Annotated in this window: 49 protein-coding genes; 22 read left to right on the top strand and 27 right to left on the bottom strand. The window is 61.3% G+C overall.

Annotated features, from left to right (window positions below; translation table 11 throughout):
• From ACKLNA_RS28660 to ACKLNA_RS28615, 10 genes are all read right to left on the bottom strand, one after another.
• The coding region (locus ACKLNA_RS28660; RefSeq protein ID WP_408987817.1) for a calcium-binding protein at positions 1-417 on the bottom strand (417 nt) is incomplete at its 3' end.
• Between the two features lie 230 nt (positions 418-647).
• The gene (locus ACKLNA_RS28655) at positions 648-4253 is read right to left on the bottom strand and encodes a glycosyltransferase (RefSeq protein WP_408987816.1); all 3606 of its coding nucleotides are present in this window, start codon (positions 4251-4253) and stop codon (positions 648-650) included.
• Positions 4254-4370: 117 nt separating this feature from the next.
• Positions 4371-5942, bottom strand: a complete 1572-nt coding sequence (locus ACKLNA_RS28650) for a flagellar hook-associated protein 3 (RefSeq protein WP_408987815.1) — start codon at positions 5940-5942, stop codon at positions 4371-4373.
• 13 nt (positions 5943-5955) lie between these two features.
• Complete coding sequence (gene flgK / locus ACKLNA_RS28645) at positions 5956-8001, bottom strand: flagellar hook-associated protein FlgK (protein ID WP_408987814.1); 2046 nt, start codon at positions 7999-8001, stop codon at positions 5956-5958.
• Between the two features lie 21 nt (positions 8002-8022).
• Positions 8023-9315, bottom strand: a complete 1293-nt coding sequence (gene flgJ, locus ACKLNA_RS28640) for a flagellar assembly peptidoglycan hydrolase FlgJ (protein ID WP_408987813.1) — start codon at positions 9313-9315, stop codon at positions 8023-8025.
• 11 nt (positions 9316-9326) lie between these two features.
• The gene (locus ACKLNA_RS28635) at positions 9327-10415 is read right to left on the bottom strand and encodes a flagellar basal body P-ring protein FlgI (protein ID WP_065260802.1); all 1089 of its coding nucleotides are present in this window, start codon (positions 10413-10415) and stop codon (positions 9327-9329) included.
• Between the two features lie 27 nt (positions 10416-10442).
• The gene (gene flgH, locus ACKLNA_RS28630) at positions 10443-11138 is read right to left on the bottom strand and encodes a flagellar basal body L-ring protein FlgH (protein ID WP_007965503.1); all 696 of its coding nucleotides are present in this window, start codon (positions 11136-11138) and stop codon (positions 10443-10445) included.
• 53 nt (positions 11139-11191) lie between these two features.
• Complete coding sequence (gene flgG, locus ACKLNA_RS28625; protein ID WP_007958342.1) at positions 11192-11977, bottom strand: flagellar basal-body rod protein FlgG; 786 nt, start codon at positions 11975-11977, stop codon at positions 11192-11194.
• Between the two features lie 45 nt (positions 11978-12022).
• Complete coding sequence (locus tag ACKLNA_RS28620) at positions 12023-12763, bottom strand: flagellar basal body rod protein FlgF (protein WP_085710427.1); 741 nt, start codon at positions 12761-12763, stop codon at positions 12023-12025.
• Positions 12764-12967: 204 nt separating this feature from the next.
• The gene (locus tag ACKLNA_RS28615; RefSeq protein ID WP_085710425.1) at positions 12968-14530 is read right to left on the bottom strand and encodes a sigma-54-dependent transcriptional regulator; all 1563 of its coding nucleotides are present in this window, start codon (positions 14528-14530) and stop codon (positions 12968-12970) included.
• A gap of 267 nt (positions 14531-14797) precedes the next feature.
• Here ACKLNA_RS28615 and phhA point away from each other — a divergent pair, with 267 nt between their 5' ends.
• The 6 genes from phhA (at position 14798) to ACKLNA_RS28585 (ending at position 19120) form a co-directional block, all read left to right on the top strand.
• Positions 14798-15589, top strand: coding sequence for a phenylalanine 4-monooxygenase (phhA, locus tag ACKLNA_RS28610; RefSeq protein ID WP_041073052.1), 792 nt, complete (start codon positions 14798-14800; stop codon positions 15587-15589).
• A 110-nt stretch (positions 15590-15699) separates the two neighbouring features.
• Positions 15700-16056, top strand: coding sequence for a 4a-hydroxytetrahydrobiopterin dehydratase (locus ACKLNA_RS28605; protein WP_003222798.1), 357 nt, complete (start codon positions 15700-15702; stop codon positions 16054-16056).
• Positions 16056-17249: an amino acid aminotransferase gene (locus tag ACKLNA_RS28600; RefSeq protein WP_408987812.1), complete on the top strand. Its 1194-nt coding sequence runs from the start codon at positions 16056-16058 to the stop codon at positions 17247-17249. The genes ACKLNA_RS28605 and ACKLNA_RS28600 overlap by 1 nt, the downstream gene beginning before the upstream one ends.
• A gap of 200 nt (positions 17250-17449) precedes the next feature.
• Positions 17450-17581, top strand: coding sequence for a hypothetical protein (locus tag ACKLNA_RS28595; RefSeq protein WP_263860085.1), 132 nt, complete (start codon positions 17450-17452; stop codon positions 17579-17581).
• Between the two features lie 73 nt (positions 17582-17654).
• On the top strand, positions 17655-17837 hold the full coding sequence (locus tag ACKLNA_RS28590; protein WP_085710421.1) for a hypothetical protein: 183 nt from the start codon (positions 17655-17657) through the stop codon (positions 17835-17837).
• Positions 17838-17932: 95 nt separating this feature from the next.
• The gene (locus ACKLNA_RS28585; protein ID WP_408987818.1) at positions 17933-19120 is read left to right on the top strand and encodes an MFS transporter; all 1188 of its coding nucleotides are present in this window, start codon (positions 17933-17935) and stop codon (positions 19118-19120) included.
• On the opposite strand, the gene arfB is transcribed toward ACKLNA_RS28585, so the two are convergent.
• From arfB to ACKLNA_RS28540, 9 genes are all read right to left on the bottom strand, one after another.
• A complete protein-coding gene (gene arfB, locus ACKLNA_RS28580) occupies positions 19117-19530 on the bottom strand; it encodes an alternative ribosome rescue aminoacyl-tRNA hydrolase ArfB (RefSeq protein ID WP_408987811.1) in 414 nt (137 codons plus the stop codon). The genes ACKLNA_RS28585 and arfB overlap by 4 nt on opposite strands.
• Before the next feature lie 21 nt (positions 19531-19551).
• Positions 19552-20247, bottom strand: a complete 696-nt coding sequence (locus tag ACKLNA_RS28575) for a pentapeptide repeat-containing protein (protein WP_408987810.1) — start codon at positions 20245-20247, stop codon at positions 19552-19554.
• A gap of 108 nt (positions 20248-20355) precedes the next feature.
• The gene (locus ACKLNA_RS28570; RefSeq protein ID WP_408987809.1) at positions 20356-21771 is read right to left on the bottom strand and encodes an amino acid permease; all 1416 of its coding nucleotides are present in this window, start codon (positions 21769-21771) and stop codon (positions 20356-20358) included.
• An 848-nt stretch (positions 21772-22619) separates the two neighbouring features.
• Entirely contained in the window at positions 22620-23831 is a 1212-nt protein-coding gene (gene rluB, locus ACKLNA_RS28565; RefSeq protein WP_408987808.1) for a 23S rRNA pseudouridine(2605) synthase RluB, read from the bottom strand.
• Between the two features lie 155 nt (positions 23832-23986).
• Entirely contained in the window at positions 23987-24178 is a 192-nt protein-coding gene (locus ACKLNA_RS28560; protein WP_408987807.1) for a DUF1289 domain-containing protein, read from the bottom strand.
• Positions 24179-24180: 2 nt separating this feature from the next.
• Entirely contained in the window at positions 24181-25188 is a 1008-nt protein-coding gene (scpB, locus tag ACKLNA_RS28555; protein ID WP_408987806.1) for an SMC-Scp complex subunit ScpB, read from the bottom strand.
• Between the two features lie 11 nt (positions 25189-25199).
• The gene (locus ACKLNA_RS28550) at positions 25200-25898 is read right to left on the bottom strand and encodes a ScpA family protein (RefSeq protein ID WP_170931588.1); all 699 of its coding nucleotides are present in this window, start codon (positions 25896-25898) and stop codon (positions 25200-25202) included.
• Between the two features lie 120 nt (positions 25899-26018).
• Positions 26019-26648: an L-threonylcarbamoyladenylate synthase gene (locus ACKLNA_RS28545; RefSeq protein ID WP_096822250.1), complete on the bottom strand. Its 630-nt coding sequence runs from the start codon at positions 26646-26648 to the stop codon at positions 26019-26021.
• Positions 26649-26661: 13 nt separating this feature from the next.
• Positions 26662-27525, bottom strand: a complete 864-nt coding sequence (locus ACKLNA_RS28540) for a PHP domain-containing protein (RefSeq protein WP_408987805.1) — start codon at positions 27523-27525, stop codon at positions 26662-26664.
• 87 nt (positions 27526-27612) lie between these two features.
• Here ACKLNA_RS28540 and ACKLNA_RS28535 point away from each other — a divergent pair, with 87 nt between their 5' ends.
• The 6 genes from ACKLNA_RS28535 to ACKLNA_RS28510 all read left to right on the top strand — a co-directional run bounded on the left by ACKLNA_RS28535 (position 27613) and on the right by ACKLNA_RS28510 (position 31714).
• Positions 27613-28209 carry a septation protein A gene (locus tag ACKLNA_RS28535; protein WP_085710410.1) on the top strand — a complete coding sequence of 199 codons (597 nt, stop codon included), beginning with the start codon at positions 27613-27615 and terminating at the stop codon, positions 28207-28209.
• 1 nt (position 28210) lies between these two features.
• Positions 28211-28510, top strand: a complete 300-nt coding sequence (locus tag ACKLNA_RS28530) for a YciI family protein (RefSeq protein WP_085733792.1) — start codon at positions 28211-28213, stop codon at positions 28508-28510.
• A gap of 109 nt (positions 28511-28619) precedes the next feature.
• On the top strand, positions 28620-29030 hold the full coding sequence (locus ACKLNA_RS28525) for a translation initiation factor 2 (RefSeq protein ID WP_408987804.1): 411 nt from the start codon (positions 28620-28622) through the stop codon (positions 29028-29030).
• Between the two features lie 7 nt (positions 29031-29037).
• Positions 29038-29715 carry a response regulator transcription factor gene (locus ACKLNA_RS28520; RefSeq protein WP_085710405.1) on the top strand — a complete coding sequence of 226 codons (678 nt, stop codon included), beginning with the start codon at positions 29038-29040 and terminating at the stop codon, positions 29713-29715.
• A 141-nt stretch (positions 29716-29856) separates the two neighbouring features.
• Entirely contained in the window at positions 29857-30306 is a 450-nt protein-coding gene (locus ACKLNA_RS28515) for a Spy/CpxP family protein refolding chaperone (RefSeq protein ID WP_085733794.1), read from the top strand.
• Between the two features lie 67 nt (positions 30307-30373).
• On the top strand, positions 30374-31714 hold the full coding sequence (locus ACKLNA_RS28510; RefSeq protein ID WP_408987803.1) for a sensor histidine kinase: 1341 nt from the start codon (positions 30374-30376) through the stop codon (positions 31712-31714).
• A gap of 13 nt (positions 31715-31727) precedes the next feature.
• Here the strand turns inward: ACKLNA_RS28510 and ACKLNA_RS28505 are convergent, their stop codons facing one another.
• Positions 31728-32294: a nitroreductase family protein gene (locus tag ACKLNA_RS28505; RefSeq protein WP_408987802.1), complete on the bottom strand. Its 567-nt coding sequence runs from the start codon at positions 32292-32294 to the stop codon at positions 31728-31730.
• Between the two features lie 121 nt (positions 32295-32415).
• On the opposite strand from ACKLNA_RS28505, the gene ACKLNA_RS28500 reads away from it, so the two are divergent.
• Positions 32416-33870, top strand: coding sequence for a TrkH family potassium uptake protein (locus ACKLNA_RS28500; RefSeq protein ID WP_265811969.1), 1455 nt, complete (start codon positions 32416-32418; stop codon positions 33868-33870).
• Here ACKLNA_RS28500 and ACKLNA_RS28495 read toward each other — a convergent pair.
• On the bottom strand, positions 33827-34888 hold the full coding sequence (locus ACKLNA_RS28495) for an AraC family transcriptional regulator (protein WP_408987801.1): 1062 nt from the start codon (positions 34886-34888) through the stop codon (positions 33827-33829). The two genes, ACKLNA_RS28500 and ACKLNA_RS28495, sit on opposite strands and share 44 nt — an antisense overlap.
• A 168-nt stretch (positions 34889-35056) precedes the next feature.
• Between ACKLNA_RS28495 and ACKLNA_RS28490 the strand changes: the two genes are divergently transcribed.
• Together ACKLNA_RS28490 and ACKLNA_RS28485 are read left to right on the top strand one after the other, a co-directional pair.
• Positions 35057-35368 carry an Mpo1-like protein gene (locus tag ACKLNA_RS28490; protein WP_408987800.1) on the top strand — a complete coding sequence of 104 codons (312 nt, stop codon included), beginning with the start codon at positions 35057-35059 and terminating at the stop codon, positions 35366-35368.
• Positions 35369-35392: 24 nt separating this feature from the next.
• Positions 35393-35983 (top strand): HD domain-containing protein, encoded by a 591-nt coding sequence (locus ACKLNA_RS28485; RefSeq protein ID WP_408987799.1) that lies wholly within the window; start codon positions 35393-35395, stop codon positions 35981-35983.
• Positions 35984-35998: 15 nt separating this feature from the next.
• On the opposite strand, the gene ACKLNA_RS28480 is transcribed toward ACKLNA_RS28485, so the two are convergent.
• A complete protein-coding gene (locus tag ACKLNA_RS28480; protein ID WP_007958385.1) occupies positions 35999-36814 on the bottom strand; it encodes a UDP-2,3-diacylglucosamine diphosphatase in 816 nt (271 codons plus the stop codon).
• Positions 36815-36946: 132 nt separating this feature from the next.
• Between ACKLNA_RS28480 and ACKLNA_RS28475 the strand changes: the two genes are divergently transcribed.
• Both ACKLNA_RS28475 and ACKLNA_RS28470 read left to right on the top strand, forming a co-directional pair.
• Positions 36947-37711 (top strand): AraC family transcriptional regulator, encoded by a 765-nt coding sequence (locus ACKLNA_RS28475; RefSeq protein WP_408987798.1) that lies wholly within the window; start codon positions 36947-36949, stop codon positions 37709-37711.
• A gap of 72 nt (positions 37712-37783) precedes the next feature.
• Complete coding sequence (locus ACKLNA_RS28470; RefSeq protein WP_408987797.1) at positions 37784-38677, top strand: DMT family transporter; 894 nt, start codon at positions 37784-37786, stop codon at positions 38675-38677.
• Here the strand turns inward: ACKLNA_RS28470 and ACKLNA_RS28465 are convergent.
• Complete coding sequence (locus ACKLNA_RS28465) at positions 38671-38958, bottom strand: SelT/SelW/SelH family protein (RefSeq protein ID WP_408987796.1); 288 nt, start codon at positions 38956-38958, stop codon at positions 38671-38673. The two genes, ACKLNA_RS28470 and ACKLNA_RS28465, sit on opposite strands and share 7 nt — an antisense overlap.
• A 71-nt stretch (positions 38959-39029) precedes the next feature.
• Between ACKLNA_RS28465 and ACKLNA_RS28460 the strand changes: the two genes are divergently transcribed.
• Positions 39030-41219: a patatin-like phospholipase family protein gene (locus ACKLNA_RS28460; RefSeq protein ID WP_408987795.1), complete on the top strand. Its 2190-nt coding sequence runs from the start codon at positions 39030-39032 to the stop codon at positions 41217-41219.
• Between the two features lie 6 nt (positions 41220-41225).
• On the opposite strand, the gene ACKLNA_RS28455 is transcribed toward ACKLNA_RS28460, so the two are convergent.
• From ACKLNA_RS28455 to recQ, 3 genes are all read right to left on the bottom strand, one after another.
• Positions 41226-43031 carry a FimV/HubP family polar landmark protein gene (locus tag ACKLNA_RS28455; protein WP_408987794.1) on the bottom strand — a complete coding sequence of 602 codons (1806 nt, stop codon included), beginning with the start codon at positions 43029-43031 and terminating at the stop codon, positions 41226-41228.
• Positions 43032-43158: 127 nt separating this feature from the next.
• Entirely contained in the window at positions 43159-43593 is a 435-nt protein-coding gene (locus ACKLNA_RS28450) for a MarR family transcriptional regulator (RefSeq protein ID WP_065260957.1), read from the bottom strand.
• 301 nt (positions 43594-43894) lie between these two features.
• Positions 43895-46024 carry a DNA helicase RecQ gene (gene recQ / locus ACKLNA_RS28445; RefSeq protein ID WP_408987793.1) on the bottom strand — a complete coding sequence of 710 codons (2130 nt, stop codon included), beginning with the start codon at positions 46022-46024 and terminating at the stop codon, positions 43895-43897.
• A gap of 277 nt (positions 46025-46301) precedes the next feature.
• Here recQ and ACKLNA_RS28440 point away from each other — a divergent pair, with 277 nt between their 5' ends.
• The 4 genes from ACKLNA_RS28440 to ACKLNA_RS28425 all read left to right on the top strand — a co-directional run bounded on the left by ACKLNA_RS28440 (position 46302) and on the right by ACKLNA_RS28425 (position 51019).
• Positions 46302-46889, top strand: coding sequence for a UPF0149 family protein (locus ACKLNA_RS28440; RefSeq protein WP_408987792.1), 588 nt, complete (start codon positions 46302-46304; stop codon positions 46887-46889).
• A gap of 10 nt (positions 46890-46899) precedes the next feature.
• Positions 46900-47295, top strand: a complete 396-nt coding sequence (locus ACKLNA_RS28435; RefSeq protein ID WP_065260960.1) for a YbaN family protein — start codon at positions 46900-46902, stop codon at positions 47293-47295.
• Positions 47296-47442: 147 nt separating this feature from the next.
• On the top strand, positions 47443-50166 hold the full coding sequence (locus ACKLNA_RS28430) for an Ig-like domain-containing protein (protein ID WP_408987791.1): 2724 nt from the start codon (positions 47443-47445) through the stop codon (positions 50164-50166).
• 481 nt (positions 50167-50647) lie between these two features.
• Positions 50648-51019, top strand: coding sequence for a DUF6124 family protein (locus tag ACKLNA_RS28425; RefSeq protein ID WP_408987790.1), 372 nt, complete (start codon positions 50648-50650; stop codon positions 51017-51019).
• A 68-nt stretch (positions 51020-51087) separates the two neighbouring features.
• On the opposite strand, the gene ACKLNA_RS28420 is transcribed toward ACKLNA_RS28425, so the two are convergent.
• Positions 51088-54982: beta strand repeat-containing protein (locus tag ACKLNA_RS28420; RefSeq protein ID WP_408987789.1), on the bottom strand; the 3895-nt coding region annotated here is incomplete at its 5' end.

The raw sequence follows: 54982 nt of genomic DNA, 5'->3' as shown, positions 1-54982 counted from the left end.
TTTGTAGCTGACACGCACTTCATCGTTGCCGCCGCCCGCCTGCTCGATGACGGTCACGCCACCGCCGTTGACGTAGTAGATGTCGTCACCGGCACCACCGTCGTAAGTGGCGAAGAGGTAGGCGTCGGTCGTGAAGGTATCGTTGAACGCCGAACCGATGACCTTTTCAATACCGGTCAGCGTGTCGCCTTGCGCATCACCACCGGTGCCGGGCAAACCGGTGCCCGGACGGATGTCGACATTGACTCCGGCGGACGAAGCCGAGTAATCGACCGTGTCGAAACCGGCGCCACCGTCAATTTTGTCAGCCCCGGCACTCCCGATAATCACATCATTGCCACCCAGGCCATTGATCTCATCATCCCCACTCGTACCGTTCAGCGTATCCGCGCCGTTTGTCCCGTTGATTACTGCCATTACATCTTCCTTGCCTTGTTTGTGAACCGGTACAGGCCAGCGTGGCGATCACACGTCACCGCGGCACCATTTTCTTGAACTGCAATGTGTTGATATCGACAGGAAGCAGCCTGCGCTTGAGCCCGCTGCAAAGAAATGTATCAAGAATGAAATAAAGACGAACAGGCAGGCAAAAAAAAACAGGCGACTGCAATAGTCGCCTGTTTTTTTGGGGAGCGCGGATGAACCGGTCAGTCCGCCAGCCAGCCGTTTTCCCAGTACCGCAGGTTGTCGCCACGCAGGACGTAATCACGCAGCACGACCTCGCGCAATTCGTCGCCCATGCGGTAGCTGGCGTCCGGATCGGCCAGGTGCATGCGGATCGCCTGCAGCCACTCATCCGTGGTGTTGGTCTTGATCCGCGTGCACGGCAGATAACCGCGATAGGCCTCGGTGTCGGTGCAGATCACCGGGTAACCGCAGGCGCCATATTCCAGCAGGCGCAGGTTGCTCTTGCAGTCGTTGAAGATGTGGAACTCCAACGGTGCCAGGGCCAGGTCGAGGTTGAGACTGGCCAGCTTCGCCGGGTACACGTCCAGTCCGATCACGCCGTGGAACTCATGCATGTACGGTCGCAGGTCGTCGGGGCACATGCCGAAAAACACCCAGTCGACTTCGTTGGCCAGTTCGCGCACCACATCAGCGATGACTGCGAGGTCGCCGTGGTGACTGGTGCCGCCGCCCCAGCCGACCCGAGGTTTTTTCGAGGTGCGACGCTGACTGCGCAAATCGCTCCACAGGTGTTTGGCCAGCATGTTCGGGACTACCCGAATGTCGCTGTGCATGCTCGACAGTGCATTACCCAGCGGCGCCGTGGACACCACCACCCGGTCACACATGCCGATGGCGCGCCGGACCAGTTTTTCCATCTCGTCCTTGTTTGGCATGTTGCGGATGTGGGCATTGCGATGGGGAACATCGATCACATAGTCATCGAGTTCGTAGATCCGCCGGGCATTCGAATACTTCTGCAGGATCGGGATTTCGTTGATTGGCGCTTCGGCATAACGCCCCTGCAAAATGATCACGTCAGGGGATTGGCGCTCGACTTCGATGATCGTCGGCAAGTTGTAGTGAATTCGCCCCAGCGCCCTGCCCGCTGCTTCCAGCTCGATCAGTGGCTGGGTGACCCGGTAGTGTCCGATGGCCGATGCGTTGACCGGCAGCGCCAGGATCTTCGGCAATTGCGGTTGCGAAAACGGGCTCCAGCCGGTACGCAGGCCCGGATCGAGACGGAAGCTCGAACCGCCCAGACCATTGAGCGCCAGGTTGGCGTTGTACGCCGGGTCCCGCGCGACGATCGGCAACCAGCGCTTGTAGAACGTTTCCTGCTCCTGGCCGAGCCGTGCTTCCTCGCCGTCCTTCGGCGCCTGTGCCGGCTGTGCCGGCTGTGCACCCAACGCCAGCTGAGCGTAAGGCGTCCACACCACCAGGTAACCTTCCCGACCGACCCGCAGGCACAGATCCACTTCATTGAGCGACTGTGCCAGATCCTGCTGATCGAGGCCGCCGACCGCCTCGAACACGGCCTTGCGCACCATCAGGCAATCGCCACCAACAGCGCTCAGGTCATGAGCGACGAGCAGCCGGTACATGTACCCCGTCGCCTGCAGGGTCTCGCCGTAAAAAGGTACGCCGGCAGGCCCTTGCAGGCCGAGAATAAGGCCGGCGTGGAGGATTCGGCCATCCGGATTGAACAGCTTGGCGCCGACCACGCCGACTTCCGGCCGCTGGGCGTGATTGAGCATTTCCGCCAGCCAGTCGCCCTGGGTGATCACGGCATAAGGATTGAGCAGCAGGACGTATTCGCCCCGCGCCTGACTCACCGCCGCATTGCGCACCGCCGCCATATTGTCTTGCTGTGGGCAGTCCAGAATGCGGATCCGCTCGCTGCCCAACTGCCCCATGCCGTCAAACCAGGCCCGCGCTTCTGCGCCCTCGCTGCCGTTGTCGACCAGCAGCAATTCATATTCGGTATAGAGGGTTTTCTCCAGCAGGCTCTCGACACAACGCTGTACGGCTGCCGTCTGGTCCTTGCTGACAATGACGATCGACACCAGAGGCTGACGATCATGGCGATAATCGACCCGGTTGAGCAGCGCCGAGGCGCCATTGCGAATCTCGTGGGCGATACCCAGACGCGCCAGGTGAGCCGAGATCACCTGCGAGTTGCGATCCGCCATTTGCGGTTCGGACAGCCACTTGGCGAGGTCGTACGCCGACTCCAGCAACACCTCGGAAACATGACCGACGACGTGCGTGCCGTCATGCTCGACCATGCGCCACAGCACATCGTGGGGCGCCAGCTCACCAAACGCGGAATCGAAACCGCCCAGGGCGAGGAAACGCTCGCGCTCGAAGGCCAGCGCCCTGCCCACATACGGGTAGCTGCGCATCAGATCCAGGTTGAAGTCCGGCTTGAACACAGGCTCGGTCGACTCACCCTGGCTCAGACCTCCTTCATCGCTGTAGAGGCAGGTAACGGTGCGCGAGAGCGCGATACGTTCGGCCATCACCAGCAACGCCGGCACCACCAGACGATCACCGGCGCGCAGCAGATAGAACCAGTCGGCACCGCCGAGCTGCGGCAACAATTCGTTGAGCTGTTGCTGCCAGTCATCCTGCAGCGGCATGCGCACGATGCGCTCCTGCAACTGCGCCTCGGTACAGGACGCGGAGAGCACGATGGTCAGCTCCGGCAGGTATTCCTGTGCGGCCAGCGATTGCAGGGTGAGTTCGAGTGCCGAGCGACTGCCCTGCTCGTCGATGATCACCGGAACGATTTTCGGCACGCGCGGCCAGGCGGCCAGCGTGTCCGGCAACAGTTCGCGCTGGCCTTCGGTCAGTGCGCGGCAGGCCAGCCACTGAGCATACAGCTCTGCGAAACTGACACTGGCGATACCGACATGCCAGTCCTGCGTGGTCTGTTTGGTTCCCAGCGTACGGCTCAGTGGCAACTCTTCCCAGACCCGCGGAGTTTCCAGGGCCTTGGTGATCGGTACATAACGGACCCAGCCCGGCGCCGGTGCGGATTCGCCGCTGCGCGCCTTGAGCATCTGCGTCAGCCATTGCCGCTCGATCTCGGCTGCATCGCGCATCGCTTGCTGGCTGCTCAAACGCTCAGGGTACAGACGCTCGATGCTCAGCACATGGTTCGACATCACCACGTTGCCGCGTCGCAGCAGGCAGACGTACAAAGCAAAATCGAGCGTAGCGACAAAACAGTGACCGGACTGAGTCAGGGCCGGCAACAGCTCCTGTACATCGGATCGACGGAACAGCGCATTGCTGAAGCCACCGAGAATGTTCACCGGGAAATTTTCGAAAATCGCCAGCAGGTCATCGCCCTTGAACAACCCGCACACCGGAGACAGCGGCGTGTTCTCCAGACGCGACGGCAACGGCAGGTCACCGGCATCCCAGAACAGGCGCTGGGCGAGTACCAGGTTGACGTCCTGCTGGTCGATCAGCGTCTGCGCCTGGCGTTCGACGCAGGTGGAAAACAGCTGATCGTCATCACACAGAAACTTGATGAACTCACCCGTCGCCTGCTCCAGGCACGCATGCAGGTTACCCACCAGCCCGAGTGTCCGGGGATTGCGCACATAACGAACCGTAGCTCCGCTGCTCTCGGTGACCGAAGCGACAATGGCCTCGATCTCACTGCCACGACTGTCGTCGCAGACAATGATTTCGAGATTGCCATAGCTCTGGCTCACGGCACTGCTCAAGGCCTTTTCAAAAAAGCGCGGATTGAAGGCGGGAATGACGAGGCTGACAAGCGGGAGTGAATTCACGGCGGACTCGCAAGCGGCGGGAACCCGCCCGGAACAGCGAGCCCTTTGAAACCGCAAAAGAAGAACAATAAATACAGAACGGTCAGAGCAACCGGGCGCTTGCGCGCCCGGTCAGCATCAGATTTTGTTGAACAGGCCCAACTGGCTGATCTTGCTGAACGCCAGCTGCGAGGCCTGCAGCATGGTCTGCTGCAAGGTCAGGCGGGTCATCACTTCGGCAGGATCCGAATCACGGATCGAACCCTGAGTGGTGGTATTCGCCTGAGTCAGGCTCTGGATGGTGGTGTTCTGGTCATCCAGCGACTGTCCGCGAGCACCGATCGAAGTCACCGCCGAACCAATCTGGTTGGACGCGCTGTCGATGTTGCCCAGCGCCGATTCCATGGCACCCTGGAATTTCTGCTTGGCCACCGGATCCCCGTCGATCGGTGCGTTCAGTGCCGTGACCATCTGGCCCAGGGTGTCGAGCACGTTCTGGGTCTGGTGGTTGTTGGACTGGATCGAGAACTGATCGCCCGCACCCGGCGTACCGCCGAAAGTGAAGGTCACACCTGCTGCCGTGGCGTTGGAGCCGACCATGGTGCCCGACGACACCGGCTTGCTGTCAGCTGTCACTGGCGCTGCATACAGGTCGAAGTCAGTGGCGCTGGTGAACTTCAGGATCGCACCGCCGCCCGACGGGAATGCCGCGTCGTAGGCTGCCTGATTAGTCACGCCGGAGCCGGTGATGACCGCCGTCGACGCGTTGCCCGCGCTGCGTGAAGTGGTGAACGAGTCAGGCGTGGCCGCCAGCTGAAAGCTGTGACCGGCGATGACCGCATCCGGGTTGGTGTCGCCAGGCTTGAGGTTGATGCTCAACTTCAGATCGACGCCACGGAAGCTGACGGTCTGGTTTGCACCGTTGCTGTTAGTGATCGCGCCGTTCTGGCTGGCTTCGGTCGTCACGTCGTTGCCCAGGGCATCGGTGATTTTCAACTGAGTACTGCTGATGAAATCCACGGTGTACGGCTGGCCGGCCGCGAACTTGGCGTTGTAGGTCGCGGCAGTGCCAACGATACCGTTGGTCAGCACCACGCGGCCATCATCGACCGCTGGCGCGGTCATGCTGGTCGTGGTGCGACTGGTGTTGATGGTCTGCTGGAACGCATCCCAGCCAGTGGTATTGGAAGCCACCGAAAGACCGTCACCAATGCCCAGGTTGATCTGGGTCTGGTCACCGTTGTAGGTGTAGGTGCCATCGGCGTTCTGCGAATACGGCGCCGTATCGGTCTTGGAACCGGAAAACAGGTAGTTGCCGTTGGCGTCCTTGGAGTTCATCAGGCCCAGCACCTGCTGCTGGATCTGACTCAACTCGGCGGCGTAGGCCTTGCGATCAGCGTCGGTGGCGATACCGTTGTTGGCGGCCAGACCGATTTCCTTGGCGCGCTGCAAAGCCGTGGTGATGGAGTTCAGTGTTGACTCCTGCACGGTCAGGGCACTCTTGGTGGTATCGATGTTGCCCTGATATTGCTCGAGCATCGCGGCCTGCTGACCCAGCTTGAGCAGGCGCCCTGCGCCGATCGGGTCGTCGGCAGCGGTGTTGATGCGCTGCAGGCTGCTCGCCTCGTTCGCGGTGGCGACAGTCTTGCTGTAGTTACGCTGATATTGGGAAGCTTGTGTCGCGTAATACTGAGCGGTGGAAATGCGCATGAATTACGACTCCTTAAAGACTGTTGATCAGCGTTGCGAAGGTTTCCTGCGCAGCCTTGATGATTTGCGAAGAGGCGGTGTAGTACTGCTGATACTTGACCAGGTTGCCGGTTTCTTCGTCGAGGTTGACCTGGGACAGCGAATCGCGCGCGCCCTTGGCCTGATCGAGGATCACCGAGGTGGCTTCGTTGTCGGACTTGCTCTGGGCCGCCTTGGTACCGACGTTGGTCACCAGTTTGTTGTAGGCGTCGGTCAGGCTGATGCCCTTGCTGCCGGTGCCGGTGTCCACGGTTTGCTTGGTCTGCAGGCCGACCAGAGCTTGCGCATTACGGTTGTCCGAAGAGGCCGCGCCGGTCAGGTTGATCGTGAAGGTTTCGCCTGGCTTCGGCGTCGCGCCCACGGTGGTCTGCACGGTGAAGGTTTTCTGCACGTTCGGCGTGACCGAGGTATCCATCACCGGAGCCCCGGTGGAGTCGACCATACCGATTTTCAGGTTCAGGGTGTTGGCCTGCCCCGGCACGATGGTGCCGGTACCGATGGTGAAGCCCTTGGCGTCGACCATGTTGTACGACTGGCTGCCGCTGGTGACCGCACCCATGACCAGCTTGACCGGCGTCGAGTATTTGAGGGCGTTCTGCAACTCGGCCTGGGAGGCCGGGTTGGTGATGTCGATGGTATCGACCAGCGTCGGCTGGGTGTAGGTGCCGGAGTTGTTGGCACTGGCCACGCCGGTCAATGGTGCCGCCGCCGCGATTTTCTTCGGATCGGTGAGCACGGTCTGAATCGTGGATCCCGCATTGCGGGTCGGCGTCACCTTGAAGGTGTCACCGGCGCTCAGCGCACCGCCATTCAGGGCCAGGGTGAAGCCATCGATCACTGGCGGTGGCGTGGTCGTGGTGCTGAACGAGCCCATGTCGGTGCCGTCGGAGCGCTTGACCGAATAGTTGGTCGCGCTGGTGAAGGTGACCTGGTAATCGCTGGTGGTCAGCTTGCCGGTGTCCTGGATGGTGACATTCAGATTACCCGAACCCGCACTGTTGTTTGCCGAGGCAATGCTGCGCTGGCTGACCAGTGCGGCACTGTTGATGTCGTTGAAGATCGCCGCGCCGAAGTCACCATTCTTGTCGATGCCCTGGGCTTGCTGGCGATTCATCTGATCGGCAATGACCAGTGCTACACGCCCCAGCTCGTTCAGCGAAGGGTTCAGCACTTCATTGCGATAGGTCAGCAAACCGCCGATTTCACCGCCGCTCATGGCCGAGGTGATGTCGATGGTGCTTGAACCACGATCCATCTGGATGCCCATGCGCGTCGGGTCATCCTTGCCCGGAACAGTGCTCAGGGTGTTGGTGGTGTTGCCGATGACCAGTGGCTGGCCGGTGCCGATATACACGTCGAAACTGGTGCCACGCTCGACGACTTGCGCACCGGTCAACTCGGAGAGCTGGCGCACGGCTTCGTTACGGGTGTCGAGCAGATCGTTCGGCTGGCCGCCACTGGTGGAAACCTCGCCGATCTTCTGGTTCAGGTTGGCAATCGAGGTGGCCAGTTTGTTCACCTGGGAAGCCATGTCCGCCAGGTTGCCGTTGATCGTGGTGTTCTGATCGTTCAGCTGTTTGGCCAGCGCATTGAAGCGGCTGGTCAGCGCCTGCGCACCGGTCAGCACCGACTGACGGGAAGTGTCGTCGGTCGCCGAGGTCGCCACACCCTGCATCGAGGTGAAGAACTTCTGCAGTACACCGGTCAGGCCGGTGTTGGTATCGGACAGCGAGGCATCCAGCGCGGTCGCCTGGGCACCGTACGCGGCCGCTTCGCTGTTGAGCGAGGTGGCGGTGTGCAGTTGGGTTTCGAGGTAAGAGTTGTACACCCGGCGCACGTCGGCCAGGGTCGTGCCCGTGCCGATGAAAACGTTGCCGAACTGCTGCGAGGCCTTGGTGCCCTGCACGGTTTGCTGGCGTGAATAACCGGCGGTGTCGACGTTGGCAATGTTGTTACCTGTCACAGCCAGAGAGGACGAACTCGCGGCCAACCCCGACATCCCGATATTGAGCAAACTCATGATTCAAACCTTACCTTGTGTTTATAAAGGCGTTGTTGAAACGCCGGCCGCAGCGTAGTTCTGATTTACCGTCATCTGCCTGGCAATCTGCGAAATCTTGCTTGCGTAGTTCGGGTCGGTTGCGTAACCGGCCTTCTGCAACTCGCGTACAAACTGTTCTGGGTTATCGGCCGACTTCAGCACATCTTGATAGCGATTGTTGCTCTGCAGCAAAGTCACCAGATCGTGGAAGCTGTCCTTGTACGAGGCGTAGGAACGGAACTCGGCCGTCTCCTTGACCATCTGCCCGTTGCGGAACTCGCTGGTGATCGCCCGGGCCGAATCGCCCTTCCAGTTGCTGCTGGCCTTGATGCCGAACAGGTTGTGACTGCTGGTGCCGTCCTGGGCGCGCATGACCGATTTGCCGTAACCGGTTTCGAGTGCGGCCTGAGCCACCAGATAACGCGGATCGACACCGATGCGCGCCGCCGCTTCTTTGGCCATCGGCAGCATGGTGTTGACGAATTCGTCGGCGTTGCTGAACGCCTTCTTCGCCGGTGCCAGCGGAATCTGCGCCATGGCGCGACCGTAAATCTGCATCTGCCCGCCGGAGGCCTTTTCCGCCTCGGCGCGGGCCAGCCAGTCGCCGTTGTACAGCGGGCCGGAGCCGGTGGCGGCAGCCATCGTGTCGCGCTGCGGCAATTGAGTGGCTGCTGTCGGCGTAGCCGAAGGCACCAGACCGGCGAGCAGGCGATCAGCCAGTTTCGGCGGCAGCGCCAGGCGACGCTGGTTGATCATTTCCATGTCATTGCGATGGGCCAGCTGGGTGTTCGGCGCATGCACCGAACGCGAAGCCCACAACGGGCGCTCGCCATTAAGGCGCGACAGCGGACCGTTGGTAGCCACGGTGCCGGCGGCAATCGGCGTTTCCACCGCAGCGGCCTTGGCCAGCGCTTCCTGCTGCTTGGCAGCCGACGCGGCGGCGGCCTCACCCGGCGCCATCGGTTTGTTCTTCGACATCTGCTTCATCAGCACGTCGGCCAGACCGATACCACCACCCTCGCGGGACAGGGAAACAGCCAGTTGCTGGTCGTACATTTCCTGATATTGCTTGGCTGCCGGCGTATTGAGCGGGTTGTCCTGGCCCAGCGCTTCAGTGGCCGAACGCATCGACTTGAGCATCTCGCCGAGGAACAGCGATTCGAATTCCTGCGCCACCTTGCGCATGTTGCCGTCGCTGTTCTTGTCGCCGACCTTGAGCTGGTTCAGACGATTGAGGTCGGAGTACGAACCCGAATCGCTGCTGCTGACCAGACCGCTTTTGCGCATATCCATGGGCGGCGTCCTCAGATCACGATCAGGTCGGCTTGCAACGCGCCGGCCTGCTTCAGTGCTTCGAGAATGGCCATCAGGTCACCCGGTGCCGCGCCGACCTGGTTCACCGCACGGACGATTTCGTCGAGGGTGGTGCCCGGGCCGAACTTGAACATCGGCTTGGCTTCCTGCTGAGCATTCACGCGTGAACGCGGTACCACGGCGGTCTGGCCGTTGGACAGCGGGCCAGGCTGGCTGACGATCGGGTCTTCGGTGATGGTCACGGTCAGGCTGCCGTGGGTCACGGCGGCCGGCGAAACCTTCACGTTCTGGCCGATGACGATGGTGCCGGTACGGGAGTTGATGATGACTTTCGCCACTGCCTGACCCGGGTCGACTTCGAGGTTTTCCAGGATCGACAGATAGTCGACGCGCTGGCTCGGATCGAGTGGCGCGGTGACACGGATCGAACCGCCGTCGATAGCCTGGGCCACGCCTGGGCCGAGCATGTCGTTGATCTTGTCGACGATGCGCTTGGCGGTGGTGAAGTCGGAACGGTTAAGGTTCAGCGTCAGGCTGTTGCCCTGGTTGAAACCGCTCGGCACCGAACGCTCGACCGAGGCACCGCCGGGGATGCGCCCGGCCGACGGAACGTTGACGGTGATCTTCGAACCGTCACGACCTTCGGCGTCGAAACCACCTACCACCAGGTTGCCCTGAGCGATGGCGTAGACATTACCGTCGATACCCTTGAGCGGGGTCAGCAACAGGGTGCCGCCGCGCAGGCTCTTGGAGTTACCGATGGACGAAACAGTGATGTCGACCTGCTGACCCGGCTTGGCGAACGCCGGCAGATCGGCACTCACCGATACCGCCGCGACGTTTTTCAACTGCACGTTGCCCGATCCCGGCGGCACCTTGATGCCGAACTGCGAGAGCATGTTGTTGAAGGTCTGCAGGGTGAACGGGGTTTGCGTGGTCTGGTCGCCGGTGCCGTTAAGCCCGACCACCAGGCCGTAGCCGATCAACTGGTTGGAACGCACGCCGGAAATGCTGGCGATATCTTTCAGCCGCTCGGCTTGTGCGTTGAAGGCCGCCGACAACAAAACGGCAGCCACCATGAGGCTCTTGAAATTCAACTTGGCCACCTAGAAAGGGAACAGCGGGCTGAGGAAGAAACGGTCGAACCAGCCTGGCTGACTCGCATCGGCGAACGAACCGGTGCCCGAGTAGGTGATGCGCGCATCGGCGACCCGGGTCGACGACACGGTGTTGTCGGTGGCGATGTCATCGGCACGTACGAGGCCGGCGATCCGCACCAGTTCATCACCGGTGTTGAGGGTCATCCACTTCTCGCCGCGCACGGCGATGATGCCGTTGGGCAACACGTCGGCGACGGTCACGGTGATCGAGCCGGTCAGGGTGTTGCCCTGGGCCGCCTTGCTGTCACCCTTGGTCGCACGGTCGCCGCTGTAGCCGACGTCCAGGCTCAGATCGTTCCCGCCCAACGGGTTGTTGGTGGTGCCGCTGCCGCCGAACAGCGAAGTCAGGCCGATGCCGGTCTTGCTGTTCTTGGCCACTTGCGAGTTGGCGTTCTTGCTGGCCTGAGTCTTCTCGTTCAGGGTGATGGTGATGATGTCACCGACCCGGAACGCCTTGCGGTCGCTGTACAGGTTCTGTTCGAAACCGGCCTGATAGATCGAGCCGTTGTTGGCGGCCGCCGGCAACGGCGTACGCGGCAACACCGGGGCGTAGTAAGGGTCATTGGGCTTGGGCGTCGGAGCGACGCAGCCCGCGAGCGAGACGACCCCACCCAATGCCAGAACAGATACGAAGCGTTTCATGACCCTTACCTCACGGTGTTGCAGGCGGCCTCATGGCCGCCTCATAGACTTGATTAAAGATTCTGCGTTACGAACGAGAGCATCTGGTCGGCGGTGGAGATCACCTTGGAGTTCATCTCGTAAGCGCGCTGGGTGGTGATCATGTTGACCATCTCTTCCACGGTGCTCACGTTGGAGGTTTCCAGGGTGTTCTGCAGGGTGGTGCCGAAACCGTTCAGGCCCGGAGTACCGACTTGCGGCGCGCCGGAAGCGGCGGTTTCCAGGAACAGGTTGTTGCCCACGGCCTGCAGGCCGGCCGGGTTGATGAAGTCGGCGGTCTGCAGGTTGCCGATCACTTGCGAAGCGGCGTTGCCGGCAACGGTGATCGACACGGTGCCGTCACGGCCGACGGTGAAGGTCTGGGCGTTGTTCGGGATGACAATCGCCGGTTCCAGGGCGAAACCGCTGGCGTTGACGATCTGGCCGTTGGAATCGAGGTGGAAAGTACCGTCACGGGTGTAGGACGTGGTGCCGTCCGGCTGCAGGATCTGGAAGAAACCACGGCCGTCGATGGCCATATCCAGCGGCTGCTCGGTGGTTTGCAGGCTGCCGGCGGTGAAGTTTTTCTGGGTGCCGACGATGCGCACACCGGTACCCACTTGCAGACCCGACGGCAGTTCGCTGTCCTGGGTCGACTGGGCGCCTGGCTGACGCTTGATCTGATACAGCAGGTCCTGGAACTCGGCGCGGTCACGTTTGAAACCCGTGGTCGACACGTTGGCCAGGTTGTTGGAAATGGTGGTCAGGTTGGTGTCCTGGGCGGACAGACCGGTTTTGGCAACCCATAGAGCCGGAAGCATTCGATTCTCCTCGTGCGCCTGTTTTACGGCGCGACGTTCTGATAATTAGCTGATCTGCAAGACCCGAGCCATGGCCTGGTCGTCGTCTTTGGCGGTATTCATCATCTTGACGTGCAACTCGAACTGCTTGGCCAGGGCCAGCACCGAGGTCATCTCTTCCACGGCATTGACGTTGCTCGACTCCAGGAAACCCGACACCAGCTTGACGTTGGCATCGGCCGGCGCAGGCTGGCCGTCCTTGGTGTAGATCGAACCGTCCAGGCCCTTGTTCATGTTCTTGATGTCCGGGTTGACCAGCTTGATCCGGTCGACTTCGGCCATGACGCGCGGGCCTTCGCCCATCGCACGGATACTGATGGTGCCGTCTTCACCGACTTCCACTTGCTGCTCCGGCGGAATGGCAATCGGACCGCCATTGCCCAGCACCGGCATGCCGTTGCCGGCACGCAGCACGCCAAGGGCGTCGATGTTCAGGCTGCCGGTGCGCACGTAGCTTTCGCCGCCATTGGGGTTCTGCACGGCGATGAAACCGTTGCCGCTGACGGCCACGTCGAGGTCACGCCCGGTCTGCACCAGGGAGCCCGGAGTGAAATCGGTGGCAGGCCGTTCGCTCATGGCAAACGCACGCGCCGGAAAGCTGTCACCGAACACCGGCATCGAACGCGCCTGCTCCAGGTCGCGCTGAAAACCATTGGTGGAGATGTTCGCCAGGTTGTTGGCATGAGCCTTTTGCGCCAGTGCGTTCTGGCTGGCGCCGGTCATTGCCACATAAAGGTACTTGTCCACACTCTTTCCTCTGCATGCCGGACGTTTGCCGCCCACCGCTGTACTGCTCAGCCACAAGCAATTTGCAGACCAACTTTTTTCTGACAGCCAGGGACCCGATAAACAAAGGACTTGAAGGGTTTTGTGGGAAAGAAGGAAATGTATCGAAGACGAAAAACCGGCGGTGTCATGCCGCTTCGCGGCAATCAACCAGGCCGGTCGGGATCACTCGGACGCGTCTTTGCCGACTTCGTATTCACGCAACTTGTTGGCAATGGTCGTATGGGAAACCCCAAGCCGCTTGCCCAGTTGCCGACTGCTCGGGTGCTCGGAATACAAACGCTCCAGCACCGCTTTCTCGAAGCGCCCGACAATCTCGTCCAGCCCGCCTTCGAGGGAGAAATCGCCAAGCGGCTGACGCACGCCATAGTCCGGCAGACGAATATGCTCGGCCTTGACCGTCCCGCCATCGCACAGCGAAACCGCCTGGAACAGCACATTCTCCAGTTGCCGCACGTTGCCCGGCCAGTGGTAATGACTGAGCCGGTCCATCGCCGCAGGTGCCAGTTTCGGCAGCGGGCAACCGATCTGCCGGCTGGCCTGGTCGAGGAAGTGCTCCACCAGCGGCGTCAAACCGTCGAGGCATTCGCGCAGTGGCGGAATGTGCAACGAAAGCACGTTGAGGCGGTGATACAAATCCTGGCGGAACTCCCCTCTCGCACACAGCTCCGACAGATCCACCTGTGTGGCGCAGATCACCCGCACATCCAGATAAACCTCTTCATCGCTGCCTACACGCCGGAAGCAACCGTCCTGCAGGAAGCGCAGCAATTTCACCTGCAAGCGCGGGCTCATTTCGCCGACACCATCGAGGAACAGCGTGCCGCCCGCCGTCAGTTCCAGCAGCCCGAGCTTGCCTTCGGCCCGCGCGCCCTCAAAGGCACCGGGGCCGTAGCCGAACAGTTCGGTCTCGGCCATCGATTCCGGCAGCCCCGCACAGTTGAGCGCCATCAACGGCGACTGGCCGCGCGGGCTCGCCAGGTGACAGGCCCGCGCCAGCAACTCCTTGCCGGTGCCGGTTTCGCCCTCAATAAGAAGAGGCGCATCGAGTGGCGCCATACGCCGGGCTTCGCGCACCACCGCCGCCATCACTTTCGAGCTCTGGAAGATACTGTCGAATCCTCGCAACTCCTGCTTGCGCACGTTATAGATGCGCTCGCCGACCCGGTCCGCCCGGTGCAGTGTCAGCACTGCACCGGCCATGGCCTCGCTGTCATCGTGCTCCGATTGGAGGGGAGCGATGTCGGCCAGAAAGATGTCGCCCTTGACCTTGACCCGCATGCCGTTGATTCGCGACTTGTTGGCGCGCACCAGTTCCGGCAGGTCGAAGTCTTCGGCGTAACGCGACAGCGGAATCCCCGGCACCTCATCCACCCGCACGCCGAGCAACTGCGCCGCCGCCCGGTTGGCGGCAACGATCGAGCCGCCCATGTCGATCGACAGCACCGGAAACTCCAGCGCACCGAGAAGCGCATTCAGCTCCATGTGCCGGCGCTCGCTGGGCATCAGCCCTACCCGCTTGACGCCGAACACCCCGGCGATGGCTTCGAATTTGGGCCGCAACGCCTGGAACTGCAGGTTGATCAGGTTCGGGCAATGCAGATAGATCGCGTTGCCGTGCTCACCGCCGACCTCGCCCCGGGCGACGTTGATCCCGTACTCCACCAGCAGATTGAGAATGTCGCGCAGGATGCCGATGCGGTTCTGGCAATGGACTTTGATACGCATATAAAGGCCCGAAACAGTTAAAGGGGCGGATTTTTCTCTGCCGCCCGCAAGATAGTCGTCAAGATTATGTTACAGACACAGGTCGTTTCAAACCCGCGAATCACCGCAATCACGACTTATCGCACAAAGCGTAACGATAATTTTACGATTTAAAGAGACTTTTCCTGCTCGAGCGGTCTTCAACCTGCTGCAACACGGCACGCTCTGGGGTATTTCTCAGTCCATAGCAGGACATAACAAGAACGAATTCCCTCGCAGGAGAGCAGTATGAAGCAGACGCAATACGTGGCCCGCGAGCCCGATGCGCAAGGTTTTATCGACTACCCCGCCGAAGAACACGCGGTGTGGAACACGCTGATCACCCGCCAGTTGAAAGTGATCGAGGGTCGTGCGTGCCAGGAATACCTGGACGGTATCGAAAAACTCGGCCTGCCCCACGACCGCATCCCGCAACTGGGCGAGATCAACAAGGTGCTCGGCGAGACCACCGGTTGGCAGGTCGCCCGCGTCCCGGCGCTGATTCCCTTCCAGACCTTTTTCGAATTGCTCGCCAGCAAGCAGTTCCCGGTGGCCACCTTCATTCGTACCCGTGAAGAACTGGACTACCTGCAAGAGCCGGACATTTTCCACGAGATCTTTGGCCACTGCCCGCTGCTGACCAACCCGTGGTTCGCCGAATTCACCCACACCTACGGCAAGCTCGGTCTGCAAGCGACCAAGGAAGAACGCGTTTATCTGGCGCGCCTGTACTGGATGACCATTGAGTTCGGCCTGGTCGACACCCCGCAAGGCAAACGCATCTACGGTGGCGGCATCCTGTCTTCGCCAAAAGAAACCGTTTACTCGCTGTCGGACGAACCTGAACACCAGGCCTTCGATCCGCTGGAAGCCATGCGCACGCCGTATCGCATCGACATCCTGCAACCGCTGTACTTTGTCCTGCCGAACCTCAAGCGCCTGTTCGATCTCGCCCACGAAGACATCATGGGCATGGTCAAGCAAGGCATGCAGCTGGGTCTGCACGCACCGAAATTTCCGCCGAAACCAAAAGCTGCGTGAACCGTGGCTTTTACTTACAAGTGAGTCTGTCAGTCGTCGCGGCTTTGGTTTAGCGTGACGGCATTGCCAGCCAATATAAAAAAACACCTCTAGATTTCAGGAAGTACACCATGTCCACCTTGAACCAAGCCCATTGCGAAGCGTGCCGTGCCGATGCCCCACAGGTCAGCGATGAAGAACTGCCGATCCTGATCAAGCAGATCCCTGACTGGAACATCGAAGTACGCGACAGCATCATGCAGCTGGAAAAAGTCTTCCTGTTCAAGAACTTCAAGCACGCCCTGGCGTTCACCAACGCCGTCGGCGAGATCTCCGAGGCCGAAGGTCACCACCCGGGCCTGCTGACCGAGTGGGGCAAAGTCACCGTGACCTGGTGGAGCCACTCGATCAAGGGTCTGCACCGCAACGACTTCATAATGGCCGCGCGCACCGACGAAGTGGCCAAGACTGCAGAGGGACGCAAGTAATGCACTTTGACGCCATCGGCCGGGTGCCCGGCGACCCGATCCTCGGCCTGATGGAGGCCTACGCGCAGGATTCCAACCCGCGCAAGTTCGACCTCGGCGTGGGCGTCTACAAGGATGCCCAGGGCCTGACGCCGATTCCCGAGGCGGTGAAAATCGCCGAGGCGCGTCTGGTCGAGAGCCAGGACACCAAGACCTACATCGGTGGCCATGGCAATCCGCTGTTCGGCAAGGTCATCAATGAGCTGGTGCTCGGTGCCGATTCGGCACTGATCGCCCAGCAGCGCGCCGGCGCCACCCAGACCCCGGGCGGCACGGGCGCCCTGCGTCTGGCGGCGGACTTCATCGCGCAGTGCCTGCCGGGCAAAGGCGTATGGCTGAGCAACCCGACCTGGCCGATCCACGAAACGATTTTCGCGGCCGCCGGGGTCAAGATCAGCCATTACCCGTACGTCGGCAGCGACAACCGACTCGACGTCGATGCAATGCTCGCCGTGCTCAATGAAGTGCCGAAAGGCGATGTGGTGCTGCTGCACGCGTGCTGCCACAACCCGACCGGTTTCGACCTGAGTCACGACGACTGGCACCGGGTGCTGGACGTGGTGCGCAGCCGCAACCTGCTGCCGCTGATCGACTTTGCCTACCAGGGCTTTGGCGACGGCCTGGAGCAGGACGCATGGTCAACCCGGCTGTTCGCCGCCGAGCTGCCCGAGCTGCTGATCACCAGCTCCTGCTCGAAGAACTTCGGCCTGTACCGCGACCGTACCGGTGCGCTGATCGTCTGCGCGAAAAACGCCGACAAGCTCATCGACATCCGCAGCCAACTGGCGCATATCGCCCGCAACCTGTGGTCGACGCCACCGGATCACGGCGCGGCTGTCGTCGCCACGATCCTCGCCGACCCGGAGCTGAAACGCCGCTGGGCCGATGAAGTGGAAGCCATGCGCCTGCGCATCGCCCAACTGCGCGGTGGTCTGGTGGAAGCGCTGGAGCCCCACGGCTTGCGCGAGCGTTTTGCTCACATTGGCGTGCAACGCGGGATGTTCTCCTACACCGGCCTGTCGCCGGAACAGGTGAAAAACCTGCGCGAGCATCACAGCGTGTACATGGTCAGCTCGGGCCGGGCCAACGTCGCCGGGATCGATGCGACGCGCCTCGACCTGCTGGCCGAAGCGATCGCTAGCGTCTGCAAGTAAACGAATGTCAGGGGCGGCGGGCACACCGCCGCTCCCGCATTTGCCCTGCGTCACCCTGTCGCACTTGTCTAGACAATCCCGCCCGTCGAAACAAATGGATTTAAAAATCTGATTGTCACTTTTCCTGCTGTATCCTTCGCAGGCTTTCTGAAAGCGCGGATCTACCAGATCTATCAACAGACTTAGCGAGGAGCGCAACCATGCACGAGATTCCCAATCTCCCCTTCCCAAGCCTGCACGTACCTGAGCAGACGACCACGCAACAAGCCGGCGCCCAACAGCCCGAGCCGAAAGAAGCCGCCGAGAGCCGCCAGGCCGACAGCGAAGAGTAAGTAACACCCGCCGTACAGACCGTGTGGAAAGCGCTAACATGCGCTTTCCACACTGCCTGAAACCGAGCCCGCCATGACCGACGAATCCTTCAACGAACACCAGGCTGAAATCCTCATCGGCGCCACCGAGAAGATGATCGAGATCTGGAGCCGCCTCTCGCCCGAGAAACAGGCCGCCCTGCTCGCCCGTTTCGGCAGCGAAGAAAACGCCCTCGCGGCGCTGGTCACCACGCAACTGGTCGCCCCGGCCAAATAGTTTTACTTTTCCCCGCCGCAGCATCGTCCACGCCGGTATCATGAGCAACCTATCTATTCTGCTCTCCCCGTGGATCGTTACCCATGTCGCCCTCTATGCCAGAACCCCAGCGCCCCCTGGCGGTCACGCTGCAAGTCGTTTCCATCGTCCTGTTCACCTTCATCGGCTACCTGAATATCGGCATTCCGCTGGCCGTGCTGCCGGGTTATGTGCATAGCGACCTGGGCTTCGGCGCGGTCATCGCCGGCCTGGTGATCAGCGTGCAATACCTCGCCACCCTGCTCAGCCGTCCATATGCCGGCAAGATCATCGACAACCAGGGCAGCAAACGTGCGGTGATGATTGGTCTGGCCGGGTGCGGTTTGAGCGGCGTGTTCATGCTGATTTCAGCGTGGACACCCAACCTGCCGATGCTCAGCCTGATCAGTCTGTTCATCGGCCGCCTGGTGCTGGGCAGTGCGGAAAGCCTTGTCGGTTCCGGATCGATCGGCTGGGGCATCGGCCGCGTCGGCGCGGCCAACACGGCCAAAGTCATCTCGTGGAACGGCATCGCCAGTTATGGCGCGCTGGCCATCGGGGCGCCGTTGGGGGTGTGGCTGGTCAGCCATTTCGGTCTGTGGAGCATGGGCGTGAGCATTCTGTTGCTCGCATCGCTGGGCCTGCTGTTGGCCTGGCCGAAAACCGCCGCACCGATCGTTGCCGGCGAGCGCTTGCCGTTCATGCACGTGCTGGGCCGCGTTTTCCCGCACGGCTGCGGCCTGGCGCTGGGCTCGATCGGTTTCGGCACCATCGCCACCTTCATCACCCTGTATTACGCCACGCAACACTGGGATAACGCCGTGCTGTGCCTGAGCCTGTTCGGCGCCAGCTTCATCGGTGCGCGCCTGCTGTTCGGCAACCTGATCAATCGCCTCGGCGGCTTTCGCGTGGCGATTGCCTGCCTGTCGGTGGAAACCCTGGGCCTGTTGCTGCTATGGATCGCACCGGATGCACACTGGGCGCTGGCTGGCGCGGCATTGAGCGGTTTCGGCTTCTCGCTGGTGTTCCCGGCGCTGGGCGTGGAAGCGGTGAACCTGGTGCCGGCTTCCAGCCGTGGCGCGGCGGTTGGTGCCTACTCGCTGTTCATCGATCTGTCGCTGGGGATTACCGGGCCACTGGCCGGAGCCATTGCTGCGGGCTTCGGTTTTGCGTCGATCTTCCTGTTCGCCGCGATCGCTGCGTTGAGCGGCCTGGCGTTGAGCGTCTATCTGTACCGCCACACATCGAAGTACCGCGAAGACTAGAAATCCACCTTGCCGCGCCCGGCCTTGATGCTGCCGCGCTTGGTCTTCGACTCCAGCCGACGCTTCTTCGAACCCAGCGTCGGCTTGGTTGGTCGGCGCTTCTTTTCGACCCTGGTGGCGCTGAGGATCAGCTCGGTCAGACGCTCCAGCGCATCGGCGCGATTCTGTTCCTGCGTGCGGTATTGCTGGGCCTTGATAATCAGTACGCCGTCGCCGGTGATGCGACTGTCGCGCAGCGCCAGCAGCCGCTCCTTGTAAAACTCAGGCAAGGACGAGGCCGGAATGTCGAAGCGCAGGTGCACGGCACTGGAGACCTTGTTGACGTTCTGCCCGCCGGCGCCCTGGGCGCGGATGTACGTCAGTTCGATCTCGGCATCCGGCAGATGCACGTTGTTGGAAATCACCAGCATGGAAACACTACCTTCAAGTCGCTAAGCGACAGACAAGCCCAGTTCGGACAACAACATCGACGCCTGCGCCCGGGAAATCACCGCCCCTTTGAACAGTTTGGCATCATTGAGCCGAAAACCGCTCAGATCGGCGCCGCGCAGGTCGGCATCGGTAAATCTTGCGCCATTGATGCGTGCGTGAGACAGGCTGCATTCTATAAATTCGGCTTTACGAAAATCCGCGTCGCTCAGGTCCGCGTCTGAGAAGTCCAACCCGCTCAATGTCGTACGAGCGAACGACATGCCAGACAGAAACGCGCTGTTGAGCCGGGTCTCAGTGAATGACAGACCCAGACTGGATGTGTGGCTGAAGTTGGCACCGGTCAACTTGCATCCCGTAAAAGCGACCTGCGCCAGTTTCGCCCGTTGCCAGCGTGTGTTGTTCAAATCACAACTGCTGAACGAGGCCTCCAGCAACTGGGCCGCTTCGAACACCGCATGGGCACCCCGGCAGCCCTTCCATTGAGTCGCCTCCAGGCGAGCACCCAAAAATTGCGTACGCAGCAATGTACAGCGCTGGAACTCGGCGCGATCCAGTGTCAGGCGCGACAGATCCGCATCGGTGAAATCCACCCCGATAAACCGCAGTGGCAAGCGCTGGGACTCGATCAACGCCAGCACATCATCACGCGTCAGCGCGTCTGCCTCGACCTCGTAGTGCGTTTGCAGCTGTTCCATGCCCGACTCCTTCGCGATTCAATTGGCGCCGGCAGTCTATCGTCACTTCGCGTAGGACCGGGCACAAAAAAGCCGGCAGACGCCGGCTATTTTGTTGTCATCCGTTACTTACTTGATCGCAGAACCGACCAACGCACGCTGTTCGCCGCGCTTGTTCTTGATCACGTAGCAGACCCACATGAACACGACCCACACCGGAATCGCGTACACCGAGATCTGGATGCCCGGGATCAGCAGCATCACGCCGAGGATGAACGCCACGAACGCCAGGCAGATGTAGTTGCCGTACGGGTACCACAGCGCCTTGAACAGCGGCTTCTGGCTGGTCTTGTTCATGTGCTGACGGAACTTGAAGTGCGAGAAACTGATCATCGCCCAGTTGATCACCAGCGTTGCAACCACCAGCGACATCAGCAATTCCAGCGCGTGCTGCGGCATCAGGTAGTTGAGCAGCACAGCCACCAGCGTTACCGCTGCCGAAGCCAGGATCGAACGCACCGGTACGCCACGCTTGTCGATCTTCGCCAGGCCTTTCGGTGCATCGCCCTGCTCGGCCATGCCCAGCAACATGCGGCTGTTGCAGTAAGTGCCGCTGTTGTACACCGACAATGCCGCCGTCAGGACCACGAAGTTGAGGATGTGCGCGGCGGTGTTGCTGCCGAGCATCGAGAACACCTGGACGAACGGGCTGCCGCTGTAGGAATCGCCTGACGCGTTGAGGGTTTCCAGCAGGCTGTCCCACGGGGTCAGCGACAGCAGGATGACCAGTGCGCCGATGTAGAAAATCAGGATCCGGTAGATCACCTGGTTGATCGCTTTCGGGATCACGGTTTTCGGCTTGTCGGCTTCGGCTGCGGTGAAACCGAGCATTTCCAGACCGCCGAAGGAGAACATGATGATCGCCATGGCCATCACCAGACCGCTGACGCCGTTCGGGAAGAAGCCGCCGTGAGACCACAGGTTGCTCACCGACGCCTGCGGGCCGCCGTGACCGCTGACCAGCAGGTAGCTGCCCAGGGCAATCATGCCGACGATCGCGACGACCTTGATGATCGCGAACCAGAATTCGGCCTCACCGAAGACTTTGACGTTGGCCAGGTTGATCGCGTTGATCAGCAGGAAGAACGCCGCCGCAGTGACCCAGCTCGGAATGTCCGGGGCCCAGTAGTGAATGTACTTGCCGACCGCGGTCAGCTCCGACATGCCCACCAGGATGTACAGGATCCAGCAGTTCCAGCCCGACAGGAAACCGGCGAAACCGCCCCAGTATTTGTGCGCAAAGTGGCTGAAGGAACCGGCCACCGGCTCCTCGACGATCATCTCGCCGAGCTGGCGCATGATCATGAAAGCGATGAAGCCGCAGATGGCATAGCCGAGGATCATCGACGGGCCGGCGGATTTCAGCACCCCGGCCGAGCCGAGGAACAATCCGGTACCGATCGCGCCACCGAGGGCGATCAGTTGAATATGGCGATTTTTCAGGCCGCGTTTCAGCTCGCCTGATTGCGAGTTTTGTCCACTCATGAAAAAGGTCTCACGCAAGGTTTGATGATGTTCAGTAGACGTTGCTGCAAGGTTGCGATTTCAACCAACCTTGATCAAACCCCAGCGCAGGCACCAGGAATTCAGCTTTCTTACAACGGTCATGCGTCACCTGTTTGTTTTTATCTGTGACGAAATCGAACCCGACACGCTTGTGACGCGGCGGAGTGAACAAGGCGGATAATCCTTGAGGTTTGCGCGATTACGCAGAGGGTCACAGTTAAAACGCGGCGCATTGTACACCGCTAACCCCCTGCTGCCAGACCCCGCTGGATCAGCGTGTCGGTTGCCGGGATTGCGTGTGTCCGCCCCGAGAGGCTCGGGCGGCTGCAAAAATTGAGTCAGGCCTTTGCAGGCCATCGGCGTGGACGATGGAAAATCCGCCCCACGTGGAGAAGTGAAAATGGATATCGGCGTTCATTGCGCCTCCTTCTTGTTATGCACCTGCACGACAGGCATAGGGCGCATCTCACCTCTCAAACGAGTCTGAAACAAGCACGCCAGAGCCCTGCGCCAGGCCCGGCTGACGGGGCTTCGGCAGATTTTCCTTACAGCCTGGCAGAGGCACAGGATTCACGGGACTTCGCAGGGTTTTCCGTAAATATTTGCTGACATCGCGTAACGTAAAGTTTCCACTCCAGACCCATCGGAGCCGGGACCGATGTTTGACGTTAGCTGGCTAACTATCTGAAAGACGTCAATTTTTTTGTTTTAAAACAAGAAAAAAACACCCCAAAAAAAAGAAATAAAAAACCAAAAAAAAACGCCAACCCTGAGGTTGGCGTTTCTGTTTTCAGCTTGAAGCTTGCCGCTCCACGCTTACAACTGCCTTATTCCGGCTTCTTGCGACCGAAGCCCGGACGCTGACCGGAACCGGCCGGTGCGCCACGACGCTTGCCCGACGGCTTGTCATCGTCAGCCAGTTTGATGCCTGGACGCTTCGGTGCCGGTTTGGCCGGACGCTTGGTCTCGGCTGGACGATCCGCCACCGGCGTACCGCGACCGGCCGGTGCACGACCTTCACCACGCTCGGTACGGCCGCGCGGAGCGCGCTCGCCATCCGGACGCGCTGCCGGCTTGCGACCCGGACGCTCGCCTTCGATCTGCGGCTCACGCACAGGACGCGGGCCGGCAGCCGCCGGTGCGCCGTTGGCCGGACGCAAGGTACGCACGCGCTCGGTGCGAGGCATCGGGCGCGACGATTTACGCTGCATGCGGTCGAGCTTGTCTTTGCTCTTGGCGTTCAGTTGCGGCATGGCCACCGGGGTCAGGCCGACTTCGGCGCTCAGCACGTCGACTTCGTACTGGCTCATTTCGCGCCAGCGGCCCATCGGCAGGTCAGAGTTGAGGAACACCGGACCGAAACGCACACGCTTCAGACGGCTGACCACCAGCCCCTGAGACTCCCACAGACGACGCACTTCACGGTTGCGACCTTCCATCACCACGCAGTGATACCAGTGGTTGAAGCCTTCGCCGCCCGGTGCCTGTTGAATGTCGGTGAAACGCGCCGGGCCGTCTTCCAGCACAACGCCGGCCTTCAGGCGCTCGATCATCTCGTCATCGACTTCGCCGCGAACACGTACCGCGTACTCACGGTCCATCTCGTAGGACGGGTGCATCAGGCGGTTGGCCAGCTCACCGTCGGTGGTGAACATCAGCAGACCGGTGGTGTTGATGTCGAGACGACCGATATTGATCCAGCGACCTTCTTTAGGACGCGGCAGCTTGTCGAACACGGTCGGACGGCCTTCCGGGTCGTCACGGGTGCAGATCTCGCCATCGGGCTTGTTGTACATGATCACGCGGCGGACCGACTCGGCGGCCTCTTCGCGCTTGATGACCTTGCCATCGATGGTGATTGCATCGTGCATATCGACACGCAGACCGAGGGTCGCCTCTGCGCCGTTGACCTTGATCCGGCCCTGGCTGATCCACGCTTCCACGTCACGGCGCGAGCCGACGCCGATACGGGCGAGGACTTTCTGCAGTTTTTCGCCTGCTGGGCCGATTTCCTGGTCGTCTTTCTGGTTGTCACTCATCTGTGCACCTCCCGGTGTGATCTGTTCGGCGGCTCTGGACCGGGCCTGCCGAAGCATTGGAATCTGGGTTTTCGGGCGAAGGGATCGCCGAAGGGTCGCGAATCATACGCGGATGTGTTCGTTCGCGCATCAGAGACTAGTCGATCAAGACAAGGTTATTTCTTTTTCCGCCGACCGGTGGCGCCGAGCTTGATCAGGCGCAACGCGGCTTCGGCCAGCACCGAGCGCCTGTCGTCCTTGTCGAGCTTCTTCCAGGCCCGGATCTCGCGTTTGCTGCGCCCGCAGCCGAGGCAGATGTCATCGCTGAACTTGCAGAGGCTGATGCACGGATCCTTGGTCGAGCTCATGCTCAATCTTCAAACTCGCGACGTTCGGCTTCGATGGCTTCGGCCAGGGCGCGGGCTTCGGCTTCTTCTTCGCTCAGTTCTTCCTCAGGTTCTGGTGCGGGTTGTTCGAGGCGAGCAACGGCGGCCAGCAGCTTTTCCCGGGCTTCGGCCACGCCGAGGACATCGTCTTCCTGCTCAGGCTCAAATTCCGACTCAGGCTCAAAATCGACCTCCGGCTCTGCTTCGAACTCAACATCGGCTGGCGACTCGACCGGATCGGACTCAAAGCCCGACGGCATCGGCTCGCCATCCGCGACATCACGCAGCAAGTCGTCGAAGTCGGTCTTGATCCCCTCCTCCATGCTGTCCAGCTCCAGCAGCAGCGAGTGGAAACTGGTTTCCTCCTTCGGCTCTTCCGGCTCGGCGCTGGCATCGGCCAGCTCTTGCAAGCCCGCAGGCACGGGGGCGTCGTCGAAGTCGAGTACCGGGTCCGGCTCGATCTCGCGCAACTCCGCCAGCGGCGGCAATTCGTCGAGGCTCTTGAGGTTGAAATGATCGAGAAACAGCTTGGTAGTGGCGAACATCGCCGGTTTGCCCGGCACGTCGCGGTAGCCGACGACGCGGATCCACTCGCGCTCCATCAGCGTCTTGACGATGTTGGTGTTGACCGCCACGCCCCGCACGTCTTCGATCTCGCCCCGGGTAATCGGCTGGCGATAGGCGATCAGCGCCATGGTTTCCAGCAAGGCCCGGGAATAACGTTGTGGACGCTCCTCCCACAGGCGGCCGACCCACGGTGCGAACTTCTCGCGGATCTGCAGGCGATAGCCGGAGGCAACCTCCACGAGCTCGAACGCCCGCCCCTCGCAGGACTTGCCGAGCAGGGTCAGGGCTTTCTTGAAGACCGGCGGCTCCGGCCGTTCGCCTTCCTCGAACAACTCGTACAGGCGTTCAAGGGTTTGCGGCTTTCCCGAGGCCAACAGAAAGGCTTCAAGCAGGGGCGCTAGCTCGCGGGGTTCACTCAGGTTCATGTTCGGACTCGTTATTCGACTCGGGCTCGCACGTGGATCGCGGCGAACGGCTCATTCTGCACCAGCTCGACCAGCGATTCCTTGACCAGTTCAAGGATCGCCATGAAGGTCACCACCACACCGAGCCGGCCTTCCTCGGCGGTGAACAGCTCGACGAACGGCACAAAGCCGCCACCCTTGAGCCGCTCCAGCACATCGCTCATGCGTTCGCGGGTGGACAGTGCCTCGCGGCTGACCTGATGGCTTTCGAACATGTCGCCACGGCGCAGCACTTCGGCCATGGACATCAGGATTTCTTCCAGCGCCACGTCCGGCAGCAACTTGCGCACCGTGACCTGCGGGGCGTCGAGCTTGGGCACGATCACGTCGCGACCGACCCGGCTCAAGCCATCGATGCCCTCGGCGGCGGCCTTGAAGCGTTCGTATTCCTGCAGGCGCCGGATCAGTTCGGCCCGCGGGTCTTCCTCTTCCTCTTCGACGGTTTCGGCCCGGGGCAACAGCATCCGCGACTTGATCTCGGCCAGCATCGCGGCCATTACCAGGTATTCGGCGGCCAGCTCCAGACGCACCGACTGCATCAGCTCGACATAGCCCATGTATTGGCGGGTGATTTCCGCCACCGGGATGTCGAGGATGTTGATGTTCTGTTTGCGGATCAGGTACAGCAGCAGGTCGAGCGGGCCTTCGAAGGCTTCGAGGAAGACTTCCAGGGCGTCCGGCGGGATGTACAGGTCCAGCGGCATTTCCGTGACGGCCTGGCCATAGACCATGGCAAACGGCAGTTCCTGCTGGGCACCGGCCTGGGGATCAACGGTTTCTACTGCGGACATTCAGGCCTCGACCATGAACGGCGCAGGATCGCCGCAACCGACGCGGACCACTTCCGGATCGTCGCCGGTCAGGTCGATCACGGTCGACGCTTTGATACCGCCGAAACCGCCGTCGATGATCAGGTCCACCTGATGCTCCAGCAACTGACGCATTTCGTACGGATCGCTCAGCGGGTCTTCATCGCCGGGCATGATCAGGGTCACGCTCATCAGCGGTTCGCCCAGTTCGGCCAGCAGCGCCAGGGCGATCGGGTGACTCGGCACGCGCAGACCGATGGTGCGTTTCTTCGGATGCAGCAACAGCCGGGGCACTTCGCGGGTGGCGTTGAGAATGAAGGTGTAAGGCCCCGGCAGGTGGGCTTTCAGAATCCGGAAGGTACCGGTGTCGATCTTGGCGTAATTGCCCAGTTGCGACAGATCGCTGCAAATCAGCGCGAAGTTGTGCTTTTCGTCGAGCTGACGCAGGCGTCGAACGCGCTCGATGCCGTTCTTGTCGCCAATCTGGCAGCCGATTGCGTAGGAAGAGTCCGTTGGATAGACCACCACTCCGCCTTTGCGGATGATCTCGACGGCCTGTTTGATCAGACGCGCTTGCGGGTTTTCCGGATGAATCTGGAAAAATTGACTCACATTCTCTACCTGTTCAGACGGCGGCAATAACTGTGTCATGTTTGAACCGACACCACAGGGGTGGAAGGTCCTCAGGGAGCGGCCGGTACTGGCCGATCTCCGACCAGCCTCCAGGGCCATGAAAATCACTGCCGGCGCTGACCAGCAGACCGAACTCACGGGCAAGGATCGCCAGGCTGCCCACCTGTTCCGCAGGCTGATGGCCGTTGACCACCTCGAGCGCCTGTCCGCCCGCTTGAATATAGTCGGCAATCAGCTTTCGGCGCTTGCTGCGGGTGAAATCGTAGTGCCATGGGTGCGCCAGGCTGACCCAGGCTCCGGCGGCGCGCAGCGTGCCGACGGTGTCTTCGAGGGTCGGCCAGTGTTGCTTGACGTCCCCCAGCTTGCCGGCGCCGAGCCATTTGCGGAATGCTTCGGCGCGATCCTTGACGAACCCTTCACGCACCATCCAGTCGGCGAAATGCGGACGGGCCGGTGCGTTGCCGCTGTCGCCCAGTTCCTGCTGGATCTGCCGCGCGCCGTCGAGGGCGCCGGGCATGCCCTTGAGGGCGAGCTTGCGGCTTATTTCTTCAGACCGCAGCCAGCGGCCATCGTGCAGACTGGCAATCGCCTCGACCAACGGCGCGGCGTTGACATCGAAACCGTAACCCAGCACATGAATGGTCGCGCCGCCCCAGGTGCAGGACAGTTCGACGCCGTTGACCATCTGCATGCCCAGCGCTTCGGCGGCTGTGCGCGCTTCGGCGAGGCCTTCGAGGGTGTCATGGTCGGTCAGGGCCAGGACTCGCACGCCGTTTTCGAACGCACGCGCAACCAGTGCCGCAGGCGCCAGGGCGCCATCGGAGGCCGTGCTGTGGCAGTGCAAATCAACATTCACGGGGATGTGTAACCTCAAATCAGCTGGCGCTATCGCGCGCCCATATGTTTGTTATTATGCCGCCACATCCAGCTTCTGGCTCTCACTGTGAAACAATTCATCGATTTCATCCCGCTTCTGCTGTTTTTCATCGTCTACAAACTCGATCCCCGCACCGTCGACGTTGCCGGCCATGAGTTGACCGTAGGCGGCATCTACAGCGCCACCGCCGTGCTGATCATCAGCTCCCTGGTGGTCTACGGCGCGCTCTTCATCAAGCAGCGCAAGCTGGAAAAGAGCCAGTGGCTGACCCTGATCGCCTGCCTCGTGTTCGGCAGCCTGACCCTGGCCTTCCACAGCGAAACCTTCCTGAAGTGGAAAGCCCCGGTGGTCAACTGGCTGTTCGCCCTGGCCTTCATCGGCAGCCACTTCATCGGTGACCGCCTGCTGATCAAGCGCATCATGGGCCACGCACTGACCCTGCCGGATGCGGTCTGGACGCGTTTGAACATCGCCTGGATCGGCTTCTTCCTGTTCTGCGGCGCCGCCAACCTGTTCGTCGCGTTCACCTTCCAGGACTACTGGGTGGACTTCAAGGTGTTCGGCAGCCTGGGCCTGACCGTGCTGTTCCTGGTCGCCCAGGGCATCTACCTGTCCCGTCACCTGCACGACGCCGATACCACAACACCAAAAACCGAGGACTGACATGCTCTACGCAATCATTGCCACCGACGTCGCCAACTCCCTGGACGCGCGCCTCGCCGCCCGCCCGGCCCACCTTGAGCGCCTGCAAGTGCTCAAGGGCGAGGGCCGTATCGTCCTGGCCGGCCCGCACCCGGCGGTCGACAGCAATGATCCGGGCGCAGCGGGTTTCACCGGCAGCCTGATCGTTGCCGAATTCGAATCCCTGAGCGCGGCACAGGCCTGGGCCGACGCCGATCCGTACATCGCCGCTGGCGTCTACGCCAACGTTGTCGTGAAGCCGTTCAAGCAAGTCCTGCCGTAATCCTTCCCCACGCGATGAACCTTGTCGGTTCATCGCGTTCTCAATCGCTCATTATTCTCGTTTGCCGGCCGACAACCTGCCCAATATCCATTTGGTAACAGGAGTCGCGATGCGCAAGGGTCCGTTGTGTCTGATGCTGGTCACGTTGTCGATCGTGGCGCCCGCCCATGGTGACGAAAGCACCGAAAGCGGCAATTCCACGCCGCTGTCGTTGAGCGCCGGCAGCCAGATCACCGAGTTGCAGCAGCGCCTGAAGGCCAGCGAGCAGCAGCGGGAAGAACTGAGCAAACAACTGCAGAATGCCGATAACACTCGCGAAAGCGCCCAGCTTGCCCGGTTGCGCCAGGAGAACCAGCGCTTGAAGCTGCAACTCAAGGAAGCCCAGGCCAGCCCGCTGCCGCGTCTGCTGACCGAACAGCAGCAATGGTTCGTCACCGGCGCCGGGGTAGCGCTATTGGCCCTGCTCTGCGGTATCTTTGCCAGTGGTGCAAGTCGAAAACGTCGACAATGGCTAAATTGAGTGAGTCATGAGCGAGCTGTTACTGATTGATGATGACCAGGAGCTGTGTGAGCTTCTGAGCAGTTGGCTGAGCCAGGAAGGCTTTCAGGTCCGTGCCTGCCACGACGGCCAGAGCGCCCGCAAGGCTTTGGCCGAATCCGCCCCCGCCGCGGTGGTGCTGGACGTGATGTTGCCCGATGGCAGCGGTCTGGAACTGCTCAAGCAATTGCGCAGTGAACACGCCGACCTGCCGGTGGTGATGCTTTCGGCCCGTGGCGAACCGCTGGACCGCATCCTCGGTCTGGAACTGGGTGCCGACGATTACCTGGCCAAACCCTGCGACCCGCGAGAGCTCACCGCCCGCCTGCGCGCCGTGCTGCGTCGCAGCCACCCGGCCGCCGTGTCGACCCAGCTCGAACTGGGCGATCTGAGCTTCAGCCCGGTACGTGGTGTGGTCAGCATCGACGAAAAGGAATTCACCCTGACCGTTTCCGAGAGCCGCCTGCTCGAAGCGCTGCTCAAGCAGCCGGGCGAGCCGCTGGACAAACAGGAACTGGCGCAGATCGCCCTCGGCCGCAAGCTGACCCTGTACGACCGCAGCCTGGACATGCACGTCAGCAACCTGCGCAAGAAGATCGGCCCCCACGCCGACGGCCGCCCGCGCATCGTGGCCCTGCGCAGCCGTGGCTACTATTACAGCCTCTGAAGCCCCGCACGCGGACGCTTTGTCAGTTCGATGACAAAGCGTCTTTACCCAAGCTTTACCCAGCGCTGACCGCCGCTGACCTTGATCTCCGTAATCTGAACTCATCCGGAACGTACCGGGAACGAGACAAGGAGATACACCATGCGCAAGACTCTTATCGCTCTGATGTTTGCTGCCGCTCTGCCAACCGTCGCCATGGCCGTGCCGCAGGATGGTGGCCCGATGGGTGGGCCGGACGGTGGCTGGCGCCACGGCGGTCAGATGCACGGCATGCACGGCAAAGGCCCGTACAGCCAGCTGGACCTCTCCCGTGAACAGCGCGAGCAGATCCGCAAGATCATGGGCGAGCAGATGCACGAACGTAAGCAGACGGTCGAAAAATACCTGGAGAAACTCTCGCCAGCCGACCAGAAAGCCATGAAGGACGAGATGGCGGCCAACCACAAGAAAGCCGAATCCGATGTCCGCGCCGTGCTGAAACCGGATCAACAGAAGAAATTCGACGAGATCCAGAAGAAACAGGCCGAGCGTCGTGCTGAATGGGCCGAGTTCAAGGCCTGGAAAGCGCAACAGCCGCAAAAGGCGCAATAATGTTCTAGCGTCCCGCCCCGACCCAACGGCTAACTGCCGTTGGGTTTTCTTTGTTTGAGGATTTTCTGTGCGTTCATTGTTCTGGCGTATTCTCGCGAGCTTCTGGCTGGCCATCGCTCTGGTTGCGGGGCTTTCCATCCTGTTGGGGCACATGCTCAATCAGGACGCATGGATCCTCAGCCGCCATCCGGGCCTGAACACGCTGGCCGCCGACTGGACGCAGACCTACGAATCCCAGGGCGAGGACGCCGCTCAGGACATCCTCCAGCAGCGCAAACGCCAGTATCACATTGACGTCCAGGTGCTGAACGAAAGCGGCGACCCGGTAGTGCGCGGCACCTTCCCCCGTCGCGCGGCCGCCTTCGAGGCACGGCAGAACAACGACGACCGACGCCTGCCGTGGCGGCGCCTGACCGATGAGTTCACCAGCGAAAAGACCGGTGACACCTACCTGTTCATCTATCGCATCCCGCACCCGGAACTCGACGCCTGGCATCGCGAAAGTCTGCTCTGGCCATTGAGTGCGCTGGGGATCGCGCTGGTGGTGCTGACCCTGTTCAGTCTATTGGTGACACTCTCGATCACCCGCCCGCTCAACCGCTTGCGCGGCGCGGTGCACGATCTGGGGCAGACCACCTATCAGCAGAACAGTCTGGCGAAACTGGCCAACCGCCGGGATGAGTTCGGTGTGCTGGCCAACGATTTCAACCGCATGGGCGCACGCTTGCAGAGTCTGATCGGCAGCCAGCGCCAGTTGCTGCGCGACGTATCCCACGAATTGCGCTCCCCGCTGGCACGGCTGCGCATCGCGCTGGCATTGGCCGAACGGGCGAGCCCGGAAGAACGTGAAAAACTCTGGCCTCGCCTGACCCGCGAGTGCGATCGGCTGGAAGCATTGATCAGTGAAATCCTGGTGCTGGCGCGAGTCGATGCCGACAACGCCAGTGCCGAAGCCGTGGATCTGAATGCGCTGCTGGGCACCCTGCAAAAGGACGCGCAACTCGGCTCGCCGGAGCAGACCGTGCGCCTGGAAGCCGAACCGCAGCTGAATCTGACAGGCTGGCCGACCATGATCGAACGCGCCGTGGACAACCTGCTGCGCAACGCCCAGCGCTTCAATCCGGCGGGGCAGTCGATCGAAATGCAGGCTTCACGCCAGGGCGAGCGGATCGTGGTCAGCGTGCGCGATCACGGCCCGGGGGTGCAGGCCGAGCACTTGAGCCAGTTGGGCGAACCGTTCTATCGGGCACCGGGGCAGACCGCTGCCGGGCACGGCCTGGGCCTGGCGATTGCCCGGCGGGCGGCGGAGCGCCATGGCGGGACGCTGGTGCTGGCCAATCACCCGCAGGGCGGGTTTGTGGCCAGTCTTGAGTTGCCGTTGGAGCCGGGGGCGATTGTCCAGCCCTGATGGAGTTTCAGTGTCAGGCTTTACCCGGCCAGGCACTGACAAACTCGGCCAGATCAACCTTCTCCGCCACGCGCGGTTCTTTCTGCGGCGTGCCAAGGTAAAGGAACGCAATCACCTCTTCGTCGTCCGTCAGGCCCAGACCCTTGGCGACATGTTTCGAATAAGCCAGATCACCGGTGCGCCACACCGCGCCAATGCCCTGCGCGTAAGCCGCCAGCAGAATCCCGTGGGCGGCACAGCCTGCGGCCAGCAACTGCTCGGCCTTCGGGTATTTGACGTGATCCTGCAATGTGGCGATGACCACGACCACCAGCGGCGCCCGCAGCGGGCCGTTGCGCGCCTTGTCGATCATCGCTTCGGTGACTTCGCCTTCCTGCATCTGCGCCGCTTCGGCCAGCAACTCGCCCATCTGCTCACGCGCCGCGCCTTCGACGGTCAGGAAACGATACGGCTGCAAATGGCCGTGATCCGGTGCACGGGTCGCGGCGGCAAACAGCACTTCGCGCTGTTCGGCGGTGGGGGCCGGGTCGATCAGTCGTGGAACGGAAACACGGTTGAGCAAAGCGTCGAGAGCCTGCATCGGCCACCTCCTGAAAAAAATGTCCGGCTATTCTAGCTGCAAGTGATCCGGCCGCGTCGGTTTACATGCCTTGCCCCGCAGGTAGAATGGCGCCTTTCCCACATCAGCCCGAGCGGACTTCATGGCGTTGCCGACCTTACGGATCATTGGTTTCATCATCGGCATCTTCCTGATCACCCTGGCCATCGCCATGGTCGTGCCCATGGCCACCCTGGTGATTTTCGACCGCACCGGCGACCTGCCGTCGTTCCTCTGGGCGAGCATGATCACCTTCGTCGCCGGCCTGGCGCTGGTGATTCCGGGGCGCCCGGAACACATTCACCTGCGCCCCCGCGACATGTACCTGCTGACCGTCACCAGCTGGCTGGTGGTGTGCATTTTCGCCGCGCTGCCGTTTCTGCTGACCCAGCACATCAGCTACACCGACTCATTCTTCGAAAGCATGTCCGGCATCACCGCTACCGGTTCGACCGTTCTCAGCGGGCTGGACACCATGTCTCCCGGCATCCTGATGTGGCGCTCGCTGCTGCACTGGCTCGGCGGCATCGGCTTCATCGGTATGGCGGTGGCGATTCTGCCGCTGCTGCGCATCGGCGGCATGCGTCTGTTCCAGACCGAATCCTCGGACCGCTCGGAAAAGGTCATGCCCCGCTCGCACATGGTGGCGCGACTGATCGTGGCGGCCTATGTGGGTATCACCATTCTCGGCAGCCTGGCGTTCTGGTGGGCCGGGATGAGCCCGTTCGATGCGATCAACCATGCGATGTCGGCGATTTCCACCGGCGGGTTCTCGACCTCCGACCAGTCCCTGGCCAAGTGGACGCAACCGGCGGTGCACTGGGTGGCAGTGGTGGTGATGATTCTCGGCAGCCTGCCGTTCACCCTGTACGTGGCGACGCTGCGCGGCAACCGTCGGGCGCTGATCAAGGATCAACAGGTGCAGGGTTTGCTCGGCATGTTGCTTGTGACCTGGCTGGTGCTCGGCACCTGGTACTGGTGGACCACCAACCTGCATTGGCTGGACGCGCTGCGGCATGTGGCGCTGAACGTGACGTCGGTGGTCACCACCACGGGGTTTGCGTTGGGGGACTACAGCCTGTGGGGCAATTTCTCGCTGATGCTGTTCTTCTATCTGGGCTTCGTCGGTGGCTGTTCCGGGTCGACGGCGGGCGGGATCAAGATCTTCCGTTTCCAGGTCGCCTACATCCTGCTCAAGGCCAACCTTAACCAGTTGATCCACCCGCGTGCGGTGATCAAGCAGAAGTACAACGGTCACCGCCTCGACGAAGAAATCGTCCGTTCGATCCTGACGTTCTCGTTCTTCTTCGCCATCACCATCTGCGTGATCGCCCTGCTGCTGTCGCTGCTCGGCGTGGACTGGATGACGGCATTGACCGGCGCCGCCAGCACCGTGTCCGGCGTCGGCCCGGGCCTGGGCGAGACCATCGGCCCGGCCGGCAACTTCGCCAGCCTGCCGGATGCGGCCAAGTGGATCCTGTCGTTCGGCATGCTGCTCGGCCGACTGGAGATCATTACGGTGTTTGTGCTGTGTATTCCGGCGTTCTGGCGTCACTGATCGCGTTCGGCGCCTCCAGCAATCGCGCCCGGTAATCGCCGGGCGTGGTGTCGAACCAGCGGCGGAAGGCACGGAAGAAGTTGCTCGGGTCGGCAAACCCCAGCAGATAGGCGATTTCCAGCAGGGTCATGCTCGGCTGCGCCAGATATTGCTCGGCGAGTTCGCGGCGGGTGTCATCCAGCAATTGCTGAAAACTGGTGCCCTCCTCCTGCAGACGCCGTTGCAGGGTGCGCTGGGACAGGTGCAGGGTCTGCGCCACCGTATCGCGCTTGGGCTCGCCCTGGGGCAACAGACGACACAACACCTGGCGCGCCTTGTGGGTCACGCGGCTTTCGGAAAACCGCGCCAGATATTCCCCGGCAAACCGGTCATGCAGCAGCGCCATCGCCTCGTTGGCGGTGGGCAGCGGCGCTTCCATGTCGGCGCGTTCGAAGATCAGCGCGTCATACGCCGCGTTGAACACCAGCGGTGCATGAAAGGCTTGTTTGTAGGGTTCAAGATCATCGGGCTCGTCGCCCTGCACCAGCACTTTGCGCGGGTGAAGCGTGCGCCCGGTCAGCCAGCCGCACAGCGCCAGCGCGCAGGCCAGCGAAGCTTCGGCACTTTGCCGGGTCGGCGGCAGATGATCGCCGTGCACCGTCAGGATCAGCGCATAACCTTCGTCGAGCAGGCGAAAACTCAAGTCGGCACTTTCGGCAATGATCCGTTGATAACGCACCAGTCGCTGAAAGCCTTCGGCCAGGGTGTTGCTGGACATCAGCGCGTAGCCCGCGACATGGAACGAGGCCGGTCGCACCACCTTGCCCATGTTCAGGCCGATCGCCGGGTTGCCGGACAACTCGACCGCCCGTTGCCAGAGTCGGGTCATGGAGTCCTGCGGGAAGCGTGCGTCCGGATCTTCCAGCGCCGCGTAATCAAGCCCCAACTGCCTGAACAGAACCCGACAATCCAGGCCGTCCATTTCCAGTGCCTTGACAATCCCCATCGCCCAGCTTGCAGATGTCGTTCGTTCGCTCATGGCGTTTTTTTCTTGGATGACATGATGAGCCGCATACTACGGCCGATTTCCCAAGGATAGTAAAGTGGCGCCGATTGTCACTGGCCGACGCCACTGTTCACTCTAGACTCAAATAAGCTACCCGCCGAACAACTTGCCATCAGAACAATAACCACAGAGATCGCAGTCGTGGAAACCATCAAGCAATTCAACAGCTTCGCCGAGTTCTATCCGTATTACCTCAGCGAACACAGCAACAGCACTTGCCGTCGCCTGCATTTCATCGGCACGACACTGGTGATCTTCATTCTTGCCATGACCATCGCCAAGGGCGCGTGGCTGCTGTTGCTGGCCCTGCCGCTGGCCGGTTACAGCTTCGCCTGGCTCGGCCATTTCTTTTTCGAGAAGAACCGGCCGGCGACTTTCCAGCATCCGCTCTACAGCCTGCTGGGCGACTTCGTCATGTACCGCGACATGATCCTGGGCCGCGTGGCGTTCTAGAAACCCTGACCAAGAGAATTGCCGATGAATGTCACTGCCCGTTTCACCCACATGAAGGACGGCACGCAGGAAGACTGGGCGATCATTGCGGCGGATTTCAGCGCCTACGCCCGTCAATTGCCGGGCCGGATCATGGCGCACCTGAAACTGCTCGAAGGTGATTTCGGCGGGTTCCCGGTGGATCGCCTGACCCACTCGCTGCAAACCGCGACCCGCGCCCATCGCGACGGGCGCGACGAGGAATATGTGGTCTGCGCCCTGCTCCACGACATTGGCGACACCCTCGGCTCCTACAATCACCCGGACATCGCCGCCGCGATTCTCAAGCCGTTTGTCAGCGCCGAGAACCTGTGGATGGTGGAAAAACACGGGATCTTCCAGGGCTATTATTTCTTCCATCACCTGGGCATGGATCGGCACCTGCGCGAGCAGTTCAGCGGTCATCCGCAGTATCAGGCGACCGCAGAGTTCTGCGCGAAATATGACGCAGCGGCATTCGACCCGGACTACGACACCCTGCCGCTGAGCTTCTTCGAACCGATGATGGAGCGGCTGTTCGCCCGGCCCAGGAACTCCATCTACAAAGCCGCGATGGAGGAACACTCCCCGGCTTGAGTTGATTTGAAAAACTCAGGCCAGCTCGGCCACCTTGGCCGCTTTCAGCTCTGCCTCCCGCGCCTGCGCATCCGCCAGGCGATACAGCTCGATCGTGCCGTCCCAGTGTTCAATCAGCGCCGTGCACGACTCAACCCAATCACCACAGTTGAGGTAATCCACCTCGCCGACCTTGCGGATCTCGGCATGGTGAATGTGCCCGCAGACCACACCGTGCAACTCGCGCTTCACGCACTCGTGGGCGATGGCTTCTTCGAAGTCGCTGATGAAGCTGACCGCAGTTTTCACCTTGTGCTTGAGATAGGCCGACAGCGACCAGTAGCCGTAACCGTATTTCGCCCGCCAGTGATTGAGCCAACGGTTGAGGGTCAGGGTGAATTCGTAGGCCGAGTCGCCGAGAAAAGCCAGCCAGCGGTGATAGCGGGTGATCACGTCGAACTGGTCACCGTGGATCACCAGCAGATGCCGGCCATCAGCAGTGACGTGCACCGCTTCGTCGACCAGCTGGATGTTGCCCAGGATCAGCTTCGAATAACGCCGCAGGAATTCGTCATGGTTGCCGGTGACGTAAATCACCTCGGTGCCGCGCTTGCTCATGGTCAGCAGTCGGCGAATGACGTTGGTATGCGCCTGGGGCCAGTACATGCCGCCGCGCAGTTTCCAGCCGTCGATGATGTCGCCGACCAGGTAGATCTTGTCGGCGTGATAGCCCTTGAGAAATTGCGACAGATGCTCGGCCTGGCAATCCCGCGTGCCCAGGTGCACGTCGGAGATCCACAAGGTGCGAACCCTTTGTTTACGGCTGGGTCTGGCGAGCTCGGCGCTGGTCATGGGCAACCCTCTGCGATGTTTTCGCCACTGTGCGCGAGCCCGGTTAATCGACCATGACAGGTGTGCGTCAGTCTTGTGACAAACGCGCCGCCCCTGCGCCGGTGTAGACTGGCGGCTCGCCCGGAGACCGCCATGCAACCGATCCTGACCCTGCGCCATTACACCCACGACCTGATCGTCCACAGTCACGACCACGCCCAACTGGTGTTCGGCCTGTCGGGTGCGCTGGATTTCGAGGTCGAAGGGCAAGGCAGTCAGGTCTTGCAGCAGAGTTTCGTGGTAATTCCTTCCGGTGCGCATCACGCCTGCGGCAGCCCCAAGGGCAGCCGTTGTCTGGTGCTGGACGTGCCGGACGAGCAATGGCTGACCCGTTCGCTGGGTGATCACGCCGAGGCCAGCCGCCGTCTGCTGGACAACGCCGCGCGTCTGTCGCTGGATGCCGGCCAGGGCCAACTGGTCAATTGGCTGGCGAACAGCCCGGTGGACGATCCGTTGATTGCGCAGCAAGGTGCGGTTCTGTTGCTGGCGAGTCTGAACCACGCCCGGCCTGCCGAAGTCTGCGCCCGTCGCCTGCCCTACGCGGCACTCGATGCGCATATCGAGCAGTACGCGGCCTACCCGCTGCAAGTGGCGGACCTGGCGCGCGTCGCCGGATTGTCCAGCGCCCGGCTGCATGCGCGATTCGTCGCCGAATGCGGGCAAACGCCCATGGACTACATCCGCAGTCGACGGCTGCACAAGGCCGTCACGCTGTTGCGGGAAACCACGCTGCCCATCGGTGAAGTGGCCAGCCGCGTCGGTTATGGATCGCAAAGTGCGTTTTCGGCTGCTGTATTGCGTGAATTCGGCACCTCTCCTACACAATTGCGACGCAAGGCTGACGACAAAAGTCGATAGTCTGCCGACAGACTTTTCGACGGGTACAGGCTTCAATGTGTGCCTGAAATGGTGTTTGGAAAAAGGACCGCAATGACTCCCCGTACCGCCCTCGGCGCCCTGCATATCGGCGCACTGATGTTCGGACTGACCGGCGTCTTCGGCAAACTCGCCGCCGCAACCCCGGCGGTCATCGTCTTTGGACGGGCCGCGTTTGCCGTTCTCGCGCTGGCGTTCTTCGCCCGCTTTGCCAGCCAGCACGGCTGGCAAAAGCTGCAAGCCGTGGACTGGCGACGCCTGGCCCTGAGCGGTGTTTTGCTAGCCGGCCACTGGGTGAGTTTCTTCATTGCGGTGAAAGTGGCCGGCGTCGCGGTGGCCACCTTGGGTTTCGCCAGTTTCCCGGCGTTCACGGTGATTCTTGAAGGGTTGATCTTCCGCGAACGCATCCGTGCCAACGAAATCATTCTGGTGGCGCTGGTCAGCGTCGGACTGGTGCTGGTGACTCCGGCGTTCGACCTGGCCAGCGGTGCGACCACCGGGTTGCTCTGGGCGATCCTTTCCGGCCTGCTGTTTTCCCTGCTGTCGCTGACCAACCGCGCCAGTTCCGGGCGCATTCCGGCGGTGCAGGCGGCGTTGTGTCAGAACGTGGTGGTGGCGTTGTGTCTGCTGCCGGTGGCCGCGCCGCAACTGAGTGAGGTGCGCGCCATCGACTGGTTGTGGATCGCCCTGCTCGGTGTGTTCTGTACCGGTGTCGCCCACAGCTTGTTCGTCGCCAGCCTTGCAGTGATCAAGGCGCGCACCGCGGCAGTGGTGTTCGCCATGGAGCCGGTGTACGGCATTACCGTCGCGTGGCTGCTGTTCGATGAAAACCCGACCCTGCGCATGCTGCTCGGTGGCGCGCTGATCATCGTCGCCATCGTGGTGTCGAGCCAAATGTCAGGCAGCACCAGCAAAAAAACGGTGGAGGCCGAGGCCGCGTCTCACTGAGTGCGGTCGTTGTGACCGAGGTCGCGGTCAGGGTCGATCCGGTCGCGTACCCGCTGCTTGAGCACCTTGGCTTCGGGGAAGCCACCGTCGGCCTTGCGCTCCCAGATCTGCACGCCGTCGCAACTGATGTGAAAGATCCCGCCGGTGCCCGGCACCAGTGACACCTTGCCAAGGTCATCGCCAAAGGTGCTGAGCAGCTCCTGCGCCAGCCATGCGGCGCGCAACAGCCACTGGCATTGCGTGCAATAGGTGATGACGATTTCCGGTTTTGTCGCGGTCATGATCGCTGAAACTCCTGAGCCAGAGGGCGCCGCTATAATAGCCGGCTTTAACGCTCGCCCCGAGACTCACAATGCGTCGTCTGCTGATCTGCCTTTTGCTTGGTTTCCTCCCGCTGCTTGTTCATGCCAGTGAAGCGCCGCGACCGAAAGTCGGCCTGGTGCTGTCCGGTGGCGCGGCCCGTGGGCTGGCGCACATCGGCGTGCTCAAGGCGCTGGAAGAGCAAGGCATCAAGATCGATGCGATTGCCGGTACCAGCATGGGCGCGGTGGTCGGTGGGCTGTATGCCTCGGGTTACAAGATCGACGAACTGGAAAAACTCGCTCTCAACATCGACTGGCAACAGGCCCTGTCCGATGCACCGCCCCGGGAAGACGTGCCGTTTCGGCGCAAACAGGATGACCGCGACTTTCTGGTGAAGCAGAAACTGAGCTTTCGCGACGATGGCAGCCTCGGTTTGCCGCTCGGAGTGATTCAAGGGCAGAACCTCGCGCTACTGCTGGAAAGCCTGCTGGCCCACACCAGCGACACCCGTGATTTCGACAAGCTGCCGATCCCGTTCCGCGCCGTGGCCACCGACATCGCCAACGGCGAAAAAGTGGTGTTTCGCAAAGGCCACCTGCCCCAGGTGATTCGCGCCAGCATGTCGATCCCGGCGGTGTTCGCCCCGGTCGAACTCGATGGCCGGCTGCTGGTGGACGGCGGCATGACCGACAACATTCCCCTCGATGTGGCCCGGGAAATGGGCGTCGATGTGGCCATCGTGGTCGACATCGGCACCCCGTTGCGCAACCGCAAGCAACTGACTACCGTGGTCGATGTACTGAACCAGTCGATCACCCTGATGACCCGGCGCAATTCCGAAGAACAACTGGCGGCGCTGCACCCGAACGACGTGCTGATCCAGCCGCCACTGGCCAGTTTCGGCGCCACCGATTTCGGTCGCGCCGAGGAAATGATCGATGCCGGCTACCGCGCCGCCAAGGCACTCGACGCCCGCCTCGCCCGATTGAAGCCCGCAGAGTCTCAGGACGCCGAGCTCAACGCTGCCCGCGCACCGGGCCAGCGCACGCCGATCATCACCGCGATCAAGGTCGAGAACGACTCGAAAGTCGGCGACGACGTGATCCGTTACTACATCCGCCAGCCCATCGGTGAGCCGCTGGACCTTGGGCGCCTGCACTCGGACATGGGCACCCTGTACGGCCTGGATTACTTCGAACAGGTGCAATACCGCGTCGTGCACAAGGGCCAGGAACACACACTGGTGATCAGCGCCCGAGGCAAGCGCAGTGGTACCGACTACTTGCGGGTCGGCTTGAACCTGTCGGACGACATGCGCGGCGACAGCGCCTTCAACCTCGGCGCCAGTTACCGAATGAACGGCATCAACCGCCTCGGCGCCGAATGGTTGACCCGGGCGCAAATCGGTGACAAACAGGAACTCTACACCGAGTTCTATCAGCCGCTGGACGTCGGCTCACGCTACTTCGTCGCGCCCTATGCAGCGTTCGAAGCGCAGAACGTCGACTCGGTGCTCGACAACGATCCGATCGCCCAGTATCGCGTCGAGCGCTACGGTTTCGGCCTCAACGTCGGTCGCCAGATCGGCAACAACGGTGAAATCCGCTTTGGCGTTGGTGAGGCCTGGGGCAAGGCTGACGTACGGATCGGCGATCAGAATCTGCCGAGCGAACACTTCAACGAAGGTTTCTATGCGCTGAAGTATTCGTTCGACTCACTGGATAACGTGTACTTCCCCCACGACGGCAAGGACGTCAGCCTGACCCTGATGCAATTCGAACCGGGCCTGGGCTCCGACACGCGCTACCGGCAGTGGGAATTCAAGCTGGACAAGGCCATGAGCAGCGGCCCGAACACGCTGATTCTGGGCGGGCGTTACGGGCGCACGCTGGACGATGCGAATGTGGTGACGTCGAGCTTCCTGCTCGGTGGCGCCCGGCAGTTGTCCGGTTTCCGCGAGGATGCCATTTCCGGGCAGAACGTCAGCCTGATGCGGGCCGTGTACTACCGCCGCCTGACGCCACGCGCCTACCTGCCGCTGGATTTCCCGCTGTATGCCGGCGGCTCGCTGGAGCGTGGCAGGGCCTGGAACAACGACAACGAGTTCGACAGCGGTTACATCAACGCGGCCAGCGTGTTCATCGGTTTTGACACACCGCTGGGGCCGCTGAATTTCAGCTATGGCCTCAACGATGCCAATGAACAGGCGGTTTATCTGAATCTGGGGCAGACCTTCTGACCCGGATCAGCGAATCCCGGCCAACAGGGTTCGGGCGGTTTGCCTGAGCGGCTCGTCGCCCTCTTTCAGCAACTCATTGAGCAAGGCGATCGCACTGTCGAGGTCGCCGTCGTCGATGCAGGTCTGGGCCTGTTCGAGCTTGCCGGCGTTGGCGGCGTCTGTCGGATCCGGCTCGGGCTCCGGCGTCTGCAGGTCCAGCGGTTCCAGGGCCAATGACTGACCGGGATCGCCAAACTCGTTGAGAAAGTCTTCGTCGATAGCCTGAACTTCCGGCTCGGCGATCCACTCCAGCTCTGTGGTTTCAACGTCATCGCTGGCGGTTTGCGGTAACTCGAAATCCTGCGGCAAGACTTGCAGGCTTGAGCCAAGTGCCGATGGCGCCGAGGACAGTGGGTCGGTTGCCGGGCGACTGTCTTCCAGATCCCAGCTGGAATCCATCGACAGTTGCTCCAGATTCAGCTCGAAATCATCTTCGGCCAGCGGTGTTGTGGGTGCGGCCTGCTCAACGGGTAACGCGGCAATGACCGGAGCCGCCGCAGCCAACGGTTCAGTCCTGGCCAGTTTCGGATATCGGGCGCGAATCTCGTGCAACCGCTGCTCCTCGACACCGAGCTGGCGCAAGTGGTTTTCCTGATCGTCATACGCCACCTGATCGCCCTGCCGCCCCAGCACCTCGAGCAACTGCACGCCAAGATCGATGCGCTCCGGTTCTTTTTGCAAGGCGTCGCGCAGCAGTCCAAGCGCTTCGCCCAGTCGTCCGTAGGCCAGATAAATGCCCACGGCTTCCAGCACATCGCCGTTTGTCTGTTCGTCTCGATGCTCGACGGCGCCATGGGCAGCATTAGGACGAACATGTTCGCTGTCATTGAGCTCTGGTTCGCTTCGCTGCGGCAGCACGCGTGCCGGCTCGTCGGGGATCACTGCCTGCTGACGTCGGCGGCGCACGATCAGCCCCGCCACCAACCCTCCCAGTAGCACCAGCAAGCCACCGAGTAATGGCCAACTGACGGAGTCGTCTTGAGCTTCCGCCGGCGCAATGACCGGCGCCGGGATCGAGGCAGGCGCCGCCGGGGTTGGGGGTGCCGGAGGTGCCTGCTGAACCTGTGCGAGATGCGCCTGCAGATCGGCCAGCTGTTTCTTGCCGTCGGCGATTTGCACGTCCTGCGCCTGAAGCTTCAGGTTCAGCTCATCGATGGTTTTCTGCAGTTGCTGGTTCAGCAGCACACTGGCCGCCAGCTGTTCCGCTTGCGCGTCGTTGGTCGCGGCCGCTTGAGGCATCGGCGCGGCCGGTGCTGCAGCAGGCTTGTTCTGGGGGGCAGCAGCAGGTGCCTCGGGCGTTGGAAACTCCGAAGACTGCGCATGGACATCAGGTTCGTCGGTGGCCGGCACGATGCCCGGCGAACCCGGCGGATCGATCAGCACCGTGTATTCGCGCAACACGTGGCCGTTGGGCTGATTGAGCTGCACCAGGAAGTTCAGAAAAGGTTCGTTGACCGGTTTGGTCGAGGTCACCCGGATCAGGTTGCGATTGCCATGCAGGATCGGGGTGAACTTGAGGTCGTTGAGGAAGAACACCCGCTCGACCCCGGCACGGCCGAATTCGTCCGCCGAGGCCAGGCTGGCCGAAAGCTCGCCGGCACTGAGCCCTGCGGCGTCCACCAGGGCGATGTCGGCCTTGAGCGGCTGATTGAGCGCTGAATGCACGGTGATATCACCGAGACCCAGCGCCAGTGATGCCGTGGACCAGGTGAGAACACCGGCCACCAGCAGCGAATTGGCGCAACGCAGTACTACGTGCCGACTGTCGAGCATGAGCATCCCTTAAATAAGCAAAACCGACTTCTATGGGTTCGCACATCCGGTACGAACACGATATTGCCCAGTAGTTCTTATAGTCTGCCCAGCGCGATCCCTCAAAAAAACGGCACGTCGTTGTGCCTCAAGATTTTTCCAGATTGGCCAGAATGTGCCCGTGAACCCGCATGCACACCTTCATGTCAGCCTCATCGATGCCCTCGAACAGCTCCTTGCGCAGTTGCGTGGCGATGGTTTCGATCTGTTCGATCAGCGGGCGGGCCGGGGCACACAGCACAATCTTCTTTGCCCGGCGGTCTTCCATCACGGACTGGCGTTGCACCAGGCCCTGGCTTTCCAGGCTGTCGAGCAAACGTGCGAGGGTCGGCCCTTCGACGCCGACGCTTTGCGCCAGCTCCCGTTGGGTCGGCGCCTCTTCGAAGCGCGCCAGATGCAGCAGCACCAGCCAGCGCGCCTGGGACAGACCCAGACCGGCCAGCCGGCGATCCAGTTCGGCACGCCAGCCACGGGACATCTGGGCCAGTTGCATGCCAAAGCGGTGTTGATCGGTTAACGGCATAAAACACTCATGGTTAGACTGAAGAAATAGAGAAAAACTAATTATTAGTCAGCTAAGCATGACATTTGGCTATAGGCAAGGGGGGACTTGTACTGAATCGTTACATCCAAAAAGCCCCTCACCCTAACCCTCTCCCGGAGGGAGAGGGAACCGATTGGGGAATATTCAGGAAATACGCCGACCTGAATGCTCTGAGCTGAATCCACAATCGACCCGATATTTCAGGTCGATGCATGACTCAAGACAACTCGGTCGGCCCCCTCTCCTGGGGGGAGAGGGCTGGGGTGAGGGGAAGGCCGAATTACATCTCGAATTCAGATTGCAGCGCAGCCCTTACGCAATACAGCACACCCTCCGGTACGCGACCGGCAAACAGCTCCGCCACTTCAGCGACCGACGGCAACTCGCCCTCGCCGTCGAGGAACGCATCCTGAACTTCGCCCATCAGGTCTTCCGGCAAATCCAGCGCCTGTTCCAGCGACAACTGCTGCTTGCCGATGGCTTCGGCGAGCATGGTGTAGACGTTCTTTTCCGAGCACTGCAACTGGCCGGAGATCTGCAACGGCGTCATGCCGGCGCGGGCCAGGGTGATCAGTTCGTGGCGCACGTCCGCCACCACTTTCGGCGCCTCGGCCTCGCCGCCCAGCACTTCGAGGAAGGCCTCGCCATAGCGCTCCAGCTTGCGCGCGCCGACGCCGCTGACCCGGGCCATGTCCGCCAGCGAAGTCGGCTGGCTACGGAGCATTTCCAGCAGGGTCGAGTCGGGGAAGATGACGTACGGCGGCACGCCGTGTTCTTCCGCCAGTTTGCGGCGCAGGGCACGCAGCGCTTCCCACTGTTCGCGTTCTTCGCCACGCACCAGTTGGCTGGCCTGACTCTTGCTGCCGCTCTTGGCGGTGATTTGTGGCTTGAGGTCGCGGCGCAGTTCCAGGCTCACCTCGCCCTTGAGCAGCGGCCGACAGGTGTCACTCAGACGCAGCCCGCCGTAGCCCTCATGATCGACGTCCGCCAGACCACGGGCCACCAACTGGCGAAACAGCGAACGCCATTCGCTCTCCCCCAGCGCCTTGCCCACGCCGAACACCGACAGATGCTGATGGCCGAAGCTGCGGACTTTTTCGTTGTCCTTACCCAGCAGCACGTCCACCAGATGGCCGACGCCGTAGCGCTGGCCGGTGCGATAGATCGCCGACAGCGCCTGGCGCGCAGGCTCGGTGGCGTCCCAGGTCTGAACGCCGTCGATGCAGTTGTCGCAATGGCCGCAAGGCTCCGGCATGTCTTCGTCGAAGTACGCCAGCAGTGCCTGACGGCGGCAACGGGTTTCTTCGCAAAGCGAGAGCATGGCGTCGAGCTTGTGCTGCTCCAGACGCTTGTGGCGCTCGTCGCCCTCGGAGTTCTGCAGCATCTGCTTGAGCATCACCACGTCCTGCAGACCGTAGGCCATCCACGCGTCCGCCGGCAGCCCGTCACGACCACCGCGTCCAGTTTCCTGGTAATACGCTTCTAGGGATTTCGGCAGGTCGAGGTGAGCAACAAAGCGCACGTTGGGTTTGTCGATACCCATGCCGAACGCCACGGTGGCGACCATGATCAGGCCTTCCTCGTTGAGGAAGCGCTTCTGGTGATAGGCGCGCAGATCGTTGGGCAGACCGGCGTGATACGGCAACGCCGGGAAGCCCTGCTCGGTGAGAAACGCGGCCACTTCCTCCACTTTCTTGCGCGACAGGCAGTAGACAATGCCGGCGTCGCTGCGCCGCTCGGCAAGGAACGCCAGCAACTGCTTGCGCGGCTGCTCCTTGGGCACGATGCGGTAGAAGATGTTCGGTCGGTCGAAGCTCGACAGGAAGCGTTCGGCGTTCTGCAGATGCAAACGGGTGACGATTTCTTCGCGGGTACGCTTGTCGGCGGTGGCGGTCAGGGCGATGCGCGGCACGTCGGGGAACATTTCCGCCAACTGCCCCAGTTGCAGGTATTCCGGGCGGAAGTCGTGGCCCCATTGCGATACGCAGTGCGCTTCGTCAATGGCGAACAGCGCGATGTTCAAGCCCTGCAGGAATGACAGCATGCGCGGCTGCACCAGACGCTCCGGCGCCAGATAAAGCATCTTCACTTCGCCGCGCCTGATCCGGTTGGCGAGGTCGCGCTGTTGCTCGGCGCTCAGGGTGGAGTTCAACGCGGCGGCGGCCACGCCCAGCTCTTCAAGGGTGGCGACCTGGTCGTCCATCAGCGCGATCAGCGGCGACACCACCACCGCCAGGCCATCGCGCAGCAGCGCCGGCACCTGGAAGCACAGGGACTTGCCGCCGCCGGTCGGCATCAGGACAAGGGCATCACCACCACTGGCCACGCGCTCAATGATTGCACCCTGGCGGCCACGGAAACTGTCGTAGCCGAAGATGTCCTTGAGGACGCGTTGAGCCTGTTCGAGCATAAAAACTCCAAAAATCCACCGAAACATCCCTGCACAGGCTGGTTCAAGACAGCCGAGGCTGCTTTAAACAAAACGTAAGGGCGCATTGCATGACGCCGTACAGATTCAGCCGCGACGCCGGCAGGGATCGCAAAGCGCGGCAGTATACCCGAGCCCTCCCCGGCAAAGGGCACCGCCGATAAGAAGCTTGTGCGGGCAAATCTGCCGCGCGGCTGGCTTGAGGGCTCAAGAAGGCCTAGAATTCCCGCATTGTTTATTCCCCCAAGGTAGCCCTTTAATGTCCTTCGCCGAGCAACTAACCCGCCTGCAAGTCTTCCTCGACGCCGACGAGCTGCATGAAGAGGCGCTGGACTACGTGGCCGCTCACGGTTACCTGACCGCGCTGTCGATCTGCTCCGACGTGGTGCCGGATCGTGAGTGGATCGACGCCCTGTTCGCCGAAGAGCCGCATTACAGCAGCGAAGCCCAGCGCGAAGAGATCGAAGCCACGCTGATCGGCCTCAAGGCCCACATCGCCCGCCAACTGGCCTCCGATGAGGAATTCGAGCTGCCATGCGAGCTGGACCTGGGCGACGAGCCGGACGATTCCGAGCTGCGCGGCTGGTGCATCGGTTTCATGGAAGGCGTGTTCCTGCGCGAAGCGGCCTGGTTCGAAACCGCCGAGGAAGAAGTCAGCGAAATGCTCCTGCCGATCATGGTCGGTTCGGGCCTGTTCGACGAACAGCCTGAATTCGAAGACATCGCCAAAGACGCCAACCTGATGGACGACATGATCGTCCAGATCCCGGAAGCCCTGACCGCGCTGTACCTGCTGTGCCAGGCACCCGACGAAAAACCGGCGATCCTCAAGCCACGTCACCACTAAGATCCGGCCTATGGACAACCCCATAGGCAACCGCCCCCTGATGTTGCGCTACATCCTGCTGGCCATCGGCTGGCTCAGCGTGGCATTGGGGGTGATCGGGATATTCCTGCCTGTTCTCCCCACTACTCCTTTCCTCCTGCTGGCGGCCGCCTGCTTCGCCCGCAGCTCCCCGCGTTTCTATCAATGGCTGGTCGAGCATCCCCGGCTCGGGCCATGGATCCGCGATTACCTCGACGGCAACGGCATACCGCTCAAGGGCAAGGTCTACGCGATCGGGCTGATGTGGGCGAGCATTCTGTTCTCGTGTTATCTGGTGCCGCTGCCGTGGGCCCGGGGGTTCATGTTGACCAGTGCGGTGCTGGTGACGGTTTATATCTTGCGGCAGAAGACGTTGCGTAAATCCTGATCCACCCTGCCCTACAACCGCTCGTCGAAAACCCTCGTTCCCCTGTCAGATCTGACAGTAGGCAGCTAAACGCGTCAGCGCTCTAATCCTTCGTCAACGGTGCCGGCATCCAGACGTTCGGGGCACCCCTTGCGAAGGTGCGCACTCATGAACAGCCCAGTCTCGCCCTCAGACTCTGCGTCGAATCAACAAGTCCAGATATTTCCCCCACCCTCCGGCGGTATCGGGGTTCTGGCTCTTTCACCGTTCTACATCACAAACCATAAACCACAGCCTAACGGCGCCATGGGCGTCAACGTCGCCATGGCAAACAGTGACCTCAGCGGACTACTGGCCTGGATTCTTCCATACGTGAAGATGAGCATCGGCGACGTCGTCCACATCTTCCTTGAGCCTCATCCACTTCCAGTCGCTGAAATCACGGTACGCGCCGAGCACTTCAATGATCAGGGAGAGGCGCAGCCGATTTCCTTCTACATTTCTCTAGATGATCTGGAGTTCAGCTTTGCGCCAAACTCCTTGACCAGTCTGGAGGGGAAGATTGTTGTTGAACGTATTAGTGGCAACTCGGAAGAATCACCACCTGTTGGAGTGCTGTATAAATATCCGCCACCCGGCCCACAGGATCCTGACGCCAGTACCGCAAAAAACGAGGCGATGACTAAACCGATCGTCGCGGATCTGGTGCTCGACCAGACGGTTATCGACAACGGCACGTGGGTGAGGATCCTGCAGTATCCCAATCAATGCATTGGCGACATGGTTACAACGGCCTTTGGACCTTTACTCGCCAGCGCTGAAGTCACCGTAATCGGGGACGTCTCGATTGAAATCACGGCCGCAATGCTGGCCACCCTCAAACCGACTGACAATCTGCCGGTAAGCTGGTCGGTACACGACATAGTAGAAAACTTCAGCAAATGGTCGCTTTCGATCCCCCTCAAGGTGATACCTGGCATTTCCTTGCTTGCGGCTCCGTTCTGGGATGAAGCCGATACTGAAAACGTTCTGAGTCACGACTTGTTGCAGGACTCGGATACAACGGTGACGGCCACCGCAATATTTGCTGCTCAAGACAGGATCGACCTGAGCGTGGAAGGCCATACAAAAACCGGTGAAGCTATTATCTACACCGACAGCCGGACGCGGACGACCGCTGGCAGGACACAGATCTTCGACATTCCGAATGAACTCATACGAAACGCAATCGGAGGAGAATTGCGGGCATCCTTTACCGTCACCAAAGGCAATGCCACCCAGCAATCAAAACCCGCCGACGCCATCATCACTGGCAGATCCCAGCCTTTGGGACTGCCTACTGTCACGCCTCTGACCGCCGCTGGTGAAGTACCGGAAGATGCACCCACAGTGACAGTAGAGTTTGCCAAGTACTGGCCTTTGAAACCGGGTGCAGCAGCACTATGTTACTGGCAGGCCCTCAGTGAGGCAGGTACGGCTGTTCTCTATATTTTTCAACAGCTCATCACTGATGAAAAACTGCCGATTATTTTCCAGATTGAGAATAAATTCGTCGCACCCTACGCTGGCGGCCCTTTGTCGGTGAAGTGCGAAATCAAAAATCCCGGGGAAGCCGCGGTGTCTTCCGATCTGCTGCAATTGCAGATCAGTGCGAAAAAAGTCATCACGATCAATCCACCGACACAAGTGCCTAAAGGAACGATTGATCCGTTGGACGGCGAGTGGCTTATGCGGGCCGAATACCTCGAAGCTCAGGAAGGCCAAATGGGCCGACTGAGGCAGGAGAACGCTCCAGCTGGAGCCTCTCCCTTCCCCCGACTGCCATTCAACAAAAACAAACGTATCAATTGGCCGCTTGAACGCGATTTTCTCATTCGCCATCAAGGAGAGGAAATCAAACTGCTCTGGAACTTATGGAGCAACGGAGAAAGAATCGCGTCCTCGCCAACGACGAAGGTAGTGATTGCTGCTGTGCAATCAGAAGATCCTCGCTTTCCGACAATAACAGTGGCAGGTGTCACAACGTCCGAACTGGATGTGAAAAGCCTTAAACCCACCGATATGCTTAAAGTGCCGGCATGGTTCCTTCAGGCCCTAGGACAACTGGTCTGGCTTACGCTGGAAGGTATTGATGCCTCGGGAAACAAAGTCGTACTGGAATTCGTTGTCAGCGAGCGCGTCACTTCCGTTGACGGCTATGAAAAGTTGATCCCGCTTGAATGGTTTCAAGCGCTCAAACACCTGTCCGAGGCAACTGTCTCGTTCTCGGTAAGCTTTTCAGGCCTGCCCGATGAGAAATCTAAAGTTAAGTTCCCCACTCGAAAATACCTCATAAAATCGACACTTCCGCTGTCGATGAATACCACGCCGATGACGCTGTCGGGGCTATCCGTCAAATACCCCTGGCCCGTGACTGGAAATGCCTCTATCGGAAATACCGACACAAGGTATCCAGTGGGCGGAACCGGCCCCTATATTTTTATCTCCGACAGGCCCGGGATCGCCTCTGTAACTTCAGCTGGGATCGTCACGGGGAATGCCAATGGCACTGCCACCATCACCGTCACGGATCAAGACGGAAACTCACTGTCTTTCACTGTTTACGTCAGCAATGTGTATCGCCTGGCAATCAATGAAAACAGCATGAATTACCAGCAAGCTGTCAACTGGATGTATTCGCTGGGCGGTTCCCCTGTCCCGTATACCGCGATTAATGACTTGCTCAGGGTTTATGGGCGTATGCCGATTTATAAACATTACTGGTTATGTGAGAAGGGGGGATGTCAGAACATATCGGTGGGCTTCGCATTCTTTCACCATGAGTATCGCGCCATTTACTGCGCGGATGCGGCTGCGGCGTATTCTGGAGCCTGGTGTCTGCTGCGGACATGAAATACATCTTGGCGAGCTGATGGAGATTCAACGCCAGCTATCTGGTATCCACTCTCTGAAACAAGAAACAGTCAGCCCGCGCTCCCCTTTACCGGAAGCGGGGGTTTTGTCGCTTCAGCACCTTCGAAAACCGCTGTTGAAGAGTGTTGAAGCTTATGTCCGCAAAGCCACACCACCTTGCGCCTTTGCCTACGCATCCGCCAGAATCCGCCGGCTTGTGCGCCTTGGGGGCGGGTTCTATTGTTTGGCGGTCGCTGAAAAGCAGCGATCGGGTTTAGCGATCCGGTTCCCTACAGACGCAACAATGCCCCATCTCAAATGCAGTCTCTTCTCTGCACTTGGCGTAATGGTGGCTGTGCGTGGGAGACCTTCGGGTCTACCCGGGGTTTCTGTGACCCGGATCGCTAACCTGCGTACAGCCGCCACCTTTACTTGTTTAGCGATGAGTCGTGGCGGCTCAGTCCAATCACAGAGATTCGCCATGGTCAAACCAACACCAAACCCGCCGGAAGTCGATTCGACTTCCCCCTACGAAACCCTCGATTCCAAGAAATTCCACGAAGCCGCCGAACGCGCCCTCGATCACTACCTCAACCCCTTCCACCCCAGAAAGCCGCTGCTCAAACCCGACACCCGCTACCTCATCGCCCCCGGCATCCCGAACGAAGAACTGCTGGCCGACGCCTGCGAAACCCTGACCTCGGCCAAAACCATGGCCAGCGATTTCGCCGGGATGATCGATACGCCGCAGCGGCATGTGCTGCTGGGTATCGGGCAACTGATCATGCTGGCGGAACTGGCGGTGAATCGGGTGCTGGATGATCTGGAACTGAAGACTGAGGCGCCGCTGTAGCCTTAGCAAAGAAAAAACCCGCCGCTCCGTTTGATCGGGACGGCGGGTTTTGTCGTTTCAGCCCCGGTTCACACCGTATCCACCTTCAACGAATGATCATTCAGCATCCCGTTGATGATGGTCGCCGTGTCATGTCCGCCTGCAATCACTCCGCCCGCCCCCGGTGTCACGCCGTAGTGGCTGGCGAGGTTGACGCCTGCCAGGTCGATGGTCTGGTTCGGCGTTGCACCGGCCATGGCGCTGACATCGATGGTGGTGACCACCGAAGCACCGCTGCCGGTGACGGTGAAGTGCAGGTAGTCATCCAGTGACGCCGCCGTGCCGTTTTCACCTTGCAGCAGTTGCGACAGGTCAAGCTTGTCGGTGCCCGGAGTGAAGTCGGTGACGGTGTCGTGGCCGCTGTTGCCCTTGAGCCACTGGAAGGTATCGGCGCCCGGCCCGCCGGTCAGGGTGTTGTTGCCCATGCCGCCGATCAGCAGGTCATCGCCCCCGCCGCCGTTGAGGATGTCGTTGCCCAGGCCGCCGTTGATGACGTTGTTATTGTTGTCGCCGGTCAGAGTGTCGTTGAAGTTCGAGCCGACGAGGTTTTCGACGTTGCTGAGGGTGTCGATGCCGGCGCCAATAGTGTTCTGCGCACCGAGCAGGCTCAGGTTGACCGTGACCCCGGCGGTGGCATGGGCGTAGCTCACGGTATCGATACCGGTGCCGCCATCGAGGATGTCGTTGCCCGGGCCGCTGTAGAGCAAGTCATTGCAGGCGCCGCCGTGCAGTTCGTTGTTGCCGGAGCCGGCGGTGAGCACATCGTTGCCGTCGCCACCGTTGAGGATGTTGTCGCCACTGCCCGCCACCAGCACGTCATCGCCGGACGTACCGGTGAGAGTGTGGCCGTCCTGATAAGTGATGGTCACGTTGGCGGAGTCGCTGCCGCCGTGGTTGTCGTTGGCGGTGTAGGTGCCGTGGAAATCCGGGGTGACATCGTGGGCCCCGGCGTAGTTGACCGTCATGGTCAGTTGATAGTTTTCCGCAGCGTTGGTGTTGCTGCCACTGGTGTTGGTGATGTTGGTTATGTGGATCTGATACGTGCCATCGGCGCTGGCGGTGATAGTGCCGCCGTCGGCGATGCTGACGAACGCCCCGCCGTTCACCGAATACTCCATGGTGATGTGGCCGGCCGCCAGGTTGTGGTCGAGGTTGAGGGTCTCGCCCTGTTTCAGTTTGACGGTGATCAGGTCTTCGTCGTTGGCATTGGCGTTGGTCACCGCGCCGAGGTAACCGCTGACCACCAGCACCGCCGTCATGGCCGCAGTGTTGGCTGCGAAGGAATTGCGTACATCCGCCAGGTTCTGGTTGGCGCTGGTGTTGGTGGTGCCGGTGAAGCTGATCGCGCCGCTGCCGGTGAAGTCCGCGCCCCTGGCGGCCCAACCAGTGTTGAAGGTGGTTGGCGAAGCACTGAGGGTATCGCCGTCCGGATCGCTGTCGTTGGCCAGCAGCAACTCGCCCGGCACCACAACGTTGCTCGACAGCACGTTGGTGATGATGTGGTCATCCACTGCCACCGGTGGCGAGTTCGGAATCACTTTCACCGTCAGCGTGGAGCTGGCGAGGTCGCCGTCATTGTCGCTGAGGGTGAAGCCGATGTTCTCGGTGATCACCGTCGTGGTGGTTTTCTGCGAGGTGTAGCTGTAGTCGCCGGTATCGAGGTTGACCACCAGCGTGCCGCTGTTGTTGGTGGCGATGCTCAGGGTGTTGTTCACCGTGTTGAAGGTGCCGTGGTTGGTGCCGCCGCTGGCGGTCAGCGAACCCTGACCGCTGTTGGCTTTCGGGTCGTAGGTGTAGGTGGTGCCGTCGACCACGATGGACTTGATGAAACCGCCATCGGCGCCGAAGGAACCACTGTCCCCCAGCAGCGAACCCGTGACCGGTGCGCCTTCCACGGTGCCGGACAGCACCGAGTTCAGTTGGTTGAGGTCGGTGACCACCACGGCATTGGTGTTGGTGTGGCTGATGCCGTCGTAGGCCAGTGGATCGAGGTTGGCGTTGCTGACACCGTTGCCGAGGCCGATCGCATAGTTCTTGATGTTGTTGGCATCAAGGAAGTTTTTCAGCGCGGCTTCGTCAGCGGTACCGATTTCCTGACCGGTGGTGGGTTTGCCGTCGGAGAAGAAGTAGCCGACGTTCTGCGCCCCGGTCAGCTTGCCCGAGGTATTGAACGCAGTCTGCATGGTCGCCACGGCCGCATCGTAGTTGGTGCCGCCACCGGCGCTGAGGCCGGCGAGCAGGGTCTTGGCGGTCGCCACATCGACCCACACCGACGTGCGGTCGGTGGCGTTGCTGCTGAAGGTAACGAGCTGCACTTTCACATCGCCCAGATCGTCGTACTTGTCGAGCAAGGCGCTGATCGCCTGCTTGGCCAGGTCCAGCCGCGACAGGCCTGGCACGCCGGAGGCGTCGGCCATGCTGCCGGAGATGTCGAGGACGATCAGGATGTTGGAATCGATCTCCACCGCCGCCACCGACCGGTCCGACGCCACAGCCTTGGGTACGTCGTCGACGATGTTGACCACGATGGTGCTGGTGGTGCTGTTGCCCAGCGCATCGGTGGCCTTGTAGGTGAAACTTTCGCTCAGGGTGTTTGCACCGTCATTGGCGTTCGGCGTGGTTTTCGGCGCCGAGGTCAGCGTGTAGGTGTACGTGCCGTCGGGGTTGAGCAGGATCTGTCCGTAGGTGCCGGTGGCGCTGCCGACCAAGGTGTAGGTGATCGCGCCGCTGCCGCCGGTGACCGCGCCGACCAGCGTGCCGGTGGCGGTTTCGCCGGTGTTGGTCGGGTCGCTGCCGATGACCGTGCCGGGGGCCAGGTCTTGCCCGTCCTTGGTCAGGTCGAGGGCTTTTTCGTAGACGGTCACGTCCTGATCCACCGAGGCCACGAGTTTGCTGTCGGCGACGTTGACGGTGATGGTGGTGGTGCTTTCGTCGCCGTCACTGTCGCGGATGGTGTAGGTGAACGTGTCGGTGGCGCCCGGCGGGCTCACCGAGTTCGGATTGCTGTGGTAGACCGCGTTGCCCGCCGCATCCAGGGTCAGGTAACCGTAGGTGCCGTTGATGTTGCTGTTGAGGCCGCCGATGGCCGAAGTCGAGGTGTCGCCGCCGGCCCTTACACCCACCACCGCACCGCCCGCTGCCGGGCCGTCGGCACCGGTGACGTCGTTGCCCAGCACGCTGATGTTGACGGTGCCGCCCTCCACCACCGAGCCGGTGTCGGCCTTGGCGGTCGGCAGGTCATCGACGATGTTGACGTTGATCTGCCCGGACGCGGTGCTGCCATCGCCATCGGTGGCCACCACGTTGAAGTTCTCGGTGATGCTGTTGGCGCCGTTGCCGGTCGGGTGCGCGTCGTTGTGCACCAGGGTGTAGCTGTAGCTCACGACGCCGGTCGCGGCGTTGAAGCCGGTGACCGTCAGCGTGCTGCCCAGCGGCGTGGTGACCGATTGCGGAAAGCCTGCGGCGACGCCGTTGGTAACCACCGCGATGCCGCCGACGGTGAGGGTTTGCAGACCGTCGAGTGCGGTGACGGTGAAGGTGCCGCTCTGGGTCAGGGCGGTGGCATCCGGTGCAGTGCCGTTGCCGAGGTTTTTCTCGTAGACAGTGAGCTCGCCGCCGTTGACGTCGAGGCCGTTGAGAATCACCGGATCATCGTTGTTGTGGATCTGCAGCACGAGGTTCGCGGTGCTGGTGTCGCCGTCCGAGTCGGTGATGGTGTAGGTGAAGGTCTCGGTGCCGTTGCCACCGCCATGCAGGTTTTTGAAGTCGGCGTCATTGGTGTTGAGGGTGTAGGTGTAAGTGCCGTTGGCGTTGAGCACCAGCGTGCCGTAAGTCCCGGTGAAGGTTCCGGCGGTGATCGGGCCAGCGTTGGGGCCGGTCGGGACGCGGTCGGCGCCTTGCACGTCGTTGGTCAGGACGTTGCCA

It is taken from the genome of Pseudomonas sp. UV AK001 (assembly GCF_046097675.1).
In the GTDB taxonomy this organism is placed as follows: Bacteria; Pseudomonadota; Gammaproteobacteria; order Pseudomonadales; family Pseudomonadaceae; genus Aquipseudomonas; species Aquipseudomonas kribbensis.
The sequence above is the reverse complement of the archived record's forward strand: the minus strand, read 5'-3'. Positions and strand labels throughout refer to the sequence as shown.

Coding starts and splice junctions, on each gene's coding strand:
- ACKLNA_RS28425 (WP_408987790.1), top strand. CDS start 50,648: ATGGTCAAACCAACACCAAACCCGCCGGAAGTCGATTCGACTTCCCCC.
- ACKLNA_RS28520 (WP_085710405.1), top strand. CDS start 29,038: ATGAGCGAGCTGTTACTGATTGATGATGACCAGGAGCTGTGTGAGCTT.
- rluB (WP_408987808.1), bottom strand. CDS start 23,831: ATGAGTGACAACCAGAAAGACGACCAGGAAATCGGCCCAGCAGGCGAA.
- ACKLNA_RS28590 (WP_085710421.1), top strand. CDS start 17,655: ATGACCGACGAATCCTTCAACGAACACCAGGCTGAAATCCTCATCGGC.
- ACKLNA_RS28605 (WP_003222798.1), top strand. CDS start 15,700: ATGTCCACCTTGAACCAAGCCCATTGCGAAGCGTGCCGTGCCGATGCC.
- ACKLNA_RS28495 (WP_408987801.1), bottom strand. CDS start 34,888: ATGAGCGAACGAACGACATCTGCAAGCTGGGCGATGGGGATTGTCAAG.
- scpB (WP_408987806.1), bottom strand. CDS start 25,188: ATGAACCTGAGTGAACCCCGCGAGCTAGCGCCCCTGCTTGAAGCCTTT.
- ACKLNA_RS28600 (WP_408987812.1), top strand. CDS start 16,056: ATGCACTTTGACGCCATCGGCCGGGTGCCCGGCGACCCGATCCTCGGC.
- ACKLNA_RS28615 (WP_085710425.1), bottom strand. CDS start 14,530: ATGCGTATCAAAGTCCATTGCCAGAACCGCATCGGCATCCTGCGCGAC.
- ACKLNA_RS28475 (WP_408987798.1), top strand. CDS start 36,947: ATGCAACCGATCCTGACCCTGCGCCATTACACCCACGACCTGATCGTC.
- ACKLNA_RS28455 (WP_408987794.1), bottom strand. CDS start 43,031: ATGCTCGACAGTCGGCACGTAGTACTGCGTTGCGCCAATTCGCTGCTG.
- ACKLNA_RS28485 (WP_408987799.1), top strand. CDS start 35,393: ATGAATGTCACTGCCCGTTTCACCCACATGAAGGACGGCACGCAGGAA.
- flgH (WP_007965503.1), bottom strand. CDS start 11,138: ATGAAACGCTTCGTATCTGTTCTGGCATTGGGTGGGGTCGTCTCGCTC.
- flgK (WP_408987814.1), bottom strand. CDS start 8,001: ATGAGTTTGCTCAATATCGGGATGTCGGGGTTGGCCGCGAGTTCGTCC.
- phhA (WP_041073052.1), top strand. CDS start 14,798: ATGAAGCAGACGCAATACGTGGCCCGCGAGCCCGATGCGCAAGGTTTT.
- ACKLNA_RS28515 (WP_085733794.1), top strand. CDS start 29,857: ATGCGCAAGACTCTTATCGCTCTGATGTTTGCTGCCGCTCTGCCAACC.
- ACKLNA_RS28430 (WP_408987791.1), top strand. CDS start 47,443: ATGAACAGCCCAGTCTCGCCCTCAGACTCTGCGTCGAATCAACAAGTC.
- ACKLNA_RS28575 (WP_408987810.1), bottom strand. CDS start 20,247: ATGGAACAGCTGCAAACGCACTACGAGGTCGAGGCAGACGCGCTGACG.
- ACKLNA_RS28435 (WP_065260960.1), top strand. CDS start 46,900: ATGGACAACCCCATAGGCAACCGCCCCCTGATGTTGCGCTACATCCTG.
- ACKLNA_RS28480 (WP_007958385.1), bottom strand. CDS start 36,814: ATGACCAGCGCCGAGCTCGCCAGACCCAGCCGTAAACAAAGGGTTCGC.
- ACKLNA_RS28460 (WP_408987795.1), top strand. CDS start 39,030: ATGCGTCGTCTGCTGATCTGCCTTTTGCTTGGTTTCCTCCCGCTGCTT.
- ACKLNA_RS28585 (WP_408987818.1), top strand. CDS start 17,933: ATGCCAGAACCCCAGCGCCCCCTGGCGGTCACGCTGCAAGTCGTTTCC.
- arfB (WP_408987811.1), bottom strand. CDS start 19,530: ATGCTGGTGATTTCCAACAACGTGCATCTGCCGGATGCCGAGATCGAA.
- ACKLNA_RS28560 (WP_408987807.1), bottom strand. CDS start 24,178: ATGAGCTCGACCAAGGATCCGTGCATCAGCCTCTGCAAGTTCAGCGAT.
- recQ (WP_408987793.1), bottom strand. CDS start 46,024: ATGCTCGAACAGGCTCAACGCGTCCTCAAGGACATCTTCGGCTACGAC.
- flgJ (WP_408987813.1), bottom strand. CDS start 9,315: ATGGATATGCGCAAAAGCGGTCTGGTCAGCAGCAGCGATTCGGGTTCG.
- ACKLNA_RS28440 (WP_408987792.1), top strand. CDS start 46,302: ATGTCCTTCGCCGAGCAACTAACCCGCCTGCAAGTCTTCCTCGACGCC.
- flgG (WP_007958342.1), bottom strand. CDS start 11,977: ATGCTTCCGGCTCTATGGGTTGCCAAAACCGGTCTGTCCGCCCAGGAC.
- ACKLNA_RS28500 (WP_265811969.1), top strand. CDS start 32,416: ATGGCGTTGCCGACCTTACGGATCATTGGTTTCATCATCGGCATCTTC.
- ACKLNA_RS28650 (WP_408987815.1), bottom strand. CDS start 5,942: ATGCGCATTTCCACCGCTCAGTATTACGCGACACAAGCTTCCCAATAT.
- ACKLNA_RS28450 (WP_065260957.1), bottom strand. CDS start 43,593: ATGCCGTTAACCGATCAACACCGCTTTGGCATGCAACTGGCCCAGATG.
- ACKLNA_RS28635 (WP_065260802.1), bottom strand. CDS start 10,415: ATGGTGGCTGCCGTTTTGTTGTCGGCGGCCTTCAACGCACAAGCCGAG.
- ACKLNA_RS28595 (WP_263860085.1), top strand. CDS start 17,450: ATGCACGAGATTCCCAATCTCCCCTTCCCAAGCCTGCACGTACCTGAG.
- ACKLNA_RS28530 (WP_085733792.1), top strand. CDS start 28,211: ATGCTCTACGCAATCATTGCCACCGACGTCGCCAACTCCCTGGACGCG.
- ACKLNA_RS28465 (WP_408987796.1), bottom strand. CDS start 38,958: ATGACCGCGACAAAACCGGAAATCGTCATCACCTATTGCACGCAATGC.
- ACKLNA_RS28470 (WP_408987797.1), top strand. CDS start 37,784: ATGACTCCCCGTACCGCCCTCGGCGCCCTGCATATCGGCGCACTGATG.
- ACKLNA_RS28570 (WP_408987809.1), bottom strand. CDS start 21,771: ATGAGTGGACAAAACTCGCAATCAGGCGAGCTGAAACGCGGCCTGAAA.
- ACKLNA_RS28525 (WP_408987804.1), top strand. CDS start 28,620: ATGCGCAAGGGTCCGTTGTGTCTGATGCTGGTCACGTTGTCGATCGTG.
- ACKLNA_RS28505 (WP_408987802.1), bottom strand. CDS start 32,294: ATGCAGGCTCTCGACGCTTTGCTCAACCGTGTTTCCGTTCCACGACTG.